This window comes from Winogradskyella sp., from assembly GCF_003712105.1.
Lineage (GTDB): Bacteria > Bacteroidota > Bacteroidia > Flavobacteriales > Flavobacteriaceae > Winogradskyella.
On the sequence record NZ_RHLG01000008.1, the window covers coordinates 1 to 57671 of the forward strand.

Genomic DNA, 57671 nt, shown 5'->3' on the forward strand with positions numbered 1-57671 from the left:
ATTGTCGAATTGGCTCAAATGTTAAGCGGTAAAAATATTACAGATTCTGCTATTGCACATGCAAAGCAGTTACTTAATTAATACTATATTTGAAAACTAAAATTAGAGACAAAAACCTAACAATAACTAACTATGTCACATAACTTATTAAAAGGGAAAAAAGGAATCATTTTTGGAGCTTTAGATGCAAATTCTATTGCATGGAAAACAGCTGAGCGCGTGCATGAAGAAGGCGGTGAATTTGTGCTTACTAATGCACCTATTGCAATGCGTATGGGTCAAATTAATGAATTAGCCGAAAAAACTGGCTCACAGATTATCCCTGCTGATGCCACATCAATTGAAGATTTAGAGAATTTGATTGACAAGTCTATGGAAATCTTAGGAGGTAAAATTGACTTTGTATTGCATTCTATTGGGATGTCAGTTAATGTACGAAAGGGTAGAGCATATACAGATCAAAAGTACGATTGGACTCAAAAAGGTACCGACGTATCTGCAATGTCATTTCATAAGGTTATGCAAACGCTATACAAAAAAGATGCAATGAACGAATGGGGAAGTATAGTGGCATTAACATATATGGCGGCGCAGCGTGTATTCCCAGATTATAATGATATGGCAGATAATAAAGCCTACTTAGAAAGTATTGCGCGCAGTTTTGGTTACTTCTTTGGTCGTGATAAAAAAGTACGCGTAAATACCATTTCTCAATCACCAACACCAACCACAGCGGGTCAAGGCGTAAAAGGGTTTGATGGTTTTATATCTTATGCTGAGAAAATGTCACCACTAGGTAATGCTACAGCCCTAGATTGTGCAAATTACACGGTGACTTTATTCAGTGATTTAACAAAACGTGTTACATTGCAAAACTTATACAATGATGGTGGATTTAGTAATATGGGTGTAAGTGATGCCGTGATGGATGCATTTGTCGAAAATGATTAGAAAATTACGTTTTAACGATTATAGGCCATTGTTCATAGCAATGGCTTTTTTGTATTTATAGAATTATATATATTTAATCCCAAAGAAGAAATTTGTATGTTGTCTATGTGCAAAACTACATTTACAATTATATTCGTATTGCTTAGTCTCCTAGCTAATGCACAAATTCTGTTTGAAGATGAAGCAGCAGTTAGAGGTATGAGTCTACATACAGGAAGTATTGGCAACGGTAATGGGATAACTTTTGTTGACTATGACAATGATGGTTGGGACGATATTACCCTACCTTCAGGTAATGACATTCCATTACGATTTTACAAAAATTATGATGGCTTTTTTGTACAACAGAATCTAATAACTCCTGAAATTACGTATCCCGTAAGAGCAGTCTCATGGATTGATTATGATAATGATGGCGATAAAGATTTGTTTATTGCTAGTGACACTAACGGCAATAGACTATATCAGCAAAATAATGATGGTAGTTTTACCAATGTAACAATTGCCGCTGGACTTTTTGAAGATAATGTCTTCACTTATGGGATTTCGTGGGGAGACATAAACAATGATGGTTGCCCAGATTTATACCTATCGAATAGAATTGTAGATACTCCAATAATAAATTATCTCTTTAAGAATAATTGTGATGGTACTTTTTCTGAATATACAGAAGCAGCCGGTCTTTTAAATACGGCAGCCTTGACACTTTGTGCTTCTTTTTTTGACTATAATAATGATGGTTGGCAAGATTTGCATGTATCTAATGATAAACATTATCCAAACTTCTTATACAAAAATAATGGAGATGGTACATTTTCCGATGTTAGTGAATTTACAAATACAGATATCATTGTAGATGCAATGTCTGTAACTATTGATGATTTTAATTCCGATGGATATTTTGATATCTACATTACCAATACTCCCAATGACGCAGGCACTCCCACATTAGGAAGTATTTTGTTAAAAAATTTGAATGGAAATAAATTTGAAGATGTGTCATTAGAGTCTGGTACCCAATTAAATAGTTGGTCATGGGGTGCTAACTTTTTGGATGCAGATAATGATTCTGATTTAGATTTGTATGTAAGTGCGTCCTATATTAGTGCAGACGGCTATCCTTCATACGCCTTTTATGAAAATAATTCCTCAGGTATTTTTAGTCAACCAAATAATATCGGATTTGCTAATAATGATTATAGAAGTTATGGTTCTGCAACAGGAGATGCAAACAATGATGGTAAAGTTGATATTGCAGTTATAAATAATTTTGATTCTAATCCTAACTTGTGGATTAATAAAACTACTTCCTCTAATAATTTTCTTGAAGTAGACTTAGAAGGAACTATAAGTAATAAAGATGCTCTGGGGTCGGTCATTGAAATATCGATAAACGGTAACAAACAATATAGATATATCACTAATGGAGAGAGCTATTTATCTCAAAATTCATTTAAAGAATTTTTTGGAGTTGGTGAGGCAACAACAATTGATTATGTTAAAGTAAAGTGGCTAAGCGGAATTGAGGATATAGTTTATAATGTTGCAGTTAATACAAGGCTAAAAATTGTTGAAGGCAATACACTTTCTTTAAATAACGTATTCGATGATAATCCGGAATTAAATATATATTTAGATCAATTATCACAAGCTGTTAAGCTATCTTCAAATTCCTACATAGAAACAATCGATATATTGAATATTACTGGGAAAAAAATCAGTACACATAATGTAAACGCTAATGATTTCCAGATAGATTCAAGTTTTTTATCACAAGGAATTTACCTAATAAAATTACACTTTAAAAACCACAATTTAATTATTAGGAAAATCGCAATATTTTAGAACCATACTTTATTTTAACTTAATTGTCTGCAGAAGACTTTTAATTTCTTTTCTTAGAACCACTTATCGTAAAAAATTGTTAATTATCGAATATTAATCCGGTCAACCTTAAATTAAGAAGTAATTAACATATTTTTAGCATTACTACTAACTTTAATTAATGTATATGAAAAAAATTACTTTACTATTATTTTTAATTTCAAGTTTTTTTTCTGTCGCTCAATCGACATGTAATCAAACCTTTTCTGCTACTGGTAATGATGATGACCCTACGGTCTTGACCATTACCGCTGCTGAAATTAATTGTGCTGATCCAGCTGTACCTACGGCCTTGACGTTAACAAATTCCGCTGGAAATCTAACAAACCTTAACTGTGCGACCAATGGAACGTCAAATTGGTATGACTTCACATTATCTATTACTGGTGGTGCTAGTAATGGTGTAACAATAACAGGATGTGCAGGAGAATTAGACGGAACAGATATTACTGGATTTACATCTTTAACTATCACTTCAAACGATTTGGATACGTTTTCAGATGTAGTTACTATTGAAATAGATGTTGAGTCCACTTTTGTGGCTCTCACACCACCAAACTGCGATTCAGTTTTAGATGAAACTACTGATGTTTCTGTAGGCGGTGATATATCTTGGTCTCAAGCAACTGGTGGACCTAGTTCTTATGATTTAACCGTAGGTCTATCTTCAGGTGCAGGAGATGTTTTTCCAACTGCTGATGTAGGTAATGTGACTACTATTAATCTAGGAACTTTAACTTTCGGAACAACATATTTTGTAACTATCGTACCTAAAAATGCCAACGGAAGCGCTACTGGATGTGTTGAACAAACATTTACAACTGAAGCATTGCCACCAATCGGTCAGTCTTGTTTTAATCCAATTGCTGCAACTGTTGAAACGGACTGTACAATGGCAACTCCAAACACTGTTGATTTTGCGAGCTCCGTCGATGTAGGTCCTTATTCATGTGACGGTACTACAGGTAATAATGGTGCATGGTTTGAGTTCACTTCATCTAGTGCTGATGGTGTGACCATAAGCTCTACGGATGCTCTTGTAGAATATGTGGTATTGGACGACTGTAATGGTACAGAAATTGCTTGCGGTACTTTTACCGGAAACTCAGCAATTATATTATTAAGTCCTAATACGACGTTTAAATTAGCAGTCTGGAAAGATGCTGCTACAAGTGGTACTACAGATATTTGCATTGAAGAATATACATTACCGCCAGCACCTGATTGTGCTGAAACTCCGGTGGTTCCGGCAAATGGAGCGACAATGGTTGATGCTTCAACAGGAACAGTGACATTCTCTTGGACGGCACCATCATCTGGACCACCTCCTACAGATTATGAGTTTTTTCTTGGTACTGAATCAGGTATGCTAACATCATTGGGTACTTTAGGAAGTGCAGCAACAACCATTGATATTATAAATATTGCAGGTAATGATACTTATTACTGGCAAGTTATTCCACTAAATGGTATAACACCAGCAGTTGGGCCATGTCCTGAATGGAGTTTTACAACGGCTCCAGTACCACCACCGGCTACAATTGCAGTAATAGATATAACTGGTTGCGGGCAAACAGGTTCTGCATCTCAACCTTACGTTATCCCTGAGATTACTTGGGTACAAATTAATTTTGCAGGTGGTTGCGATTTAACGATTGATACTTTAACTTCTACTGTTGGTGACTCTGAAATAGGGTTGTATGATTCTGATGGTAATCTTATAGGAAGTAATGATGATTTTGGCGGTGGGCTTTTAAGTTCTTTGACAGTAACAAACTTACCAGCTGGAACTTATTATGCGGCTGCTGGTACATTTAACGTTACTTTTGGTCAGCCTTTTAATCCAACATCGGACGATACTGACGATACAGGTATAATCGAAATAAATGTAACATCATCTGTTCCTAATGACGAATGTGCAGATGCAGAAGCAATTGCTGTAGATGGTACTCCAGTTAATGGAGATAATACAGGTGCTACAGATTCGATGGTTGCTGGTGCGTGTTTTACAGGTACAATTAGTGATGTATGGTACACGTTTGATGGCCCAATAGGAGAAGAAGTATTTATTCAAGTTACTTCTGGATTCCAATTTGAGCTTTATAGTGATTGTGGTGGTACCTTGGTTGCTGGAAGTTGTAACGAAACAGGTGCAATAGCAGTGACGTCAGGCACAACGTACTACTTAAGAATTAGTGATATAGATGTGACTAGAGCGCCGGGCGCATTTACTGTGCAGGTAGCCGAAAGTTCATTTAGTACAGATGGTTTTGATAATGTAGCAGACTTTACATACTATCCAAACCCAGTTAAGAATACATTAAGTCTTAATGCACAGCAGAATATTGATAATATCTCTATGTTTAATATGCTAGGTCAAGAAGTTATGAGATTATCTCCTAATTCTGTTAGCACTGAAGTAGATATGTCTAGTTTATTAACAGGTACCTATTTTGTAAGAGTATCTATTGAAGGTTCTACAAAAACCGTACGTGTTATAAAACAATAAATTACAAGCTATTATATATAAAGCCACCTTTATTGGGTGGCTTTTTTTTTTTAAATTGCATTTTAAATACGAGAACTAATTTTAGGTTGATTTTATGTGGTATAGACAATTACTTATATGCTTTTTTATAAGTTTTACCTTGTTAGTAAAAGGCCAAACTTTATTTGAAGATGAAGCATTAACAAGAGGAATTGATGCAACTACAAATTGTGATGGAAATGGTTTAGGAATAAGTTTTGCAGATTTTGATAACGATGGTTTAGATGATATCACTGTGCCAACTCGAAATAATGAAGGACTTAAATTTTATAAAAACTTCGGTGGTATTTTTGTGGAACAACAGTTGTTAACACCTGCAATACTATATCCTACGCGATCCGTTTCATGGGTAGACTATGATAATGATGGAGATAGAGATTTGTTTGTAGTTAGCGATAGTGATGGTAATAAACTCTTTAATCAAGCATCCGATGGTACTTTTTCAGATGTCACTATTTCTTCAGGATTGTTTACAGATAATGTATTTACATTTAGTGTAACTTGGGGAGATATTAATAATGATGGATGTCTAGATCTATTTTTTTCTAACAGAACAACAAATACATTATTTCCAAATTTTTTATTTCAAAATAATTGTGATGGTACATTTAGTAATATAAGTTCATCAGCAGGGATTTCATCAGATTCAAGACTAACTTTTGGCGCTTCTTTTTTTGATTTTAATAATGATGGATTTCAAGATATATATTTAATTAATGATAAGGTAACGGCCAATAGATTATATAAAAATGATGGAGATGGAACTTTTACTGATGTAAGTGCGTCAACAGGAGCAGGAATAACAATTGATGCAATGTCTGTAACTATTGACGACTATAACTCTGATGGTTTTCTAGACATATATATTACAAATACGGACATTCAGTATCCCAACAGAGTAGCTGGCAATGTATTATTACAAAATGTTAATGGAACTAGTTTTAGTGATGTCTCATCATCATCTTCGACAGATCTCCAAGGTTGGTGTTGGGGAGCAAATTTTTTAGATGCCGAAAATGATGCTGATTTGGACTTATATGTAAGTTGTTTGTACGTCTCAGAAACAGACCCAGATTCTTATGGCTTTTATGAAAATCAGACTTCCGGATTTAGTCAACCTACCAATATTGGTTTTTTAAATAACGATTTAAGTAGTTATGGGACTGCCATTGGAGATGCAGACAACAACGGTATGGTAGATATCCTTGTTGTCAATGACGCGAATAATTTGCCAAACCTTTGGATGAATAAAACCAATACAACCAACAATTATCTTTCAGTATCTTTAAATGGTACCACTAGTAATAAAGATGGAATTGGTTCAAGGATAGAAATATCGATCAATGGCGAAAAGCAATATCGATATTTGATAAACGGAGAAAGTTATATTTCTCAAAACTCCTTTACTGAATACTTTGGCGTTGGTGCTGCGACAATTGTTGATTACGTTAAGGTTACTTGGTTGAGTGGTGTGGTAGATATACTTAATAATGTTAGCGTTAATCAAAAAATAAATATTACAGAAGGCAGCACGTTGTCTACGGCTAACTATAGCGATAACAATACATTAGCTATCTACCCGAATCCAGCTAATAATAGGTTGTTTGTAAATGCACAGCAGCAGTTAGATAGTATTATTATTTACAATACTTTAGGACAGCAAATACTACAATTGAATCCTAATTCTAGCACTTTTGATATTGATATTTCTGGTTTAGAATCTGGAATTTATTTTATCAAAACAGCATATAATGAACGAGAGGTCACGAGCAGACTAATAAAAAATTAAATAAATAAGACATTTTAAAGCCGCTTAAATTAAGTGGCTTTTTTATTAACAATAGTTACATTTGTAAGCATGAAACCATTGCAATATTCGTTTATCGTACCTGTTTATAACAGACCTCAAGAAATTGATGAACTATTAAGTAGTTTCTGTTATCTTTTAGGCGATTTGGATTATGAAATTGTAATAATAGAAGATGGTTCGACTAATTCTTCAAAAGATGTGGTATCAAATTATATAAATCGGTTACATATATCATACTATTATAAAACCAATTCTGGACCAGGTGATTCACGCAATTATGGTATGCAAAAGGCCAAAGGTAACTACTACATTATTTTAGACTCTGATGTCATTCTTCCAGAGAATTACCTTATTGAAGTTAATGAGTATTTAAAATCATCTTTTTACCATTGTTTCGGAGGTCCTGATGCGGCACACGAGTCGTTTACAAATCTCCAAAAGGCCATAAACTTTACAATGACCTCCTTCTTGACTACAGGAGGCATTAGAGGTGGGAGCGAAAAAATAAACAAATTTCAACCTAGAAGTTTTAATATGGGCTTGTCTAAAGAAGCGTTCAAAGCAACTTTGGGATTTGGTAAAATTCACCCTGGAGAAGATCCTGATTTAGTATTAAGACTTCAAAAGTTAGGATATAAAACAACACTAATACCTAAAGCATTTGTCTATCATAAAAGACGTATATCATGGACGAAGTTTTATAAACAGGTAAATAAGTTTGGTCAAGTAAGACCAATACTTACCAAATGGCACCCAGACTCCTCGAAGATTACATACTGGCTACCTAGTATGTTCACTGTCGGACTTATACTTGCTATATGTCTTACATTTTTAAACAATTTTTACTTCATATCAATTTATGGTATATATTTTCTATTAGTATTTATATTATCTTTTGTAAGTACTAAGAATGTAATAGTTTCATTACAATCTGTTCTGGCAATATTAGTTCAGTTTTTTGGATATGGTTATGGGTTTTTAAAAACAACAGTTCAATTAATTCTATCTAATACGGCTCCGGAGAAACTATTTCCTAATTTATTCTTTAAATGAAACATGTATTAATTAATAGGCTCTCTGATGTTTTTAAAAAAGGAAACATAAAGTTATTTAGCTTTTTTTTAATTGCAGCGTTCTTATTTTTATTTATAAGCAAGTTTTCGGAATCTTACACACAAGACGTAAACTTAAAGGTGAAAATTACAAATCTTGATGATGAAATAATTATTTTAAATGATTCATTAATTACTGCTAATATCACCTTAAGGGCTAAAGGATTTGACCTCATAAAGTATTTATTTAAAAGCTCTAGTTATATTGAGATCGATGGAAGAACTGATGTGTCTAAGAAAGACAATTCTTTCTATTGGGATATTATTAATAATAGATATAAGCTCGTTGAAACTTTAGGCAGTACTGTTGAAGTATTATCTGTTAACCCAGATACAATATGGTTTAAGTATGATGTTTTAGACTCTAAAATGGTGCCCATTGCATTAAATAGTAATTTGACTTTCGAATCTGGTTTTGATGTGTATGGCCAATTGAAGTTATCTCAAGACTCGGTAAAAATCATCGGTTCCAGGCAAATGATTGATACGATAAAACAAATAGCTACAGCACCCATTGAGTTATTAGATATCAATAATGACATAGATCATAACGTTGATTTATTGAGTAGTCCAAATTTTGAAATTATTCCCAATAGGGTCAAGTTATCTGCTAATATTAAGCGGTTTACAGAAGGCAAAGTTAGTATCCCAATAAAACTTGTTAATTTACCTGCTAATCGAAAGATTAATTATTTTCCTAAATCGGTCGATGTTCTATATTATGTAGATTTAGAGAATTTTGAAAAGGTTGTAGCTAAAGATTTTACAGCGGTATGCGATTTCAACGATCTGCAAAATAGTTCCAACCAATACATTGATATTGAATTAAGGAGTATGTCACCACTAGTTAAAAATGCGAATATTATTCAGAAAAGAATTGAATATATTATATCGAATTAATGGAGGCTATAGATAAGAACATAATTGTTGGAATAACCGGAGGAATTGGCAGCGGTAAATCGACTATTTGTAAGTTTTTTGAGAGTTATGGTGTAGCTGTATATTATGCCGATATTGAAGCAAAGGAATTAATGAACAGATCAAAAGTCATTAGACGAAAGCTTAAGACGTTGTTTGGCGAAAAAGCATATTTTGATAACAAACTAAATAGAGCTTTTTTGCGCAAAAAGATATTTAACGATAGGTCACTTCTTGAAAAAATGAATGCTATAGTTCATCCTAAAGTTGGGGCTCACTTTAATCGATGGCTTAAAAAACAAACTTCACCTTATATTCTTAAAGAAGTTGCTATAATTTTTGAAAACAATCTACAGAATCAATACGATTATATAATTACTGTGGTTGCTGATGAACAAGAGCGTATTAAGAGAGTTCTTAAAAGAGATACAACCGATTTACGATCAATAAAGGCTATTATTAATAACCAACTTCCAGACGAAAATAAAATTGAGCAATCAGATTTTGTAATATATAATGATGATTTAGAAGAGGCCAAATCACAGTCGAGACTTATACATCAAAAGCTCCTTTCAATTATTTAAGTCCATAAATTTTAACATTTGTGTTAATGTAAGGTTAAACACAATTTAGGCTAAATGTTAAAATGTTAAATTTGAACCGATGAACAAAAAGCTATTCGTATTGTTGGTGGTACTAATGAGTTTATCGCTCATAGGTATAATTTTCGTTCAGTCGTTCTTTATCAATAGAAGTTTAGAAAATGAGCGTCAGCAGTTTTCTTTAAACGTAAAGACAGCGTTGAGTTATGTATCTAGACAAATAGATGATTACGAGTTTCGAAATTACGTAGATAAAATAAAACCGTATTTATCTCAAAATAACGAACCAGATTCAACCGCTATTCAAAGACTTTTAGTCGCTTTTGATGATGAAGATAACAACCAAACCATTATACACCGCAATACAATATTAGAGGAACGCTTTAAAATTCCATCGTTGTTCTTTGAAATCGATGCAGATAGTACGGACTTTAGTAAATACACTAATGAAAGTATTACAGAAGTATATAGAAAATCAACACTCGACAATGGTGGATTGGAGAAGGTATCAGAAATCCGTGAGTACAATGATTTGAATGATGATGCCAGAAATTTCTTGTATAGAGATTCTTTTAAGGATATGGTAAAACAGTATAACCCTCCAATTTCTAAACGAGTAAATAATGAGCTAATACATGCTTTCTTAAACAAAAATCTTGATAATCAAGGTGTAGATATAGATTTTGAATTCGCCATTTATGATAACGATTTATCAACAACCATAAGGACAGATGATTTTGATAAAACTTCAAACTCATATGGTGTGCCTATTTTTTTAGATAAAAATAATGAAAGCTCATTTAACCTTTGGGTTGATTTTCCTAAGAGAAATAAATTTCTAATTTCTACAATATTATGGATGATTTTCTTGTCTATATTATTTACAACTGTAATAGTTATTGCTTACTCAAGTGCTATATATCAACTTATAAAACAAAGGCAAATATCTCAGATAAAGACAGACTTTATCAATAATATGACCCATGAGTTTAAAACACCAATTGCCACTATAAATTTAGCCTTAGACTCTATTAAAAACCCTAAAATTATTAATGATAATGAGAAAGTGCTTCGTTATCTTGGAATGATAAAGGACGAGAACAAGCGCATGCATGCTCAAGTGGAAAATGTATTAAGAATATCTAAGTTAGAAAAAAATGAACTTAATATAAGTAAGGAACGACTTAAATTACACGACTTAATTCAAGATGCTGTAACTCATATTCAACTAATTGTAGATGATAGAAAAGGATATATAAAACTGCATCTTAATGCTGCAAAGTCATCAGTATTAGCGAATGAAACGCATTTTACTAATGTGATTGTTAATATTTATGATAATGCAATAAAATATTCTAATGGGCAACCAAAGATTGATGTGTTTACTGAAAATATTGGTAATAATATTTTGCTAAGAATATCGGATCAAGGAAGCGGCATGTCCAAACAAGTACAAAAGCGTGTGTTTGAAAAATTTTACAGAGAGCACACCGGAAATGTACATAATGTAAAAGGTCATGGATTAGGTTTGGCCTATGTAAAGAAAATAATTGATGACCATCAAGGTCATATATCAGTAGAAAGTGAAAAAGGAAAAGGAAGCACCTTTATAATAAGGCTTCCATTAATATCATAAAATATGGAAGAACAAAATAAAAAAATTCTTTTAGTTGAGGACGATCCAAATTTTGGAACAGTACTTAAGGATTATTTAATTATGAATGATTTTGATGTTGTTCATGCTAAAAATGGTATGGAAGGCTTTGAAAAATTTAAAAAAGACGATTACGATTTATGTATCCTTGATGTAATGATGCCTTATAAAGATGGGTTTACATTAGCAAAAGAAATCCGCGAAAAGAATACAGATGTACCAATCGTATTCTTAACTGCTAAGGCCATGAAAGAAGATGTGCTTAAAGGTTATAAAGTAGGTGCTGATGATTACTTAAATAAACCTTTTGATAGTGAGGTATTATTAATGAAAATAAAAGCTATCATGCAGCGTAAAGCTACTGATAGTGTTGCAGATAGCAAACAATTTGAATTCGTAATAGGTAGATTTCACCTTAACTCAAAATTACGTTTCTTGTCTTTTGATGGCGGAGATCCAGAAAAATTGTCTCCAAAGGAAAATGAGCTATTAAGATTGTTGGCTTTACATGAAAATGACTTAATGCCTAGAGAATTAGCATTGACAAAAATTTGGAGAGATGATAATTATTTCACATCTCGAAGTATGGATGTTTACATCGCTAAACTGAGAAAGTATCTTAAGTTAGATCCTAATGTTGAAATACTTAACATTCATGGTGAAGGATTCAGATTAGTTATTAATACCTAATTAACTAACTTAATATAATTAATTTTATAGTGTTAATTAAACCAGCTCAACCGGCTGGTTTTTTTATTTCATTTTCTATAAAATCTATAATTTTTGTAATGTTAAATTGATAATTAAACCAATTAATAGTATGGTCCTTTCTGTACCATGTTAATTGACGTTTTGCAAAACGTCGCGTATTTTTTTTTATTTCTGATATGGCAAACTTCAAATCCCATTCACCTTCAAAATAATTGAAGAGCTCTTTATAACCCACTGTATTTAATGCGTTAAGTTGCTTGTAGGGTAGAAGTTCTTTGGCCTCATCTAATAGACCTGCTTCTATCATTTCATCAACTCTGAGATTTATTCGATTATAAATGATCTCTCTATCAGCTTCAAGGCCAATTTGAAGGACTTTAAAGTTACGCTTTGCTCTGATATTTGTTAAAAAACTTGAATATGGTTTTCCTGTGCCAATACAAATTTCGAGTGCTCTAATAACTCTTTGTGGATTATCGATTGCAATAGTTTTGAAACTTTCTGGGTCTAATGTTTTTAGTTTTTCTTGCAAGTAAAAAAGACCCTTATCATTCAGTGCTTTGTTCAAATCCTTTCTTATAGATTCATCTATTTCAGGTAAGTCGTCAAGGCCATTGATAACAGCATTAGAGTATAAAGCTGAACCTCCAACCATAAGCACCACATCGTTTGTTTTAAACAATTTTTCTAATGTGGTAATAGCGTCTTTTTCAAAATGACCAACACTATAATTTTCATGGATTGATTTATGCTGAATAAAATGATGTTTTACAGCGTTTAATTCATCAGTTGAAGGTACAGCTGTACCAATGCACATCTCTTTAAAAAACTGCCTAGAATCGGCTGAAATTATTTCAGTTGAAAAATGTTGAGCTAATAGAATACTCAGAGAAGTTTTACCAATGGCAGTGGTACCAACAACAGAAATAAGATACTTATTAGTCATATAAGGTGTTTCCACAATTATGGCAATATTTGGCATCATCACGATGATTTGCTGCCAAACAATTAGAACAAGATTGTGTGTTGGTCTGTACTTCGTGTTTGTTAACCTTGGTCATCTCAGAAGAAACAATTCCTGTAGGCACAGCTATTATTCCATAACCCATAATCATAATTATTGAAGCTATAAATTGCCCCAATGGAGTTATCGGAGCAATATCACCATAGCCAACTGTTGTTAACGTCACTATTGCCCAATATACACTTCTTGGTATACTTGTAAAACCACTTTCTTCACTTTCAACAAGATACATAACTGTACCTAGTATAATACAGAGAATTACAACAAAAGAAAGGAAAACAGCAATCTTTGCACGACTTGCTTTAAGTGCTCTTGCAAAATTTGTTGATGCACCAATGTAACGTGTTAGCTTAAGTATTCTAAAGACTCTCATAAGTCTCAAAGCTCTTAGCGCTACAAGCGATTGAGAACCAACTACAATAAAAGATAAGTACATTGGAATGGTAGATAAAAAATCTATAATGCCATAAAAACTAAAAATATATTTAGTTGGTTTTTTTACTGTTATTATCCTGGCAATGTATTCTATGGAAAATAGTATGGTTACAACCCATTCAGAAAAATAAAAAAAGTCTTTAGTTAGTAATCTTATAGCATCTGATAGATATGAATCAGGGTTTACACCAAAACTTTCTGGAGAGCAACCATTTAGGCAGACACTCTCAAGCATTACTAAAATTATACTTAATATAATTAGAATTAACAGAACGACATCAAACACTTTCCCGGTTGGAGTATCTGCTTCATATATTATTTCATGAAGTTTACTTCGCCATGTATGTTTATTAGTTTTTTCCACTATTTAAATGTACAAAAGTTTAAATTATGTTTTTTGCAACACTATAATACTGTTATTTTGTAGTTCTATTATTTTGCTCATAAATGATTTTAAAGCATCGTAATATCCAGCATCATAAATTGCTTTATCAAACTTTATTCTTAAAAAAACGGTTAATTTACTTCCTGTATTTTGAAATGAAACAGATACTAAGCCAGCTTTATTTGGTAATGCAAAGTTACTATCTCCTGGGATTTCCATGACTTTAAGTTTATCGCCTAAATCAACTTCCATAGAGTACAAATATGCTTGCTTATACCCAAAATCTATTGGATATGTTCTTAACTCCAGTTTGAAAGGATTTTCATTAAAAAACCTATAAACAAAAGGATTGAAATAAATTTTATCACCAACAAATTCTTCATCATGAATCAATTCTATCTGTTCAACGAACCGTTTGTCTTGAATTGATTTAGACAAGACCTTATGACTAGAAACTAAACTATTGTTAAATTCGTTTTTTAGCGCTTCTTTATAGGCGGTCGTATTTTCGTTAAACAATTTTTTGTAATTATGGGCACTGTATCCTGTTATTCCTCGATTTAATGTGCCCGTTAATTGATTGTTTTCATTGAGTTTATATTTTACGCCAATTTGAGTTGATGAATAGTTCTTTGGAATCGTACTCTCCCAATAACTTCCATAGTTGACATCAAAAACTCTTCCGTATTGATTTAAGCATCTAATTGGTAATTCTCCAAAACTTAAGTATGGCGTAGTTGCATCAATTAAAATAGTGTCTTCACCGATTATTAGTTTTACTATAACATAATTGAAATCAGTTAAAACCGGATAAACTTTTGTGGCTAATCCGTTTTGCCTTGTAGAAATTAACATAGGATAAGCTTCAAATCCTTCACTATGCAATATATTTTGAAGTAATAGGTTAATTTCAACTGCGTTGCCACTTTTGTTTTCTAATAATCGTTTTATTGATGAATCATAAATCCCAGATTTCTTATTCCATTTATAATTATTTAAAACATATTGGTAGATAGCTTTAGCTTTTTCTTTGTCATCAGTTATAGAAGTTATAACAGCAGGAAGTAGGTGTTTTACAAGATTTTTTCTATTTATTAATCTACCAAAATCTTTGTCAGATTTTAATTCATCGTCTACGTCGCTCCACGATTTGGTTATTTTTTTTACTTGTCCAGTAAATTGTTTTACAACACTAAGCTCGTACTCAATTTTGGCAATGTAGTTTTCCCTTGTGGTGGTAAATTTTTCCTCTCTGTAAGCCGGAATATCGGTCATAATGTATTTATAGACAGCACAATTGGCATTGGCACCTCTTCCAGCTACCAAACAGTTATATTCTATATTGCTTGTATTTTCCTTGAGCGGCAATCCACCAACCAATTTAATATGATATTCATAATTACCGGGGATACTGGCATTAAATTCGCTGTACAAGGTTGGTATATTGTGTTGAAAATACCATTGTTGAAATTTACTCACAAAGCTTGTGGTTTTTGTATAGCTGTAAGTGATTATACTACCAACTTTAACGTTAGGAAAAACCAATCTTACAATTTCCCAGTTCTCGTTTTTTTCACGATAGACAGCGTCTTTTTCCATTGTAGAAACTTTGACTTCACCACCATCTAAATTATATATTCTAACGTTTATATCTTTAATATTCTCTCTAGAATTAGCACCAATAAACAAAGGAATTTCTAGCTGTCCATAGTTTAATCCTTCTTTAGATAGTATTTTAATTTTACGTTTAAACTCAACGTTTAGTTTCCAATTGTTTTTGTTAAAATAGGCATTACCATAATCATAAATAATTACTGCTTCAGCGCTTGAATCAGCAGCATAAGAAGTATTAAGTAAGTCGTTTTTAACGACATTCATACCAATTTCATAGTCTTGAGAAAAAGAGGTTAAAGAAATGAGTGTAATAAATACCAAAAGACTTCTTTTCATTTTAAAACTTTATAATTTTAAGTCGTTTATTATTTCTGCGCACATAACTTTGAATAATATGCTGGTTGTCTTTATTATTTGTCATAGGTGTAATTAATGACAGTAAAACTTCAGGGTTATTAATTTGATGATTTAAATCAAAAAAGCCTAAGCCTTTAAACCTTCCATTTTCAATAACCACAACACTTCTCTCATCAATAAAACGTCCTCGGTCAATAATTAGCATGTTTTTATTTTCATAACTGTACGTCTGTATAAGCGCTTGTATTTTTTTGTTATACGCTTCGACAGATTCTTCTTGTATACAAGCACCGTTACATTCTTTTACTTCATATTTAAAGCAACTTGAGTTGGTTTTATATAATCCTATGAGTTTTTGGCATAGTTCATACGTATCTGCAATATTGAACATAAAACTTTTAGCGCTTTGTCGATTGGTAAATGTGGTGATTGGCTCTTCTTTTCGATTTGCTTTATCTATCTGTAGATTTATATAACCGTGTTTATCTATAAACTGGTATAAAGCATGAGTAAAAATGGTTCGTCTTAACGCCCTATTTAAAATAGGTTTATTCTTTTTAATTTCTTCACTCTCTTTTAATAGCGCAACCAATTCACTGCCAGTACGTTCGTAAGATACAGAAGCCACTAAAGTTCGAATTTTTTTTGATTTAGAATTGCTACCAGTAAAATGTTGGGTAATCCTCTTTTTTATATTGTTGCTCTTACCAATGTATATGATTTCTCCCTGTTCGTTATGAATATAATAGACACCTGTTTCTTGAGGCAACTCCTCGATAATAGATTTTAAGTTTGAAGCAATTTTTGATCGTTGTTCGGTCTTTACAGATTGCTTTATAATTTTCTTCTTAATATCCTTGTCTAAGAGTAATTTAAACAGCTTTACAGTAGCTTTTGCATCACCATCAGCTCTATGCCTATCACTAACTGGAATACCTAATGCTCTTGTAAGTTTACCTAAACTATATGATTGCATGTCTGGTATGAGCTGTTTTGAAAGCTCAACAGTGCAAAGGGTTTTACGCTTAAAAGGAAAACCAAGTCTGTTGAATTCTGTTTTTAAAATACGGTAATCAAAAGAAGAATTATGAGCTACAAAAATGCAGTCTTCAGTAATCTCAACAATACGTTTTGCAACTTCGTAAAATTTAGGAGCATTACGAAGCATGTTAGAATTTATTCCTGTAAGATTAACTACAAATGGCTGAATTTCACGTTCAGGATTGACTAAAGAAATAAACTGGTCGGTAATTTTATAACCGTCATATTGATAAATTGCAATTTCAGTTATGCCTTCTTCATTATACTTTCCACCAGTTGTTTCTATGTCGACTATTGCGTATATCTCTCCTAAATTATTATTGAATCAATGAGGTTAAAAATACAAAATCTAGTTATAATTTCTCGCGCCAAAAATGCTGCTTCCAACTCTAATCATATTACTACCGCATTTAATGGCTAACTCATAATCACCACTCATTCCCATTGAAATAATTTCAAGTTCTTGATGTTGAGTTTTTAGTTCTTCAAACGTAGATTTGAGGACATTGAATTCATTTTCAACTTGAATCATATTATTTGTAAATGTAGCCATTCCCATTAAGCCAACTATTTTAATATGTTCTAGTTCTGAAAATTCATTTGAGCTGAGAAGAGAAGACGCGTCTTCTGGCGTCATACCAAATTTACTGTCCTCTTCTGCAATTTTGATTTGAAGGAGACATTTTATTTGTCTTTGAGAATGAGTAGCTTGTTTATCAATTTCTTTTAGTAGTTTAAAACTATCAACACCGTGAACTAAGTCCACAAAACTAGCCATATATTTTACTTTGTTGCGCTGAACATGGCCAATCATATGCCACTGAATATCTTTTGGCATTTGCTCATATTTATTAGCCATTTCTTGGATTTTGTTTTCTCCAAAAATGCGCTGACCTGCATTGTATGCTTCCATTAAGTCCTCAACTGGTTTCGTTTTGGATACAGCAACAAGTTTAACATTTTCAGGTAAACTAGATTTTATATTATGTAAGTTTTGCTTAATACTCATAAATTGTAATTGCGCTTCTGAGTTTTGGTAAAATATAAGTGCTTTTTGGAGGCATGGTCAATCCTTCGTCGGCAATCTGTTTCATTTGTACAACAGTTGCTGGGCACATGCCAAAACCTACTTTAAAATCACCACTATCAACACTATTTTTTATAGTAAGCATTTCATGCCTACCATGTACATATTCAATTCGATTATTTTTACGCAAGTCGTTAATACCAAGTATTGGCTGTAAAATTGTCTTGTACAATAATTGTGCGTCTAACTTCTCCAAAGCTGTTTTAAACTTATAGGTGGTTTTACGTAAGTAAAGCGAATAAAATTCACCATCTAAATACATGCTAAAATGGTGTGGTTTTGACGGACTATATGGTACAATTCCTCTATTCTGTATTCTAAAGGTTTCATCTAATTTAATTAGAAATTCCTCTTTACTTAAACCATTTAAATCTTTTACTAATCTACTAAACTCCTGAATTACTAAGTCTGATTCCGGAATTAAATAGGTCATAAAAAAATTATAAGATTCCTCTCCATTATGCTTTGGATTTTTTTCTTTTTCATCTTTATATAATAAATATGAAGAAGAAGATCTGTGATGCCCATCAGCAATATAGATGGTGTCTATTTTATCAAATTCTTCGACTAAGTTTTTAATAACATCAGAGTTTTCAATTTTCCACAAATAATGCGTGTCTCTATAGGTCATAGTAAACTCAAACTCAGCATGAGCCTTTTGAGTTTCCTTTATAATATCTGAAATTAATTTATTGTCTGGATAAGTGAGAAGTACTGGTTCTGCATTAAAGCCAACAGTTTGTAAATAGGTTTTAAAGGTTTGTTCTCTTGAGGCAATGGTATCTTCATGTTTTTTTATAACATCTTTTTCATAATCCTCGGCACTAGATGCGGCTATAATACCATTAAACTCTTGTCCATGTCTGTTAACAATTTTATATACATAAAGTGAAGGTGTTTCGTCTTGCACAAAGACGCCATCTTCTTTAAATTCTTCGTACCTGTTTCTGACTAATTTATAGCGTTCTTTTCCTTTTACTTCTTGGTCATATTTGTATCCTGGGTTGACGATATGCAAAAAACTATATGGGTTGTAGTCCATACGAGATTCACGTTCCTGTATAGTATAACTCTGATAAGGACGAGCTGCAACCAAGCCTACAATAGCTCTAGTTGGGCGCACAGCTTTAAAAGGAATTATCTTAGCCATAATAGTTTAAGTTATTTGATGCGCTATTTTTTGAAGTCATCCACTATTCTTTTAGCTTTAAGTAGTCCACATCCTAATTCATGATGCACAATTGAAACAGCTGTTGGTACTTTGCCTTGTTTTATTAATAAAAGAACTTCTAAACGTTTATGATATGGCAATTCTTCCATTTTTTGTGTTTGTAGAGATAAGAATTATGAATCAGTTTCACTTTGCAAACTGCTTCGAAACTTTCTCTGCTTTTCTACTTTCAGAATAATCATAGAAACCTTCACCAGATTTAACTCCTAATTTACCTGCAGTAACCATATTTACTAGTAATGGGCATGGTGCATATTTGGGGTTTTTAAATCCATTGTACATGACATTTAAAATAGACAAGCAAACATCCAAACCTATAAAATCTGCCAATTGCAATGGTCCCATAGGATGTGCCATACCTAATTTCATAACGGTATCGATTTCTTGCACACCGGCAACTCCGTTGTAGAGTGTTTCAATTGATTCATTGATCATAGGCATTAAGATACGATTTGCTACAAAACCTGGGTAATCATTAACCTCAACAGGCACTTTTCCTAAAGTTTCAGATAATTCCATTATTGTTTTAGTGACGTCATCACTTGTACTATAGCCTCTTATGATTTCTACCAATTTCATTATTGGAACAGGATTCATAAAGTGCATACCTATTACGAGTTCTGGCCTAGAAGTGGCTGCTGCAATTTGAGTAATTGATATTGAAGAGGTATTTGTAGCAAGGATAGTATCTGCAGTACAAACGTCATCTAGTTGCTTAAAGATTTTTAGTTTTAAATCTACATTTTCTGTTGCTGCTTCAACAACCAGATCGGCATTAGCTACACCAGAAGCTACGTCAGTATATGTTATAATATTGCCTAAGGTCTCATTTTTTTGAGCTTCAGTAATTTTCTCCTTAGCAACCATTCGGTCTAGATTTCTAGATATTGTATCTAAACCTTTTTGAAGTGCGGCCTCACTGATATCTATAAGTTGAACATTGAACCCTGATTGAGCAAAAGTATGTGCAATACCATTACCCATGGTCCCTGCACCGATCACTGCAATATTTTTCATTTATATGTTTTTAAAATTGATTAATAATCATAGAAGCGACTCGTAGTGCTTCAGTGCCATCATGAAGTGTTACAATTGGTTTTGTATTAGTTTCAATAGCATTCGCAAAGGTTTCTAACTCGTCTAAAATGGCATTGTTGTTTGCCACATCAGGATTATCGAAATAGATTTGCTTTTTTACACCTTCTGCATTCTGAAGAATCATATCAAAATCTCCCGGTTTTTCTGGTGCATCTTTCATTTTTACTACTTCACATTTCTTTTCTAAAAAGTCAACTGATATATAGGCATCTTTTTGAAAAAAACGTGTTTTGCGCATATTTTTTAATGAAATACGGCTTGCGGTTAAATTGGCAACACAACCATTTTTAAATTCTATACGTGCATTAGCGATATCGGGAGTTTCACTAATTACTGATACACCGCTTGCCGATACATGTTTTACAGGAGAATTTACTACACTTAATATAATGTCTATATCATGAATCATTAAATCCAAAACTACTGGAACATCAGTACCTCTTGGATTAAATTCTGCTAGGCGATGCGTTTCGATGAACATTGGGTTAACTATCTGGTCTTTAACAGAAGTAAAAGCAGGATTAAAACGTTCTACATGCCCAACTTGACCCTTAACACCATGTTCTGCCACCAATGTTCGCAATGTTTCAGCTTCTTCAACAGTATTTGTTATGGGTTTTTCAATAAAAATATGTTTGCCTTTAGAAATGGCCTTTTTTGCACAATCGTAGTGAGATAAGGTTGGAGTTACTATATCCACCACATCAACGGCATTAATTAAATCATCAATAGAATCGAAGTAATTATATCCGAATTCGTCAACAACTTTCTGAGCATTTTCAGGGTCGGCATCATAAAAGCCAACAAGATTGTATTTATGTGATTGATTAAGTAATCTTAGATGAATTTTCCCAAGGTGACCTGCACCAAGAACACCAGCTTTAAGCATGTTTTTCAGTTTTAAACAAAAATAGGCGTTTTCGCTGAAACATATTAAAAAACCCTATATAAAAACTTATATTTTGATAATGATCCTAGAGTAAAATTCTGTTGCAATTTGATATAGGTTGGTTTATTTTTACATCAACTAAACTACCATTTTTGAAAGACACGTTTAAGCACAAGGGTATGCGGCAACAGTTGGTCACTATCCTTCAGAAAAAAGGCATAAAAGACCAAAAGGTTTTAAATGCAATAGGTAAAATCCCAAGACATTTTTTTATGGATTCGGGGTTTATTGACCATGCATATCAGGATAAGGCGTTTCCTATTGCTGCAAATCAAACTATTTCTCAACCTTATACTGTAGCTTTTCAGTCTGAATTACTTGACGTAAAACCTAATCATAAAATTTTGGAAATAGGAACGGGTAGTGGCTACCAAACAGCTGTGCTTATAGAATTAGGCGCAAAAGTTTATAGTATTGAACGACAAAAAGAGCTCTTTAAAAAAACATCTAAGTTTCTTCCTAAAATTGGTTATATCGCTAAGAAACTAATTTTTGGCGATGGCTACAAAGGTTTGCCTGAAGAGGCACCTTTTGATAGCATTATTGTAACTGCTGGTGCACCATTTGTTCCTAAACCCTTACTTTCACAGTTAAAAATAGACGGTAGGTTGGTTATACCAGTTGGTGATGATATACAAATCATGACTTTGTTTATCCGAAAAGGTCCGAAGGATTTTGAAAAACACGAATTAGGTGAGTTTCGTTTTGTACCATTATTGGAGGATAAGAACTAGTTAGTTGCTTCTATATATTTTGCTTTACCACCAACTACGGGTAAGGTGATTGAAGTTTCATTTAACTTAATTTCAAGCTCTGTGCCAGCTTCAGGATGCAATGTAAAGTCTTTATCACTTGAAAATATCATTACACCAATTTTTTGACCTTTTCTAATAATCTGGTCATCAGGTTGTAATTCAAAATTCACAGTGTAGAATTTGCCAGGCTTTAAAAGTTCTTCATCTGTTAAGGATTTGTAATTTTTTGGGTCAGCCCATCCACGCGTAATGATATTGTCAGTTATCTTTTTAGGACTATTTTCCCAAGGTAGTGATACCAACCAAACCGATAGATTTGCTGAAGGTTTACTGCTAGATAGGGTTATGCTCGCTTTTGCTAATCCCGAAATATGTACATCTTCAGTAAGCTCTGATGAAACATATAATAATCTGTTTTTTGAAGATTTAGATGACGCTAAGTCCTTTCCGCTAAAACTCACATCATCAACCAAGGTTTCATTGTTAGATGATGATTTCTCTAATTCTAATTTACCAAGAGTATTTCCTCCACTATTGAGATAAAGAGTAACATCTTTAGCTTCAGGATTTGGATAATCTTTATATGCTGTAGGTTTCATTCTGTCATCATATTCTCTTACGATGTAAGCTTTATTCTCTTCTTTGTCCACACCATTATCAATTCCATGAAGATATTTTGTAAACCATTTATTCATCATTTCAATTGGTGGTGGTCCACCATGACCAACTTGATGGTAATATATTTGAGATGGTAAACCTTTGTCTTTAGCAGCTTTATAAATTCTATAGCTATGTTCAGGCATAACATTCCAATCGTTAAACCCATGCGACATTAGCATTGCTGCTTTCATATTTTTCATTTGGTTTAGATAATCTCTACTAGACCAAAATTCATTTAAGTCTCCAGTTTGTCTATCCATACCATTTTTCATTTCGGTATCTCTAACTGTCTTATTATTATAAGGACGTTTAGATTCATCACCACTATGAATAAAATCGTATAAGACATCGATATCTTCTCCAAGATAACCACCTGGAGAACGTACTAAACCATTAGAACGGTAATAGTGATAATACGATGTATTCGGAGCAATTGGGATAATAACTTCTAATCCATCAACACCAGTTGTAGCAGCGGCCAATGGCAATGTACCGTTATAGGAAGTACCGGTCATGCCAACTTTACCCGTTGACCAATAGGCTTTAATTTCTTCATCTCCATTTCTCTCGGTATATCCTTTTACTCGACCACAAAGCCAATCTATTACTGCTTTTGGAGCTAAAGACTCGTTTGTTCCTCCAACTGTTGGAGCGCCATCAGAAAGTCCTGTTCCAGGTGAAGATGAGTGCACAACAATATAACCTCTTGGTACCCATTTTCTAATATGTGAGTTTGAAATAATTGGTCGTTTACCACGTCTTTTTACTTCAGGATGAAAGCGCTCTTCTCCGATCTCTCCCAATTCATGTTTTACATTCCACATTGTTCCCGGTGCATCCGCAGCAACTCCTGCGAAGTATGGGCTTGTTACGTATATTACAGGTAATTTTAAGCCTTCAGATTCTGTTTGTACTGGTCGAGTAACCGATACATGCATTCTATCTTTTTCGCCATCACCATCAGTATCAAACTCAGTCTCTACCCACAAATCGTGACGCAACCATTTATTTGGAGCACTAAAAGCCTCTACAATTTGTGCTTGTCCATCTTTAAAGACTGGTTTTGCTTTTTCCTCTAAAGACTGAGAGAACCCAAAACAGGTTACTATTAAACTTAGACCTAGAAATACTTTTGTTTTTGGTGATGTAAACATGTGAATTGAGATTAATGTTTTGCTAAAAATAATGACAAAACATTAGTCCTCAAATTCTTTAAGAAAAGTTTGGTATTTATCCTTTAGGCAAATACTTTTTCGGTATTGGATTGTCTTTAGATTCTTGCATCCAATAAATATTCATTATCCACCAACGATTGCCATCATTTAAAAGCTGAATGCTATTTATACCTCTCATAAAAGGTTCAGTATCTGACTTCTGTCTGTAAGATTCATAGGTACTGAAGACTTGAGTAATATTACCAAAAGTGTCAGTTTCTCTGTGTAATTCTACTTCATGAAAACCATTTTCTAATAACCATTTCCCAGATGTGTTTATGTAATCTTCTGGAGTCATGTAACGCGCTACATGAGTACCTTGTTGGTTTTTACCACTAGGAATAAGCTTTGCATCATTGTAAAACAAATGCTTGAATAACTCCCAATTGCGCTCTTTGCCTTTATCTCCAGAAATAACACCATATAATGTCTCAATAATTGTATCTATAGTTGATACTTGTTCTGAGTATTTATGAGTTTGTTCAGCTGTTTCTTGTGCAGATATGCTTAAAGAAAAGGAAGCGATTAAGATTAGTACTATTTTTTTCATATTAAAATTGTTTTTGCCAAATGAACATTATGGCTTAGAAGAATTTTAAGCCAAATACAAAGGCATCACCTTGAAACCCATTTTGGTAAGACCTAATATAATCAAAACGTAGGAAACGCCATTTTCCCCAACCGATATTGTCTAAACCAATTGTGAATTCCTGATAAGGTTTGTTATCTGTGGTTGCTAAATTATGCGCACCAACTACTAAATTAAAGTTAAGTTTATTTAACAACGGAATTTTACCTAAAATAAACCCATTGAAATCATGCTCAGCATGCATTTCTAGATAACTATCGTTAGTGCTTAAATCGTAATACCCTAAGTTATTAAACACATTTGTATAATTACCGCGCTGACTTAAATTGGTTTGATTGCCATTAAAATGTTGGAAGTCCACGAAAGCGATATCGTCTGCATTAAAGAACTTTCCGGCTCTAACATTATAAATAAATCGTCCTTTGTTGCCAATGGTAAAAGATTGATAAAGACGCGCTTTTATTTGATCAAAATTATAATCGCTATTGGTAGCCCCAAATCCTTTTTCGTATCCTAAAAGTAACGTTGGGAACTTGTTATTGGTAATATTGTATTTGCTGTCTGGATAACTCAAATAATTCTGCCCAAAATTAATGCGAGCTGAGACATTAAATTTTAAGATGTTGTGATTTTGAAATGGTGCTACACCAAATGCAGTTTCATCTAATGGATTATTACTGGTGTAAAATTTATCATCTTCTGGATAAAAGGTTTGGTCAGTAGTGTTGAATAATGCATTTCGTTTTTCATAGCTTAAACTTGAGCTTAACCTAAAACCGTTTAATAATTCTTCAGCATAATTAAATTGTACAAACTGGCGCTCATATATTTTTAAATAATTTTCAATAAGACCCAGAGAGAAAAACGTATTGTTACCAGCACTTATTGGATTGCTGTTATTGAATTGAAGGGTTTCTACACCACCAGATAATCTTATAAAAGAACGCGAAACATCATTAAACTTATAGGTTAATGAGCCTCTAGCGCGCAGTCTATCATCTGAAAACCCATAATTGATAGTTGCATTAGCACTAAAGAATTTTCGGAACTCATCATAGTTTTTCCGGTAAAAAAATGTGGCGTTTCCATTCCAACCTTGTACGGTATTAAAGCTAAAACCAGAAATAGGCATATCAAACCCTAAACTGTAATCTTTATGAGAATTTCTATATGTGTAGCCTAACACATTTGAAAGTTTAAATTTATTTCTAGCTCTATCCACTGAATCTAAATATGGCTTAGATTCTTTCACTAGCCTTATGCTATCTTTCTTTACATAATCTGTAACTTCTTCATTTGTAAGAGGTACAGGCCTAATTGCTTCCCAAAACAATGAATCTTTTTTATTCGCTTCTGGCTCAAAAGCAACTAATTCTCGTCCGAAATCTTTTTTAGTTACTGGCAAGTTAAACTCGTAGTTGCTGTAAACTGCAGTAAATCTTCCGTCACCTTTTATTCCAAAAATCCCATATTGAAAATCGATACTTTGAGAAATTTTTGCCCAAATATCTTCCGTTTCAGAATAGGAGAAGCTCTGCTTTAAGCTAATAATATCCACTGCAGGAATTCTGGCCTGTGTACCTGTGATATCTAACTCTAATGCATATATAGTCCATTGATCCTCTACAATGTAAATAATACCTGTAAAAATAGGGTCGTTCTCTCGCTTTGGTGTTACTATTATTTTATTAATAAGATTGCCCTTGTCGTCATAGAAAACACCGTCTAGTTTGTAACGGTAATACCCAAATGCATTATTAGCAATCGGAGATATAATTTCATTTCCGAATGAGATAGTATTGTCATAGATGTTGAAATCTACATCTTGAGCATTATTAAAGCTAAACCCTTTGTCGTCACCACTAACTTTAGATGCCGAAATTTTTTCGATTAACCGATTAGGTCTTAAAAACTTTAATTTAGATATGGTCTCTGAAAGGTAAATAATTCCGCTTCGTGTTGAGTCTAAACCATCTATTTCAACTTCCTGACCCAAAATCTTTTTTGGTGCGTCCTTTATACGAATCAAACCTCTCGAATAGAAGTCGGCTTTGTAGTTGTTTATTTTTTCAAGATTTTCCTTGCGCTTGGCAATGGTTTTACGCAAAATGATGTTTGCTGGGTTTTCTTCAGCGTTAATAACTACTTCATCAAGAGATACCTTTTCTTCCTGTAAGACTACATCTACAGTAAATGGAAGTTCTGTGACGTTTACAGTTTTCTTTACTGTTTTATAACCAAGATATTTAAAGATTAGATTATAACTTTTCTTTTCTACTCCATTAAGCTCGTAATAGCCAGCATCATTAGTTGTAGTGCCCTTATAAGTGTTTTCTATATAGACGTTTACAAACGGAAGTGCCTGGTTATTGGAGTCGGTTATATTACCTTTAATTTGTGAAAATGATAAGAAAGAAATTAATACACTAAAAGTAGAGAGTAATAGTTTTTGCATAAGTTTTTAATTGATGGTTTTAAATTATAGACGCGTTATATTATAAATTGGTTGCCTATGATGATCAAACATAGACTAAAAGAAAAATATGAAGCGTTAGAACTTTACTAAAGTTATCGGAAATTTTTCTTAATACGGTCTAAATTTCGCTTATTATCACGGTCTTTAATGGTCTCGCGCTTGTCAAACAACTTTTTACCTTTAGCTAAGGCTATATCTAACTTTGCAAGTCCTTTTTCGTTAATAAATAAGCGTAACGGAATAATTGCATTTCCTTTGACATTTACTTCACGCTCTAACTTTTTAAGTTCTCTTTTATTTAAGAGTAGTTTGCGCTCGGCTTTAGGCTTATGGTTGTAATAATTACCGTGAGCATATTCTTCAATGGTCATATTAATAACAAATAGCTCACCACCATCGTTAAATTCGCAAAAGCTTTCAGCAATTGAAGCTTTACTATTGCGAATAGATTTTATTTCAGTACCAGTAAGAACAATACCTGCTGTATATTTGTCAAGTATCTCGTACTGAAATTTAGCTTTCTTGTTTAATATGTTAACCGTCTTTTGCATGGTGAGCAAAGTTAGTTTTAAAAGTGAAAAGTAAAAAGTTATTAGCTAAGAGTTATAAGTCGAAAGTAATATGTTAAAAGTTGTAATCTAATCTGTAGTTTTACGACCTGTATATTTTAAAATCATGGTATGCGCTATATATCGCTTCTTTTATTAGTATTAGTATTTAATTGTAAAAATGAGATTAAGACGTCTAAACCTTTAACAGCTAATGAAATAGTAGATAAATCTATTGATGTTTCAGGTGGAATTGTATACGATACAGTAGCTGCTGTTATAATTAATTTTGATTTTAGATCTCTTGGTTATCGCAGTGTGTATTCTTCTGAAGGTAAAGTGCTTAGAAGACATATTTTTAAAGAAGAAGATACGATTTTAGATTTTTTAAAAGGGAATCAATTTCAACGTTACATAAATAAAATTCCGGTTAAAGTTCCCGATTCTATGATACCAAGATATTCAGCTTCAGTGAATTCAGTACACTATTTTTCGGTGTTGCCATATGGTTTAAATGATAAGGCTGTAAATAAGGAATTAATAGGCGAGGAGCAGATTAAAGCTAATAATTATTACAAAGTCAAAGTTACTTTTGATGAAGAAGGTGGTGGAGAAGATTTTGAAGATGTCTTTATCTATTGGATTAATAAAAAAACGTATAAAGCAGACTACTTAGCATATTCTTATAACGAAGATGATGACGTAGGTATGCGCTTTAGAGAAGCGTATAATGAAAGATATGTTAAGGGCTTACGATTTGTAGATTATAACAATTATAAATCTGAAGATGAATCAGTATCACTCTTAGAGTTAGGCAATGCATTTGATACTAATAAGCTAAAACTACTTTCTATGATTGAATTAGAAAATGTAGATGTTGGATTAATCGACGACTAACACTGTTGATGATTTATCATCTGGTTTTACAGTTACGATATAAAGGTTAGCATTATTGTCGTCTGCAATCATTTCATACTTTTTTTCTCCTAACAAGCCATTGGCAAACATTGGTGTTGTATTACTATGACCTACAATAAGAACAGTTTTGCCATAAGTCTCATCCGAGAATTGTTTTAGATCCAAATTTCTTGGATCATATAATTTAAGTTCTAGATTATTGGCTTTAGCAGTTGGTAAGGCAGTCTCTTTAGTTCTGTTATAATTAGTAGAGTAAACAGCATCAAATTTTACGTCCTTCAATACGTTTGCCCAATTATCTGCACGTTTCAATCCTTTCTCTGTGAGATGTGGGTTGCGGTTAGATTTGTCAGAACGGTCTTTTTCTGCATGTCTAATAAGATAAAAAGTTGTGGTTTTTTGCTCTTGAATAAACTCCTTCTCAAAAGGACCTTCCCAAATGACCTGTTCTATCATCCACTTACCGTTGTCTTTAGACAGTAGCATAAAATCTATTCCCCAAAAACCAGTAACTTTTGCAGCAGCAATATGATTGCTAATTTCAAGTACTTTAACACTCCGCATTTTGGTCTCAGTACGGATATTACCTTTTTCCTTGGTATTTTGAGCCATTTTAAGGGCATTCTCATAAGTCAACTGAGCGTAATATTCGTACTTGCCAGTGTCTTTATTTTTCCAATACCCAAACTTATATAGCCTAGGTTTTAATGCAGCTTTTAATTTGGTTGTATCACCTTGGTAAAACCCATCAATATAGTTATTTAATGTAACTTCTATTTGTGCTTTGTCTGAAGTTTTTTGAGCAAATGTAATGCAAGAAAATAAGAATAGGAGAGATGCAAAAGTTGATTTCATGGTTGATATAATTGAATGATTACTCAAATATAATCTAGAAATCTGGTGTAAGTATAAAAGCTATGTTAAAACTATTATTAATACGTCAATTGAGAGTGATACTCATTCATCATTGACACTCCAGATGATGTGCCAATTCTATCAACACCAGCTTCAATATATTTTAAGGCAGTTTCTGCAGTTCTAATTCCGCCTGAAGCTTTTATTTTGGCTTGACCTTTAAGCGTTTTTTTAATAATCTTAATGGCTGTAAGTGTTGCGCCACTTTTGGAGAATCCGGTTGAGGTTTTTACAAAATCTGCATTGGCATCTAAACAAATTTCACAAGCTCTAACAATTTCATTTTTTGATAACTCGCTTATCTCTAAAATAACTTTTAGTGTATTGTGTCCAATGGCGCGCTTTACGTCACTGATGTCTTTTAGTATTGCAACAAAGTTTCTACTCTTTAAAAATCCTAAATTCATCACCATATCAATTTCTGTGGCACCCATATTTACAGCACTTTGTGCTTCATAAATTTTGGACTTTGTAGACATGGCACCTAGAGGAAAGCCAACAACAGAGCATACTTTAACAGGTGTTTCTTTTAATGCTTGTTCTGCGATTGCTACATAACCACTGTTAACACAAACCGAATGAAAGTTGTGAGTGATAGCCTCATTACATAGGCTAATGATTTGACGCTCAGTAGCAGTAGGCTTTAAAAGTGTATGATCTATATATGCGTTTAATTCCATATTCTTATTTAGGAAAATTATAAGTTACTCTATAAAATAAGGGTAAACTTAACACGAAAGACTACCCATGTTAAGCAGAAATGGAATTAATTAGCTCGATAAAACTAACAATTTATCCGATAAAATGAAAGATATTTACAATTTTTAACTATGCATTTCATCGAAAAATTATAAATCATCTGGTTTTTAAGTATTTAAGCAAACAAGTTTTGAATACGTTTATCGAATGTTTGGTTTTCTGTTGGATGTAATACTCTTCCAAAAAACGACATTAAGTCTTCAGAGTGTATTTCTCTTTTTTGAGTTAATAAACTGTAATGCGTAAAGCCACACCAAATAATGGATTTTAAATGGCTCTTGTCTTCATTGTACATACGCATTTCAACTTTTAGATTGCTATTGTCAAAATAGATAAGTTGAGATTCAATATTAACGACTTCCATTAGCAAAGCCGGTTTTAAATAAACAATTTGGTTACTTGTTGACACCCAACTTTTACCTTCAGTTTTTGCCATTTTATAAATATCTAAATCATAGGCATTAATTAATTCGTCTTCACGATGATTCATAAAGTAATCAATGTATTTCCCGTTATTTAAGTGATTAAATGGGTCACAATCCTGAAATCTAATTTTAGCTTGGCTTGATACTGTTTTTGGTAATACCATCTTTTTTGATTTTTAAATATACCAATCGGTATATTATTGGTTAAAAAAATATTAAGTTTTTAGTTCATTTGTAATCATTTCATCAATCTGATTCATGGAATCTTTCATATAAAATTCATCATCCATAGTGTATGTCATAAATATTGCACCTTGAATCATTGAGTCTATGCGCTTAGCGTATTGCATTGCATTAATTTCTGAGGATATTTCTCCGTTTTCAATACCATCTTCAATTATAGTTGCCACTTGATCTTGAATACGTTCTATAACTATACGTACACTTTCTAATAATTTCGAATTTTGGTTGTTTGCATCGACACCTATATTAAGCACTGGGCAACCACCATATGTTTTACTAATTCTATAATAATCTCTATAGAAATCCGCAATTAGGTATAGCTTTTTTAGTGGTGATTCACTTTTGTTGATATGGTCCGCTATTCGCGACATTAATTTTTTTATAGTATGCTTAAATGCAGCTATGGCTAGGTCTTCTTTGTTTTCAAAATTACCGTAAATGGCGCCTTTTGTTAAGCCTGTTGCAGAGGTAATATCACTCATACTTGTTGCTGCGTATCCGTACCTATTAAATATTGGTGCAACCGTTTCTAAAATATGCTGTTTAGTTAATTCTGATTTTGTAAGCATGATTCAAATATATAAAAAATATACCAATTGGTATATTTTTAATTCTATAAAAAGGCAACGCGATTTTAGTTTGGACGTCACAAACCTATTTTACGTTGCCTTAGATGTCTGCCGCTAAGCAGACCAACCAATCAATATAAAGACTGTTTAGCGGCTTATTTGTTACACATTTTACTAAATTTCTTCGATAACTAAGTCACCCTGATTTCTAAAGACCAATTGATTATCAAACTCATCGAGCAGAATAATACTGTTCGTGGTAACTTTACCAGCCAGAATTTCTTTACTTAACTCATTTAACACCTGTTTTTGAATAACGCGTTTTACTGGTCTTGCCCCATACTCAGGGTTATAACCTTTGTCAGCCAAATAACTTTTTGCTTCATTAGTGGCATCAAAAGTAATACCTTGCTGTGCAAGCATTTTTACAACTGATTTTAATTGTAAATCTACAATTTGCATTATGTTGTCCTTAGATAAAGGTGTAAATAAAATTGTATCATCAATTCTATTTAAAAACTCAGGTCTAACAGTTTGCTTTAAAAGCCCAAGCACGTCAATTTTAGCAGATTCCATTGCAGTAGAAATATCTTCAGTAGCTTGAAAACGCTCTTGGATGATATGGCTTCCCATATTAGATGTCATGATAATTATGGTGTTTTTAAAATCTGCTATTCTCCCTTTATTATCTGTTAATCTTCCTTCATCTAAAACTTGAAGTAAAACATTAAAGGTATCTGGATGTGCTTTTTCAATTTCATCCAATAATACGACTGAATAGGGCTTACGTCTAACTGCCTCAGTTAATTGTCCGCCTTCATCATAGCCAACGTATCCTGGAGGTGCTCCAACCAATCTACTTACAGAATGACGTTCTTGATACTCGCTCATATCTATGCGCGTCATGGCATTTTCATCGTCAAATAAATATTCTGCAAGTGCTTTCGCTAATTCTGTTTTACCTACACCAGTTGTGCCTAAAAACAGAAATGTTCCTATAGGTTTTTGCGAATTTTGAAGTCCAGCTCTAGAGCGGCGTACAGCATCACTTACGGCTTCAATAGCTTCTTCTTGGCCAACAACACGTTTGTGTAGTTCATCTTCAAGTTTTAAAAGTTTTTCACGCTCACTTTGAATCATTTTAGTCACAGGAATTCCAGTCCATTTTGCCACAACATCTGCTATATCTTCGTACGTAACTTCCTCTTTTATAAGTGCAGTATCTTGTTGACTTTCAAACTGTTTTTGGTAAGTTTCAAGTTGTGCTGAAGCTTCTTTAATTTTTCCATAACGAATTTCAGCCACTTTACCATAATCACCTTCACGTTCAGCACGCTCAGCTTCTAACTTATAATTTTCGATGTCTTGCTTTGCAGTTTGAACCTTGTCTACAAGCTCTTTTTCATTTTTCCATTTGGCATTAATAGCATTGCGTTCTTCTTTAAAATTCGCTAGTTCAGCTTTAAGCGATTTGATTTTTGACTCATCTTTTTCTCTTTTTATAGCTTCATGCTCAATTTCTAACTGCATGATTTTACGATCTAAGACGTCTAATTCTTCTGGTTTAGAATTTATTTCCATGCGAAGTTTAGAAGCTGCTTCATCCATTAAATCAATAGCCTTATCTGGTAAAAACCGATTAGTGATATACCTATTAGAAAGTTCTACTGCGCCTATAATGGCTTCATCTTTTATTCTAACTTTGTGATGTGTTTCGTACTTCTCTTTAATACCTCTAAGGATGGAAATAGCACTTTCGGTATCAGGTTCATCAACGATTACTTTCTGAAAACGACGCTCCAAAGCTTTATCCTGTTCAAAATACTTTTGATATTCATCTAGAGTGGTAGCTCCAATTGCGCGAAGTTCACCTCTTGCTAATGCAGGTTTTAGAATGTTCGCTGCATCCATAGCACCTTGACCACCACCAGCACCTACTAATGTGTGTATTTCATCAATAAAGAGAACAATATCTCCATCACTGGTGGTCACTTCTTTTATAACCGCCTTTAAGCGTTCTTCAAATTCGCCTTTGAATTTTGCACCGGCAATGAGCGCGCCCATATCTAAAGCAAAAATTTGCTTATCCTTTAGATTTTCAGGAATATCTCCGTCTATAATTCTATGCGCTAATCCTTCAGCTATAGCTGTTTTTCCAGTTCCGGGTTCACCAACAAGTATTGGGTTGTTTTTTGTTCTTCTGGAAAGGATTTGAAGAATACGACGAATTTCTTCATCTCTACCAATGACTGGATCTAGTTTGCCATCTTGTGCTAATTGATTTAAGTTCTTTGCATATTTATTTAAAGAGTTATACGTTTCTTCTTGGTTCTGCGAAGTCACTCTATCGCCTTTACGTAATTCTTCTATTGCAGCTTTTAAGGTTTTTTCGGTTGCACCTTGATCTTTTAGTACTTGTGCTATTTTACTCTTGGATTTAAATATTGCTAAAATTAAATGTTCTATTGAAACAAAATCATCTTTCATGTTTTTGGCAATGATAGATGCTTCATTAAGCGATTTACCAGCTTCTCTTGACAACATTATATCTGTACCACTTACTTTTGAATAGCTCTCTAACTCTTTATCCAAAATTTGACTAAGTAATGCAGTGTTTACATTTAGTTTTTTTAGTATAAACGGTAGCACATTCTCATCGACATTAAGAATGCCTTTAAATAGGTGCTCATTCTCAATGTGTTGATGGCCATAGGTCTGCACAATTTGCTGTGCTTGTTGTATGGCTTCTTGTGATTTAATTGTATAGTTGTTAAAATTCATAGTTTTAATTATTTATCGTCAAACACGATTTTTCTTTTTCTATGTGTTTTATTTCAATTATCTTACCATTAAAAAATTAGCGACAAAATGTCTGTAATCAACTGGTTTTAAATGACTTTTTGTCTTTTTGTAAGTTGATGGTTTTTCTGCGACTTAAATTGGAAAAATTAGTTTATGGGTTTATTAAAAAAGATATTTGGAGGTTCTGCCGAACCTAAAGAAGAGAAAGTATTGCCTTGGCAACAACTTAATAGCTTAGAGCAGTTAAATGAGATAGAGAAGCGCTCTGCTACAAAAACCCAGTTTATATTTAAGCACTCTACAAGATGTGGTATAAGTAGAATGGTAATTAATCAATTCGTTTCGATGTACAAATTAGATTTGAATGCCGACTTATATTACCTTGATCTTTTGAGTTATCGCGATGTATCTAATGAGGTTGGTTATAAGTTTCAAGTGATGCACCAGTCACCACAATTACTTGTTATTAAAAATGGTGTCGCTGTTGCGCATGCATCTCATGGTGCTATTAATGACATGGATTTAGATAGATTTATCTAAAATCTATTGTACAACTACCAGAGGTACCAAACCATTTTACGCGATTCTTAGAAGCAGTTTTGTAAATAAAATCTCTTATCATTCTTGGAATAAATGCTAATAATGCTGCTACGCGCTTCCATTTTGGAATTTTGGAGACTATCTTCAAAAAACCATCAGAGTGTGTTTTAACGCCACTTCCATCAATTAAAATTACAGTATCTAATTGCTGAGTTGGGAAACCATATGTTTTAAGCAATTGTTGACCATAAGAAGATTGAAAAGCTACAAATTGAAATAAATCTTCTGGAGCAAACTTTAATAGCCAGCCAACCACGCCATTACACAGGTTACATTCTCCATCAAAAATTATGATGTCTTTGGTTAATTGATTTTCCATGATTAGAAATTTTATGGTATTGTAGACGCATAAAATTTAAATAACTTTCATATACTATAGTTTTTAAAATTATGTTAATGTTTATGTATGTAGTATTTAAGATTGAGTACTTAAGTTATCTTTAATAATTAACAATTATAACATCAACCTAAAATTTAAATGATGAAAAAACTCGTTTTTCTATTATTAGCTTCTTTTATTGTTTTAAGCTGTAAAACTGAAGAGAAAGAAACACCTCGACCATATCTTAGTTTAACTCCACCAACTACAAAGAAAATTCCAAAAACATTAAAAGAACACGATACGACGCGTATAGACAATTATTTTTGGATGCGTTTATCAGACGAGCAAAAAAATGCAGATACACCTGACGCACAAACACAAGATGTATTGAACTACTTAAATGCCGAAAATGATTACAAAAATGCAGCAATGTGGCATACTAAAGATTTGCAAGATACTTTGTATAATGAGATTATAAGTAGAATAAAAAAGGACGATTCGTCAGTTCCATATACTGATAATGGTTATTCTTATTATACGCGTTTTGAAGAAGGTAATGACTATCCATTGTACTGTAGAAAAAAAATTACACCAGATGCGAAAGAAGAGATATTACTAAACGGCCCTAAAATGGCTAAAGGGTTATCTTATTTTGCTATTGGAGGTAGATCTATAAGCCCTAGTAATGAACTTCTAGCTTTTGGCATCGATACTATTTCAAGACGCAAATACACTATATATTTCAAAAATCTTATAACTGGTGAAAGGCTTAATGATCAATTAACAAACACAACCAGTTCTGTGGCATGGGCTAACGATAATAAAACGGTGTTTTATGTAACTAAAGATCCTGTAACGCTTCGTTCTAATAAAATTTACAAGCACGTTTTAGGAACTGATCAATCTGAGGATGAACTTGTTTTTGAAGAGAAAGATGAAACATTTAGAACATTTGTTTACCGAACACGATCAGATAAGTTTATAGTAATTGGCAGCTCACAAACACTATCAACTGAGTATCGATTTTTAGATGCAGACACACCTAATGGTGACTGGAAAGTAATTCAACCACGTGAAAAAGGTCTTGAATATAGAGTTTCACACTATGGTGATCATTTTTATATTAGAACAAATTTAAATGCAACCAATTTTAAATTGGTAAAAACACCAATTAATGCCAGTACAAAAGAGAATTGGGAAGATGTAATACCGCATCGTAAAGATGTTTTATTAGACGGTGTAACTGTTTTTAAAAATCATTTAGTATTGGATGAACGTAAAAGTGGTCTCAGTACCATACGAGTAATGGAATGGGATGGCAGTAATGATCATTACATTGAATTTAACGACCCAGCTTATGCAGCATTTACGACTACAAATATCGATTTCGACACTAGTGTTTTGCGTTATGGATATGCATCTCTAACAACACCTTACAGCACGTTTGATTATAATATGAATGACAAGTCTCAGCAGTTATTGAAACAAGAGGAGGTCGTAGATTCAAACTTCGCTACCGATAACTATATTTCCGAACGATTTTTTGTGACTGCTCGTGATGGCGCTGAGGTACCAGTTTCATTAGTTTACAAAAAAGGAACAAAGAAAAGTGCAGATACACCATTACTGCTTTATGCATATGGGTCTTATGGTAGTATTACTGAACCTTTCTTTAGTGCTACAAGATTAAGTTTACTTAATCGAGGATTTATTTATGCTATTGCACATGTACGTGGTGGTCAAGAAATGGGAAGACATTGGTACGAAGATGGGAAACTATTAAAGAAGAGGAATACATTTACAGATTTTATTGATTGTGGAAAACATTTAGTAAAAGAAGGGTATACTAGTAGTGACCATCTTTATGCTTATGGTGGTAGTGCTGGCGGTTTGTTAATGGGCGGAATTTTAAATATGGAACCAGAACTTTGGAATGGTGTAGTGGCTGCAGTACCTTTTGTTGATGTGATTTCTACAATGTGGGATGAAACAATTCCGCTTACTACGTTTGAATTTGATGAATGGGGAAATCCTAAAGACAAAGAATATTACGACTATATGATGTCTTATTCACCATATGATAATGTTGAGGCTAAAGATTATCCTAACACCTTAATTACAACAGGATATTGGGATAGTCAAGTGCAATATTGGGAACCTGCAAAATGGATAGCAAAGCTCAGAGAGTTAAAAACAGATGACAATCTTTTAATTATGGATTGTGATATGGAAACAGGTCATGGCGGTGCCTCAGGACGTTTTGCTCGTTACAAACGTACAGCACTTACATATGCCTTCTTACTCGATTTGGAAAATAAAACTGAAGAATAAAATAATAATACTGCAAGCATTATTATTAGCGATTATTTAAGTCATTTTTATGATAAAAATCATAAAACATCGCTGTTTAAAGTTGTAAATTAGTATAACAAGTTTAACCAAGTAAATTTTATGATTATGACAGTAAATTTTGAGTATGTAAATGTTGACGTTAGTGAAACTTTATCCGTATTTACAAAGAAACGCCTTGAAAAGTTAAGTACTAAATATGAGTTTTTAATCTCTGCGCAAGTATACTTTAAACAAGACGATAAAAACTATGATGCGGGTAAAATATGTAATATTGAACTCAGTTTGCCTGGTCCTAGAATTTATGCTACATCTAATGAAAGAGAATACGAAATGGCTGTTAACGAAACCATTAGAGATTTAAAAAGGCAGCTAGAAAAACGAAAGGAAACTTATAAAGTCTATTAACATTAAAATTTGAGCCTATAATTAATTTTATAGGCTTTTTTTAGCGATGATGATAAGGTTCATTTCTCAAAATTGTAAACCCACGATAAAGCTGTTCAATAAAAAATAAACGCACCATTTGGTGAGAAAACGTCATTTTTGACAAACTCAATTTGCCGTTAGCACGTTGATAAACGCTTTTAGAGAAACCATAAGGGCCACCAATTACAAATACTAAATTCTTAATGCCAGAGTTCATGTGCTTTTGGAGGTAACTAGAAAAGGCAACAGAGTCATATTGCTTGCCGTTTTCATCTAATAAAATTAAAACGTCAGAATTTTGGGTTTTAGATAATATTAAATCACCTTCTTTATCCTTTTGCTGAGCTTCAGATAGGTGTTTGGAGTTTTTTAAATCCGGAATTACTTCAAAATTAAATTTTATATAAAAACCTAAACGTTTTTTATAGTCTTCAATTAAAGATTGAAGCGCTCTATTATCGGTTTTGCCAATGGCTATGAGGTTGATTTGCATAATCAAATTTACAATTTCATTTTTTCTCAATCAATTCGTTAATCAATTTCATATTTTTACCATAAATAATTACATCAATGATTTCACAACAACAATTTGATACTGAGATAGAACTTATAATCGCTAATGCTATTAGAGAAGATGTTGGTGACGGTGACCATAGTTCGTTAGCATGTATTCCTCATTCTGCAATTGGTAAAGCAAAGTTGTTAGTAAAAGATGAAGGCGTTTTAGCAGGTATAGAATTTGCTAAAAAGGTGTTTGCTTATGTGGATAGTGATATGGAAGTAGAAACCTTAATAGAAGATGGCTCTAAAGTAAAATACGGAGATATTGCGTTTTATGTTAAAGGTGCATCACAATCTATTTTAAAAGCTGAACGATTAGTACTTAACGCCATGCAACGCATGAGTGCTATTGCCACTAAAACAAAGGTTTTTGTAGATTTATTAGAAGGCACAAACACCAAAATATTGGATACTCGTAAAACAACACCTGGAATTAGAGCTTTAGAAAAATGGGCAGTAAAAATTGGTGGTGGCGAAAATCACAGATTTGCACTTTATGATATGATTATGCTTAAAGATAACCACATCGATTTTTCAGGTGGTGTTGCTAAAGCCATTAGCAAAACAAAACAGTACTTGAGAGATACAAATCGAGATTTAAAGATTATAGTTGAAGCAAGAAGCCTAGATGAAATTCAAGAAATTTTAGATTGTGGTGGTGTATATCGTATTCTTATAGATAATTTTAATTACGAGAACACCAGAAAAGCAGTAGCTATGATTGGTGATAAATGCTTAACTGAATCCTCAGGAGGAATTAATGAAAACACTGTGAGACATTATGCCGAATGTGGTGTAGATTATATTTCTTCGGGTGCATTAACGCATTCAGTATATAATATGGATTTGAGTTTAAAAGCTGTGTAGAAGAGTTTAGGTTATGCCGAGTACAATAGAAGAAAAACTTAAAAAAATTCCGATAATCAATATTTTGGTAGAGTTATGCCAAAAAGTAAAGTTACCAGGATTTGAAGGTTTATCCTTATACCACTTGCTCGAACTTTATGGACTAGGAATCGTTAAAGGCACATTGACAACACGAGCAAGTGCAATTGCTTTTAGTTTCTTTACGGCTATTTTCCCATTTCTATTGTTTATTATTATTTTAATTCCTAGTATTCCTATTGAAGGATTTCAAACAGAATTTCTTGATTTTTTAGAATCGTTTTTACCACCTCAAACCTCAGACTTTTTTGAGTCTAACATTTTTGAGAATCTTGAAGGCAATAAACAAGCGGGTCTATTATCGTCCGTATTTTTGTTATCAATGTTTTTAATGGCAAATGGTGTAAATGCAGTATTTTCTGGATTTGAAAACTCATATCATGAACAGTTGACCAGAAATGTTTTTCAACAATACCTTTATGCTTTAGGAATCGCTCTTATATTAGTGTTTTTAGTCTTGCTCACTGTCGCCGTTTTTGGGTATACAGAAATTTACGTTATTACGCCATTAAATGAAGCCCTCGAAGCAGGTGAAGCCACGAATAAACAATGGATTTCAATTGTAAAATATTTGTTTTTCATAATTATGGTATATATTTCTACAGCCACACTATATTATTTTGGAACAAAAGAAGGGCGGCACACAAGATTTTTCTCTATTGGCGCGTTATTAACTACGTTACTAATTATCTTAACCTCATACTTATTTGGTATTTACATTAATAATTTTTCTAAGTATAATGAGCTTTATGGCTCTATTGGAGCATTGCTTATATTGTTACTGTACTTATGGCTAAATTCTAATATTTTACTTTTAGGATATGAACTTAATGCCACATTACGAGGATTGCATAAATTAAATCAGAAGACATGAAGTATGTGAAGTTTTTAATAGCCCTATTAATTTGTTTAAGTACAAATGCCCAAGATATATTTGGTAAATGGAAAACCATTGATGACGAAACAGGTGAAGAAAAATCTATTGTCAACATCTACAAAAAAGAAGGAAAAATATATGGTGATATCGTTGAATTACTCAACAATAAAAAACCAAATCCGCTATGCGATGTCTGCAAGGGTAAAAATAAAAATAAGCCTATTTTAGGAATGACAATCATAAACAATATGAAACCTGAAGATGATGTTTATGAAGGCGGAACCATATTAAACCCAAGTAATGGTAAAGTTTATAAATGCAGATTGAAAATGGAAGAACCTAACAAATTACAAGTTCGCGGTTATGTGGCTTTTTTCTATAAAACACAATACTGGGTGCGTGCAGAGTAATGTCAAATTTTATTGATGTCATATTGCCAATTCCGCTTCAAAAAGCGTTTACTTATCATATTACAGAAGCTGAGGCAGATTACTTAAAACCAGGAATGAGAGTAGCCATTCCTTTTGGTAAGAATAAGATATACACTGGCTTAGTTTTTAAAATTCATAAAAATCCACCTACTGCTTACGAAGCTAAAACTATTCATCAAATATTAGACGAAACACCTCTAGTAACCGATAAGCAATTAGCCCATTGGCAATGGATTTCTGAATATTATATGAGTAGTTTAGGTGAGGTGATGCGAGCTGCATTACCAAATGCTTTTATTTTAGAAAGTGAAACCATAATATCTAAGAATCAAAACGTTGAGGTTTCAGATACTGAACTTAAAAACGAAGAATTTTTAATTTATGAAGCTTTGCATTACCAATCTTCGTTAAAGATTGATGATGTAGTTTCTATTTTAGATAAAAAACGTGTGCTGCCAGTAATTAATACTTTAGTAGATAAAGGCATTGTGCAATTAAAGGAAGAAATATATCAGAAGTACAAGCCAAAACTAATACGCTATGTTAAGCTCAATGATAACTATAATTCAGATGCAAAATTACAGGAGCTATTAGTGCGACTACATAGAGCAAAAAAGCAACGCGACGTCATATTAACCTTATTTCAACTTAAATCTTCATCAAAACAACCCATAAAGGTTTCAGATTTAATAAACCAAAGTCATTCGTCTTCTGCTGTAGTTAAAGCGCTGATTGATAAAAACATTCTCGAAGATTATTATATACAAACAGATAGAGTTTCTGCCTCTGGCGGTGATTCTGTTTCAAAGCAACTAAATACACATCAATTAAATGCTTTATCAGAAATACAACAATCATTTACTACTAAGTCAGTAGTACTATTACATGGTGTGACTTCATCTGGTAAGACAGAGATTTATGTAAAGCTAATTGAAGAACAGTTACAAAAGCAAAAACAAGTACTTTATTTATTGCCCGAAATAGCTTTAACTACACAACTTGTATCAAGAATGCAAGATTATTTTGGAGAAAAAGTCGTTGTTTTTCATTCTAGATATTCGGGGAATGAGCGTGTTGAAGCTTGGCGAAATATTCTAAATAATTCTGAAAAAGCGCAAATTATTATAGGAGCGAGGTCTGCTTTGTTATTACCCTTTCAGGACTTAGGATTGATAATCGTTGACGAAGAACACGAGCAATCTTTTAAGCAATTTGATCCAGCACCACGTTACCATGCAAGAGATGCGGCAATAGTGTTGGCTTCAATTTTTAAAGCGAAAACACTTCTAGGTACTGCTACACCTAGCCTCGAAAGCTATTATAATGCATCTGAAGGCAAATACGGATTGGTAGAACTTACGCAACGCCATAATAATGTCCTATTGCCAGATATTGAGCTTGTAGATTTAGCTGATAAGTACAAGCGGAAGCGTATGAAAGGTCATTTTAGTGATCGTTTAATAGAAGAAATGACGGAAGCTTTAGATAATGACTTTCAAATTATATTGTTTCAAAACAGAAGAGGATTTTCTCCAATTGTTGAGTGTACAACCTGTGGGCATTCACCACAATGTCCTAATTGCGACGTGAGTTTAACCTATCATCAATATAGAGATCAATTGCGATGTCATTATTGTGGTTATAATTCGGTAATGCCTAAAAACTGCAATGCATGTGGAAATGCAACTTTAGATACAAAAGGTTTTGGCACAGAACAGATAGAAGAAGAGGTAAAAGTGCTTTTTCCTGAAACGCAAGTCGCCCGTATGGATTTGGATACTACTAGAGGTAAATATGGTTTTGAAAAATTAATTAACAGATTTGAAAATCGTGAAATAGATATTTTGGTTGGTACTCAGATGCTCACTAAAGGTTTAGATTTTAGGCATGTAAAGCTGGTAGGTATACTTAATGCTGACAACTTATTGAATTTCCCCGATTTTAGAGCGCATGAACGTAGTTATCAATTAATGGCTCAAGTTGCAGGTAGAGCTGGCCGAACAGATGTAAGAGGTAAGGTTCTGATCCAGACTTATAATCCGCATCACACTATTTTACAGCAAGTATCTACAAATGCATATTATGATATGTATAAGGAGCAGCTAAACGACCGATATAATTACAAATACCCACCAATTTATAGGCAGATAAAGATTACTCTTAAACATAAGGACTATAATCGTGTTAATTTGGCGTCGGACTGGTTCGGTAAATCACTTAGGCAATTATTTACAACACATGTTTTAGGTCCAGAATTTCCGCCGGTGTCTAGAATTCGAAATCAATATTTAAAGAATATTTTAGTGAAAATTCCGCCAAAACAGTCGTTACAAAAAACAAAAGAAGCTATTAGTAAAATATATAATAGCTTCAATAGTATAAAAGACTTTAGGTCTGTGCGCGTAATTATTAATGTAGATAACTACTAATAATTAGCACTTTACATATTATTTAAGGCATCAACAAGTTGTGTCTTTTTGTTTCGACTTAATGGTATTTCGTAAGCACCAACTTCAACATTTTTACTGTTAAATCGATCTATTTTATCAAGATTTACAATGTAAGATTTATGAATTCTGAGGAATTTACCTTCTGGTAATTCTTTTTCAAAAGCTTTCATTGTAGACAAAACAACTAAGCTATTTTCTTCAGTAACTACTTTTACATAATCACCAAGAGCCTCAATCCATTTAATATCTCTAATGTAAACTTTACGTTTTTTAAGGTTACTCTTTACAAAGATATGTTCACCTTCAGTTTCATTGAAGTCTAATTTGAGCTTGTGCTGCTCAATGGCCTTTTCAACAGCGGTGTTAAATCGTTCTTTGGTTATTGGTTTTTGTAAGTAATCGGTGGCATCGTAGTTAAAAGCTTTAAAAGCATATTCCGTTTTACCTGTTACAAAAATAATTTGGGGCTTATTATTAAGTACGTCAAGTAATTCGAAACCATTAAGTACGGGCATTTCGATATCAAGGAAGATTACATCTACTTTTTTAGTATTTAATCCATTTTTTGTTTCTAATGCACTGCTATATTCAGCAACGAGATTTAAAGATTCATGATTTTCTATTAATTTTACAATAGACAATCGCTGAATTGCAGAGTCATCAACAACTACACAGTTTAAAGTCATAACATCATTATTTAGGTTAAGCTTCGACAATAGTACAATAAATTCGGTTAAAAAACAAATTTTACCGACAAACTGTAAAAATATTTAAGATGAAGACTTCAAAAAATGACCTAAAAAACAGTAGTAAATAGTTGGTACACTTTTAAATAATGTGTATTTTTGCAGCCGTTTTAACAATAAACAAAACAATTTATTATGAATCATTATGAAACTGTTTTCATCTTAAATCCCGTTTTATCTGAAGATCAGATAAAGGAAACAGTAAAGAAATACGAAGATTTTCTTGTTTCTAAAGGTGCTAAGATGATTGCCAAGGAAGATTGGGGCTTAAAAAAATTAGCGTATCCAATCCAAAACAAAAAGAGTGGTTTTTATCACTTATTTGAGTACACTGTTGCTGGAGAAGCAATTGGACCTTTAGAGTTAGAGTTTAGACGTGATGAGCGTTTTATGCGTTACTTAACTGTAAAATTAGACAAGCATGCAATTGCTTGGGCTGAGAGAAGAAGAGAAAGAAACAAACAAAAAGCGTAATTATGGCATCAATAGACCAACAAGCAAAAGGAAAAAAAGATGGAGAGATTAGATATCTTACGCCATTAAACATAGAAACTTCTAAAGCTAAGAAGTATTGCCGTTTCAAAAAGTCTGGTATTAAGTATGTAGATTACAAAGACCCAGATTTCTTATTAAAGTTTGTGAACGAGCAAGGAAAATTATTACCAAGACGCTTAACAGGTACATCTTTAAAGTATCAAAGAAAAGTATCTGTAGCTGTAAAAAGAGCTAGACATTTGGCTTTAATGCCATATGTTGCTGATTTATTAAAATAAATATATCATAACAATGGAACTTATATTAAAACAAGACGTTGAAAATTTAGGATTTAAAGACGATATTGTAACAGTTAAGAACGGTTATGGTAGAAACTTTTTAATTCCTCAAGGACAAGCAATATTAGCTACGGCTTCTGCTAAAAAAGTATTAGCTGAGAACTTAAAGCAACGTGCTTTTAAAGAGCAAAAGTTAATTGATGACGCTAAGACTGTTGCTGAAGCATTAAATAACTTAGAATTAAAAATTGCATCAAAAGTTGGGGCAGGAGACAAATTATTTGGTTCTGTTAATAACATTGATGTTGCTGATGCATTACAAAAACAAGGCCATGAGATTGAGAAGAAATTTATCAATGTTATTGGAGGTAATGTAAAGCGTTTAGGAAAATACAATGCTGTGATTAGACTGCACAGAGAAGTAAAAGTTGATTTTCCTTTTGAAGTAGTTGCTGAAAAGTAATTGTATTTAAACATTATATTGAACCGTTTAGTTAACTCTAGACGGTTTTTTTATTCCATATTTAAGATGAAGTATTTCTATATTGTAGTATTAGCAATAGCGGTTTTAGGGTGTAAGACCCAAACCAAAACGAATTCTGAAGACTCAGTATTATTAGAAACTTATCGATATTCTAACAATAAAGCCCCTAAAATTAGCGTGCATCGTGGTGGAAAATCAATTAAAAATTATCCTGAAAACTGTTTAGAGACCTTAAACTATGTAAATGGTAAAATGGAAGCCATTTACGAAATTGATGTTGCTAAAACCAAAGATGGAATGTTAATATTAATGCACGATAACGCTATAGATAGAACTACTACTGGTACAGGATTGGTTAAAAACATGACTTATACAGAGCTATTAAACTACAATCTTATTGATGATTTTGGTAAGGAAACTAAATTCAAGGTACCCTTATTTGAAGAGGTGCTGAAATGGAGTAAAAAAAATAATGTTGTACTAAGTGTAGATATTAAACGAAGTGTGCCACAAAGCGAAGTTATTAAAGCCATTACATCTGCAAATGCAGAAGATTATTGCATCATAATTACTTACGATTTGGATCAGGCAAAATCGGCCTACAAACTGGCACCGAACCTATTATTATCTGTATCCGCAAGAAATGAGTTAGAACTCAATGCACTTTTAAGCACTGATATACCTACAAAAAATATGATTGCTTTTACTGGTACACGATTATCAGATAAATCGTTATTTCAAAAATTGCATGATAAGGATATACTTACAATGCTAGGAACACTTGGCAACTTAGACAAAAGGGCAGAGGCTAGAGGTGATTATTTGTATAATGAATGGGATAAACTTGGTGTAGATATTTTTGCCACAGATAGACCATTTGCTGTAAATGAAACTATAAATAATAAATAATTAGATACTGAAATAAATTCAGCATAAAATGAAATACACAAGACTTACTAAAGAGCAATTTGAAGAGCTACATCAAGAGTTTATAAACTTTTTAGCAACGCAATCTATTACTGCTGACGAATGGGAAGATATTAAGACTAATAAACCAGAAGCTGCAGAGCAGGAGCTAGATGTATTTAGTGATTTAGTTTGGTATGGTGTATTAAGTAAGGTTGAGTATTTAGAGCATATATCTTCGCAACAATTGCACTTATTTAGGTGCAGAGAAGCAGACATGCATCTCATTGCGATTAAGATCGATAAGGCTGATGTAGATTTTACTAGTAAAGAAGGTTTTGAATGGTTGCGAAATAACTTGCTATCTGATGATATTGAATTTTATAATGCTAAAAAAGACTATTCAGACGATAAGCACCAAGATATTTTTAAGTTAATACAGCAAGGTGCTAATATTACTAAAGGCGAATTATTTCAATATTTTGAAAAGCTAATTGGACAGTAAATTAGATACCTCTATTTTGTTGCTCTTGTTCTATGGCTCTTTTTCGTTTTAGAATTTCTTTTTGTTTTGCAATAGATTTAGGTCCAAAGTCTTTATGATAAGGAAGAGGTTTATCATATTCTTTATCGACTTCATCTAAAAACAAATCTTTAAAGAAAAGGTTTAATTTAGCTAACCATTTCATCATAATTACTCGTATCTCAAAGACTCAATTGGGTCTAATTTAGCAGCTTTAGTAGCAGGATATACACCAGAAACAACTGCAACTATAAATGCAATTGTAACACCCCAAAACATGGCGAACCAAGGTGTTGAGAATTGTAATTCAAACACAGTAGCTAATAACCAACCAATTAAAATTCCAAGAATAATACCTAATAATGCTCCCAACTGACCAATGACAACAGTTTCTATAAAAAATTGTACAGCGATGGTTTTACGTTTTGCTCCTAATGCTTTACGCACTCCAATCTCACGTGTACGCTCGCTAACAGATACAAGCATAATATTCATTAGAGCAATTGTAGAACCAAAAATTGTAACAATACTGATAATCCAAGCAGCCCAATACAGATAACTAGATATATTACTAATACGGTTTATTAAATCTTCACTTCGCTCCAAACCAAAATTATTATCCTCCACAGGATTAAGACCTCTAACATTTCTAAAAGTTAATACCGCATCATCTTGTGCGCCAACAAGCATATCTTTTTTATCAACTTTTACACTTAGATTATAATTAATAAATGGATTGGTAAAAATTGAGCGTGCTTTTTGTATTGGTATAAGTACACGCAAATCTTGGTTATTGCCAAACGTGGCGCCTTTTTCTTTTAGATGGCCAATAACCTTAAATTTAGAACCTCTAACATTAATAGTTTGTCCAACTGGATTTACATCCTTAAATAATGCTTTAACAAGGTCACTACCAATAACACATACTGCATTGTTATTTGTAATATCAAAAACATTAAAGCCGCGACCACCTTCGATTTCTAAACCGGAGTTTTCTAGAAAATGCTCATTAGTACCTAAAATTCTAACCTCAGGATCAGTTTTCTTTTCATCGGTTTTTACTTCAGCAGCTCTTGTACCTATAAAAGAAACAGAAGTCTTGGTAAACGGAAAGTCGTAGCTATCCATGAAATCTTTTACATTTCTGTAGGTAATTACCGGATTTATTTTTTGTCGCTCTCTACTACTTTGTCGTTGTGTATTAAACTCGTATCGTTGAATGTTAAACGTATTGGCTCCCATAGAAGAGAAATCACTAGAAATCGTATTTTCCAAGGCCGAAACACCACTTAAAATACCTACTAAAGCCATGATACCAATACCAATAATAACAACGGTTAAGATGGTTCTAAGGAGTTGGCCCTTTATAGAACCAAGGGCAATTTTTATGTTTTCTTTAAAGAGCGCTAATTTCATCTTTTGGTCTAAAAGTTAGAGTCAGTTTGCTATAAGACTACTTAATGCCAATAAAGTTACTACAAATTTGAAATTACTTAAGTTTGCCTCTAAAATTTATAATATTTTTGTGATATGAAATATGTGCTTCTATGGCATATTTCATATTACGCTTAGCCTGCCTGCCCTGAGCGCAGTCGAAGGGACGAAGCGTTAATTATAATTTGAATTCTAACATTAAGATTCCTGCCTATGCAGGAAATATTATGGCACAAAAACCAACCATACCCAAAGGCACAAGAGATTTTAATGCTGAAACAGTTGCTAAGCGCAATTATATTATCGATACGATTAAATCCCAATTTCAGCTGTATGGATTTCAACCCATTGAAACCCCAAGTTTTGAAAACTCTGATACCTTAATGGGTAAATATGGTGATGAAGGCGATCGTTTGATTTTTAAAATTTTGAATTCTGGAGATTACCTTAACAAAATCTCAGATTCAGAGTATAATTTACGGTCCGAATCAATTTTGACTTCAAAAATATCTGAAAAAGCACTTCGATATGATTTAACTGTACCTTTTGCACGTTATGTGGTGCAACACCAAAACGAGATAGATTTTCCGTTTAAGCGTTACCAAATCCAGCCTGTATGGCGTGCAGACCGTCCGCAAAAAGGGCGTTTTAGAGAGTTTTATCAATGTGATGCAGATGTTGTAGGAAGTACGTCTCTATTTCAAGAGGTAGAATTCATTAAGCTATATGATGCTGTTTTTACAGCCTTAAACCTTGAAGGCGTTACCATAAAAATTAATAACCGTAAAATATTATCTGGAATTGCTGAGGTCATTGGAGCTCAAGACAAGTTAATTGATTTTACTGTTGCTTTAGATAAATTAGATAAAATAGGCGAGGACAAGGTTAAAGCCGAAATGCTTGCGAAAGGAATTAGCCAAAACGGAATAGATAAACTGCAACCTTTGTTTAGTTTATCTGGAGATTTTAGAAATCAGGTAGAAAGCTTAAAAACTATTTTAAGTGCTTCAAATGTAGGTCTTAAAGGTATTGAAGAACTAGAATTCATTGACTCTGCAATCACTAATCTAGGTTTAAAAACAGCAAACCTACAACTCGATGTTACGTTAGCTCGTGGACTTAACTATTATACAGGCGCAATATTCGAGGTTTCTGCTCCAGAAGGTGTTAATATGGGGTCTATTGGTGGTGGTGGCCGTTATGATGATTTAACAGGTATATTTGGACTAAAAGATGTTAGTGGCGTGGGCATTAGTTTTGGTTTGGACCGTATTTATTTGGTCTTAGAAGAATTGAATCTATTCCCACAATCTGTAAAAGACAATACAAAAGTATTATTCATAAATTTTGGAGATAAGGCGGCACTATTTTCATTGAATGCTATTTCAGAATTAAGAAGTCATGGCATTAATGCAGAGCTATATCCAGATTCTGCCAAAATGAAAAAGCAGATGAATTATGCCAATAAACGTGATATTCCTTATGTTGTAATTGTCGGAGAAGATGAATTGAATTCTAACACCTATGCATTAAAAAATATGTCTTCAGGAGAGCAGCAAAAAGTGCCTCTTGAAGATTTAATCTCAAAATTAAAATAAAAAAAGACCTCGAAATTCGAGGTCTTTTTTTATTCATAATTAGTTTTTAATTCCTGGAAGATTATCTGGCCTCTTGGTCTGCCAATTAAATTTATTAGCTTTTTTAGCTACAGGAGCTATTTCATCTAGAGTATTAGCGTCATATACTATTCCATTTTTTATAACATGAGTTAATGAATTTGTATGTCTAAGATTATCTAGTGGATTTTTTGCCATAATTAGAATATCAGCAATCTTTCCTGGTTCTATGCTTCCTAAGTCTTTATCTAAACCTATAGCTTCAGTACCTTTTATAGTAGCGATTTTTAAGGCATCAATATTACTCATTCCTCCGCTTGCTACTGCCCATAATTCCCAATGATAACCTAAACCTTGTAATTGACCATGACTTCCTACACCGCCAATTCCATCAGCTTCGATTAAATCTTTCATAAATTCTGCATGCTTTTTGAACACATGCTCTTCGTCCATAAACCAACCTGGTCTACGTCTTGATTTTTGAGCTAATTCTGCATAAGGTGTAAAATATTGCAATTTGGTATCATTATAAGGATTTTCTCTTGAGTAAAAATAATTTTCAGCCCAAGGACCACCATACGATACTAATAATGTTGGAGTAACAGCCATTTGCGATTCTGCTACTGTTTTTATAACATCAGTATATATAGGATAAATAGGGAAAGAGTGTTCATGTCCTGGGTAGCCATCAATTAAGTTTGCCATATTGTGCTTAAAATCTAAACCACCTTCAGTAGTTGGCATCAGTTTTAGTTCTTTACATGCTTTTATAACCCATTGACGCTGCTGGCGATTTCCAACCAAATACATCTTTATAGTTTTTGTGTTATAGTATTCACTGTACTGTTTTAGTACATCTTTAGCATGGTTATAGTTTTCGATATTATATGCCCAGAACCCAAGACCTGGACCAGTGCTATATACTCTTGGTCCATGCATCATACCAGCATCTACCATATCAGAATAGGTTAAAACATCAGTAGTTGCTGTTTGCGGATCTCTTGTTGTGGTAACACCGTAGGCAAGATTTGCCGAGTATATCCAAATTTGATTTTTATGAATTCCCCAATTTGGCCACATATGTGCGTGTGTATCTACAAAACCTGGAGTGATGGTCTTGCCAGAAATATCAATTACTTTTGCATCATTTGGTACTTGGAAACTATCAGATGCTCCAACATTTACAATTCTATTATTCTCTATAAGAATGTCTCCGTTTTCAATAACTTCATCGCCTTTCATAGTAATGATTCGTCCACCTTTTAGTAGTGTTTTTCCTTCTGGAATAGATCGTTTATAGTTAACTATAACTTTATACTCATCTGCTTTGAACTTAGGTGCATCTTTTTTCTTCTTTTTATCATCTGCTTTGGTTGAATCTTTTGCTTTATTAGCTTCTTTAAGTTCTTTTTCTCTTTTCTTAGCAAGTTTTAAACTATCATTAAATGCTTTTCCTTTTTCTAAATTATACGCAAAATAACTAGCGCCAAGTGACCAATGCACTTCTTTGCTATTCGAAGACCATGACGGGAACTCGCCTCCCATTATAGTTAACTTATTAGCAGGGAACGCAGCATTTTCGGGTTTTGCAAGAGATATTGAAGGTGTAGTTCCTATTTTTGGAATAATAACTGAGTATACATCGTTGTTAATCTTAGCTAATGCATGAGTACCGTTGGGTGATATCTTAATTACTGTAGGTCTTGACCCTTTATTATTTTCTCGCCAACCATCTTCATTTGATGGCATTGCCGCATGATGATCATGATGATTAATACCAAAAACGTCAGAAGATCCATATGTTTTTATGCCTGTTAGTTTTAAATGTTCTTTTTCGTCTGTGCCATCCCAACGTATAGAAATAAGACCTTTGCTACCATGACTTAAATATACTCTGTCATTAATTTTAGTAAAATGAGGTGTACTTCTGCCTTTAGTTTTATCAATAATAGTTATTATTCCACCGTCTGAAGATATCCATGCAAGCTCATCTGCAGCACCTGATGCAAATGGACCAATGGCGTCATCATACGACTGAGCAGAGCCTTTAACAAAAGCAATTCTATCTGATTGATAAGACCATGCTGGATTTGTATAAATACCAGCTAGTTTAGTAAGTTGAGTAATTCTTCCACCATTTGCATTTACTTTATACAAGTGACCTCCGCCATTTTTCCAGGTGGTAAATACTATGTGTTTCCCATCTGGTGACCAAGCTGGTTGAGCTTCAGTAAAATTGTTTTTAGTAAGTCTTTTTGGTTTTCCTTCTTCTAAATGCATCACATATAGACGATTTAATGCTGTAAAGGCTATTTTTGAACCATCTGGTGATGGTACCGCATCTCTTATTTGTGTAACTACTCCTTCAGAGTTATCTTCAATAGGATATTTAAAAGACACCATTGGACCCATATCGATATCAATATCTACAGAAAATGGAATTTCTTTTGCGGTATTATCTTCTATCGATATTGAATATATTTTACCACCATAGGAAGCAATTAAATTTTTATTGTCTGGTGTAAAAGACATTGCGGGTAAAACTCCTAATGGTGCAATAGACTCTTGTTCATCTCGTTGTACTGGATATGCAAGCCAGCGTTCATCACCAGTTTTTAAATTTCGAAGAACTAACCCTGTATGTTCTTCAAATCGACTTCCATATACCATCCAATTTCCATCATTCGAAAAAGTAGGAGTAAAAGCAGAGCCATATCTCGATGTAATAGTCTCAGTTTCTCCATCTTTACGATTATAACTTAAAATCTGGTATTGTGGTAATTGTGCATTATAATTCCATGCACCTCTTCTTGAGGAAAAATAGATATGGTTACCATCTGCACTAAATGCTGGGTCTATTAATTTTTGAGTTTTATTTTTTGATAACAATCCTGCCCCTGAGCCACCATCTTTATGTAAAATAAATGGCTTTATATTTCGTCTTCCTCTTGTGCCAACAATGTAATTACCATCTGGACTCCAATCAGCAGATACATGATACTTATCTTTGTCTTTAGTAAGTTGTCTTTGCTCTTTGGTTTCTAAATCCATTACCCACAGATTGTCAGAACCGCTTTTATCAGATATAAATGCTATTGACTTTCCGTCAGGACTATAACGAGGATGAACATCATATGGCATTCCACTTGTTAAGCGAGTTGCTGTACCTCCAGTTATAGGAATTGTATACAAATCTCCCATCATGTCAAAAATTATAGTATCTCCATTTGGGTGTACGTCCACAGAAATCCAAGTACCATTATTAGTTGTAAATGCTATTTTTCGTTCAGGTTCAAGAGGTAATTCTTTAGTGGCTTTTTTTGTAGAGTCCTTTTCTTTGGTATTGGTTTCTTGAGCATTAAGGCTAACCATAAATGCAATAGTAAAAACAAATACGACTTTTAGTTGAGCAAGAGCTTTCATCTTATGGAATTATTTTGTTAAAATCAATTCCACTAATTTAGTTATTTATGGGGTGTTTGACTAAAAAAAAAAAAGAGACTATCTTTTTAGATAGTCTCTTTAAGTTGAGTCTAAGTCTTTAGGATTAATCTACCAATACTTTTTTAGATACCGAACCGCTTACAGTATTTAATTTTATGATATAAGGTCCAGAACTTAAGTTCCCAACGTTGTATTCTGTATAATTTCCAGATTTTATTTCATCAATATCAACCACATGTTGACCAAGGATATTGTAAATCTGAATAGTTTCCACAACTATACCATGTGGATTGATAAGCACAACTTTATCTATATTATTTGCATAACGTACATCTAGTTGTTGCTCGTTTATTATGTCGTCTGTACTTAAACTTTGATTTAGATTCTCGAACACAATTTCGAAGCGTCCATCGTAATACCCTGGGTCTAAGTAAATTTCATAATTACTTTCTTTTAGGTCATGATAATAATCTAATTCAATATCATGTAAGAAGATTTCTTGATCATCACCTATGTTTCTCATCTCATCAATGCTTATCGTATTATTTCCTGCTGTAGCAGTGTAAATTATTAATGGATAGCTTGTACCTTCGTCCATATTGTCAGAAGCTTGAATTACATAGAAATTGTTATTAATTCCCCAGAACATATCATCGTCCATAAAATCGTATGTTGTCGCGTCAAAGCCCCAATCTACATCAGGAGTAGTATCTTCATCAATTGTTAATAATAATCGTCTGTAATGTTCTCCAGCAGAGTAGAAGCCTAGTTTAATTTTTTGTCTTGGATCTAAATCGTCTTCAGTTAATGATTCATTTGTATTAGAACTTCTTATGAATTCACCATTAGCTGCAACTTCTCGTTTGAACACACGTTGTCCATTATTAAAGTTTATTGTACCACCAGTATCAGCTACTACGAAGAAGCCTTGACCAACAGGAATATATCGACCTGGAACTTTTGTTCCAGTTCCCAATGGTGATACATCAGGGTCAGATTCACCTGCATTACTAAATGGAGCAGCAAGACTACCAGCTAAGTTATAAGTTGCATAACCTGCTTGGTAATTAGCTAAGACGTGATCAGATCCACCCCAATGTTCCCAGAAGTATAATGTACCACTAGTAGTTGCGTCATCCTCTCCGACATAGCCTGAAATTATATAAAGCATGTATCCATTTCCATCCAAGATAGGAGTTCCACCACCATCTAAATGTGCATAATGAGGATTACCGCCTGCATCTTCATAAATAGGATTTCCATTACCATCATTCACAGGAGTTCCACCACCTGTTACTCTCATAGTATATTGGTTTCCATCATCATCCTGATAAATTGGGTGCCCGTTTCCATCATTTACTGGCATTCCACCACCATCTAGCACGATACGGATTAAGCCTTGGTCAAAAAATAGAGTAGGACCATTATCTAAGATGAATTGTCTTGCATCAATTGCTGATGCATACGGGTTACCAACTAAATAATCATTGTATTGACTTATGGTTAGATCTATATCTGCATTATTTGGCTTACCTAAGAATGTATAGTTTTGCTCAGGATCAGTGGTTCCAGTACCTTTCATTGTAAAACCTTCACCAGGTAATAATGTTCCAGTACTACGAACGTGCTCCCATTCAGAATAGTCACCATCAGTATTATTGGCAAACTTCCAAATCCAGTAATCAGCAATAGTAACAGGAGTTGTATTTGAGCCATTAAATCCTACAGAAGTAAAGTTTACGCCAGTACCATTATCGTACATGATATCAGTTACATTATATGAATATCTATTTGGGTTTGGACTTGCTGGAGCAATACTAGTAGCACCTACAGGTGCACCCCAATAGTTATAATGGAACTCGCTAGTAACACCTTGCTGGTCTTTTTCAAGTTCACCAGAAGAACCTATAACCAAATCACTATTTGTGGTCTGAATTAATTGAGATTCACCTTCAAGATCTATTTTACTATTTAATTCAAAATAGTGCGTTACTGTATATCCATAGCCTGTTTTTGCAGTATTATCTCCATCAACTGTTACTGTTCCACTATCTAGTATGTGAGCTAAAACAGTTCTATTACCTTCATTGTCATTACCATCAGGATCAGCTACGTTTACAATATCGTCATCCATTAAAGATGTATTATCAATTGTAATGTTATGACCTGTTTGTATAATATTCCAATCAACAGATACATCATTATCAGCTAAAGATCTTGCTCCTGGAATTGTTTGTACACTTCCATTAGTCCATGTTGAAGCGTCCGTCCAATTACCATTTTGAGTTGATATATACGGTAGTGGAGCAGTTTGGAAATCAACAGTTCTTAATTGTCTTAAGTATCCAACTAAATCGTTACCAGAATCATCATTAGTGTTTGTGTATGTGTATCTAGACATTGGGAAGTACGCTCTCAGATTAGTGAAATCTAATGCCGATGCATCATTCTTTGTCGGTAGGATACCATTATCGTCAAAATATTTACCGATAGTACCAGCGTTGTCCTCTAACTCTTGATTCATTAAGAATCTAAGTTGGTTTGCAGTAAGAGCTGCATTCCAAACTCTTACTTCATCAATATTTCCATCGAAATAGGCAGTTGCACTTCCATCTCTACCAGCAGCACCAATTAAGAATGATCTACTTGTATCCAATGGAAGAGGCAGAGTTGAAGTAGTTTCTAGCACACCATCTATATATAATCTAGCAGTTGTACCATCATGTGTTACGGCTATATGGTGCCATTCGTTTTCTGGAATAGCTACACTAGAACTTATGGTTCTTGTTGAACCATTAATCCAGTTCATTTCTACTTGGTTTGAAGCATTAATTTTTAAATCATAACCTTCAGTATAAGCGACATCTCTTTTTGAAACAATCGAAGTGTTAGTAGATCCTGATTCTCTTTTTATCCATGTAGATAAAGTAAACAAGCCAGTAGTAGAACTCGTTGCGTCTAAATCTAAATTATCTTCGACATCAATATAATTTTGAGCAACAGCATCGAAATTAATTGAACGCTCAACAATGATTTCAGGAGCATATCCAAATGTTATAAATCGTTCTGCATTGCTTGGGAAATCGTATTCAGCAACTAAATTACCGCTTCCATCAGCTGTCATTACTCTATATTGTGCTGTAGGCGTAAAAACTCCAGTTTCAGAAATAAACATTAAATAGTTACCTGGAGGCGAAATATTTCTAACGGCATCTTGCGGAATTGATATTGCAACTCTACTAACATCGCCAGTTTCAACTACTTTCCAAATACGTTGCATACCAATAAATTCAACATCTGTATTTAGTCCAGAGATATTGGCACTCATATCTACTGCCACAGTATTTGGAGCGGCATCTAAGCTTATATTATTGTTACCCCAAACGATAAAGTTTTTATCAGTGAATGAACTTGATGAATTTACCGATTTGTTCTCAGAATTAGTATCTTCAATACTAGTTAATCCCATAGTTACTATACCTCTAGTTTCTCCTGTACCATCAGGATTAGAGTTAATACTGCTAGATTGTCTTTGATCAAGACCCGAGGCATCATCTCTACCAATACCAGCAATATCATAGTTATAACCATTATTAGCAGATTCATCCCAGATCACAGTACCATCACTATCTACATAATCAAGATTTCCTTCTTGGATAACACCAGCCGTTATGGTAGGTTGTAGTGTAATACCATACTTAATACCTAGGTATGATTGTATTCTATTTCTATCTTGAGTAGCATTTGCATCATTTTTACGTGCTGTATATGTAATTACCTCTGCGATACGACCGTCAAAACTACCTTGCCAGTATTGACTTCTTCCAAGCCAGAAACGTTGTTCTCTCACTGTTGAAAAATCTGCAATATCATTAGTTACAGCACCAATTTGATTAGCATTCATATAGATTTCCATATCAGTATCTGTACTGTTATGTCTAGTGTTTATGATTGCAATTTGGTTCATGTTTATTGACGTGTCAGTTACACCACGACCATATCCAGGGAATGGTGACGAAGTTGAAGTAGAACCTATTGCATAACCAAAAATTTCGTTTGATAATCTTGCAGAGTAGTTACCAAATCCGAAACCTGTGACATCTTCGACGTGTGTATTACCTGCAGTAACGTCAAAACTTGTAAATGTATCTAGCGGAATTGTACTTGTAGATACTGGAGTATCTGGCATGACCACCATAAAAATATCGTTACTATTAAAACCAGCTGAACCTTCTAATACTTCTCTACCATCAAGATAGGTCATATCTCCACTCGCAGTATTATTATCATTGGTAAAATCAACAACTGGATTAAAGTTGATGTTTCTTGCTACACTATTTCTATAAGTAGGCTCGTTACCCGTTTCAGTTACTGATGCATTATTACCAATGCCAGTATCAGTCCATTGGCTTACTAGTGCACCATCGGTACCAACTGATGTACCATTTAGCTTATCAGCTTGTAACCATAAACTTAAATCAGAAGTTACACCACCTG

General features: G+C 33.3%; 48 protein-coding genes (1 of these 48 running past the window's edge). 24 read left to right on the plus strand and 24 right to left on the minus strand.

The window, feature by feature from the left end; genetic code table 11:
* The first annotated feature begins 132 nt into the window (after positions 1-132).
* The 9 genes from ED556_RS14140 to ED556_RS14180 all read left to right on the plus strand — a co-directional run bounded on the left by ED556_RS14140 (position 133) and on the right by ED556_RS14180 (position 12169).
* Positions 133-951: an SDR family oxidoreductase gene (locus ED556_RS14140; RefSeq protein WP_296325314.1), complete on the plus strand. Its 819-nt coding sequence runs from the start codon at positions 133-135 to the stop codon at positions 949-951.
* Positions 952-1056: 105 nt separating this feature from the next.
* Positions 1057-2796: an FG-GAP-like repeat-containing protein gene (locus tag ED556_RS14145; RefSeq protein WP_296325315.1), complete on the plus strand. Its 1740-nt coding sequence runs from the start codon at positions 1057-1059 to the stop codon at positions 2794-2796.
* 166 nt (positions 2797-2962) lie between these two features.
* Entirely contained in the window at positions 2963-5344 is a 2382-nt protein-coding gene (locus ED556_RS14150) for a T9SS type A sorting domain-containing protein (protein ID WP_296325318.1), read from the plus strand.
* Between the two features lie 94 nt (positions 5345-5438).
* Positions 5439-7172 (plus strand): FG-GAP-like repeat-containing protein, encoded by a 1734-nt coding sequence (locus ED556_RS14155; RefSeq protein ID WP_296325321.1) that lies wholly within the window; start codon positions 5439-5441, stop codon positions 7170-7172.
* A 69-nt stretch (positions 7173-7241) separates the two neighbouring features.
* On the plus strand, positions 7242-8246 hold the full coding sequence (locus ED556_RS14160) for a glycosyltransferase (protein ID WP_296325324.1): 1005 nt from the start codon (positions 7242-7244) through the stop codon (positions 8244-8246).
* On the plus strand, positions 8243-9205 hold the full coding sequence (locus ED556_RS14165; protein WP_296325327.1) for a hypothetical protein: 963 nt from the start codon (positions 8243-8245) through the stop codon (positions 9203-9205). The genes ED556_RS14160 and ED556_RS14165 overlap by 4 nt, the downstream gene beginning before the upstream one ends.
* Positions 9205-9807, plus strand: coding sequence for a dephospho-CoA kinase (gene coaE, locus ED556_RS14170; RefSeq protein ID WP_296325330.1), 603 nt, complete (start codon positions 9205-9207; stop codon positions 9805-9807). The genes ED556_RS14165 and coaE overlap by 1 nt, the downstream gene beginning before the upstream one ends.
* A gap of 79 nt (positions 9808-9886) precedes the next feature.
* Positions 9887-11461, plus strand: coding sequence for a HAMP domain-containing sensor histidine kinase (locus ED556_RS14175; RefSeq protein ID WP_296325332.1), 1575 nt, complete (start codon positions 9887-9889; stop codon positions 11459-11461).
* A 3-nt stretch (positions 11462-11464) separates the two neighbouring features.
* The gene (locus tag ED556_RS14180; RefSeq protein WP_296325335.1) at positions 11465-12169 is read left to right on the plus strand and encodes a response regulator transcription factor; all 705 of its coding nucleotides are present in this window, start codon (positions 11465-11467) and stop codon (positions 12167-12169) included.
* A gap of 46 nt (positions 12170-12215) precedes the next feature.
* On the opposite strand, the gene miaA is transcribed toward ED556_RS14180, so the two are convergent.
* The 8 genes from miaA to ED556_RS14220 all read right to left on the minus strand — a co-directional run bounded on the left by miaA (position 12216) and on the right by ED556_RS14220 (position 21351).
* Entirely contained in the window at positions 12216-13175 is a 960-nt protein-coding gene (miaA, locus tag ED556_RS14185; RefSeq protein ID WP_296325338.1) for a tRNA (adenosine(37)-N6)-dimethylallyltransferase MiaA, read from the minus strand.
* A complete protein-coding gene (locus ED556_RS14190) occupies positions 13129-14013 on the minus strand; it encodes an ion transporter (protein WP_296325340.1) in 885 nt (294 codons plus the stop codon). The genes miaA and ED556_RS14190 overlap by 47 nt, the downstream gene beginning before the upstream one ends.
* A gap of 24 nt (positions 14014-14037) precedes the next feature.
* Complete coding sequence (locus tag ED556_RS14195; protein ID WP_296325343.1) at positions 14038-15984, minus strand: DUF3857 domain-containing protein; 1947 nt, start codon at positions 15982-15984, stop codon at positions 14038-14040.
* 1 nt (position 15985) lies between these two features.
* Positions 15986-17350 carry an exonuclease domain-containing protein gene (locus ED556_RS14200; RefSeq protein ID WP_296325444.1) on the minus strand — a complete coding sequence of 455 codons (1365 nt, stop codon included), beginning with the start codon at positions 17348-17350 and terminating at the stop codon, positions 15986-15988.
* Between the two features lie 45 nt (positions 17351-17395).
* A complete protein-coding gene (locus ED556_RS14205; RefSeq protein ID WP_296325345.1) occupies positions 17396-18055 on the minus strand; it encodes a YggS family pyridoxal phosphate-dependent enzyme in 660 nt (219 codons plus the stop codon).
* Positions 18045-19283: a DUF1015 domain-containing protein gene (locus ED556_RS14210; protein WP_296325348.1), complete on the minus strand. Its 1239-nt coding sequence runs from the start codon at positions 19281-19283 to the stop codon at positions 18045-18047. The genes ED556_RS14205 and ED556_RS14210 overlap by 11 nt, the downstream gene beginning before the upstream one ends.
* Positions 19284-19490: 207 nt before the next feature.
* Positions 19491-20381 (minus strand): 3-hydroxybutyryl-CoA dehydrogenase, encoded by an 891-nt coding sequence (locus ED556_RS14215; RefSeq protein WP_296325351.1) that lies wholly within the window; start codon positions 20379-20381, stop codon positions 19491-19493.
* Between the two features lie 10 nt (positions 20382-20391).
* Positions 20392-21351, minus strand: coding sequence for a Gfo/Idh/MocA family oxidoreductase (locus ED556_RS14220; RefSeq protein WP_296325353.1), 960 nt, complete (start codon positions 21349-21351; stop codon positions 20392-20394).
* 152 nt (positions 21352-21503) lie between these two features.
* On the opposite strand from ED556_RS14220, the gene ED556_RS14225 reads away from it, so the two are divergent.
* Complete coding sequence (locus ED556_RS14225) at positions 21504-22145, plus strand: protein-L-isoaspartate(D-aspartate) O-methyltransferase (RefSeq protein ID WP_296325358.1); 642 nt, start codon at positions 21504-21506, stop codon at positions 22143-22145.
* Here ED556_RS14225 and ED556_RS14230 read toward each other — a convergent pair.
* The 4 genes from ED556_RS14230 to smpB all read right to left on the minus strand — a co-directional run bounded on the left by ED556_RS14230 (position 22142) and on the right by smpB (position 27656).
* A complete protein-coding gene (locus tag ED556_RS14230) occupies positions 22142-23980 on the minus strand; it encodes a Xaa-Pro dipeptidyl-peptidase (protein WP_296325361.1) in 1839 nt (612 codons plus the stop codon). The two genes, ED556_RS14225 and ED556_RS14230, sit on opposite strands and share 4 nt — an antisense overlap.
* A 76-nt stretch (positions 23981-24056) precedes the next feature.
* Positions 24057-24590 (minus strand): hypothetical protein, encoded by a 534-nt coding sequence (locus tag ED556_RS14235; RefSeq protein WP_296325364.1) that lies wholly within the window; start codon positions 24588-24590, stop codon positions 24057-24059.
* 34 nt (positions 24591-24624) lie between these two features.
* Positions 24625-27084: a DUF5686 and carboxypeptidase regulatory-like domain-containing protein gene (locus tag ED556_RS14240; protein WP_296325368.1), complete on the minus strand. Its 2460-nt coding sequence runs from the start codon at positions 27082-27084 to the stop codon at positions 24625-24627.
* Positions 27085-27197: 113 nt separating this feature from the next.
* Entirely contained in the window at positions 27198-27656 is a 459-nt protein-coding gene (gene smpB, locus ED556_RS14245) for an SsrA-binding protein SmpB (protein WP_296325371.1), read from the minus strand.
* 129 nt (positions 27657-27785) lie between these two features.
* On the opposite strand from smpB, the gene ED556_RS14250 reads away from it, so the two are divergent.
* A complete protein-coding gene (locus tag ED556_RS14250) occupies positions 27786-28550 on the plus strand; it encodes a DUF6503 family protein (RefSeq protein ID WP_296325373.1) in 765 nt (254 codons plus the stop codon).
* On the opposite strand, the gene ED556_RS14255 is transcribed toward ED556_RS14250, so the two are convergent.
* The 5 genes from ED556_RS14255 to clpB all read right to left on the minus strand — a co-directional run bounded on the left by ED556_RS14255 (position 28536) and on the right by clpB (position 34263).
* Positions 28536-29426 (minus strand): histidine phosphatase family protein, encoded by an 891-nt coding sequence (locus tag ED556_RS14255; RefSeq protein WP_296325376.1) that lies wholly within the window; start codon positions 29424-29426, stop codon positions 28536-28538. The genes ED556_RS14250 and ED556_RS14255 overlap by 15 nt on opposite strands.
* Before the next feature lie 77 nt (positions 29427-29503).
* Entirely contained in the window at positions 29504-30166 is a 663-nt protein-coding gene (deoC, locus tag ED556_RS14260; protein ID WP_296325378.1) for a deoxyribose-phosphate aldolase, read from the minus strand.
* Between the two features lie 194 nt (positions 30167-30360).
* Positions 30361-30834: an acyl-CoA thioesterase gene (locus ED556_RS14265; protein WP_296325381.1), complete on the minus strand. Its 474-nt coding sequence runs from the start codon at positions 30832-30834 to the stop codon at positions 30361-30363.
* Positions 30835-30885: 51 nt separating this feature from the next.
* A complete protein-coding gene (locus tag ED556_RS14270; protein ID WP_296325384.1) occupies positions 30886-31482 on the minus strand; it encodes a TetR/AcrR family transcriptional regulator in 597 nt (198 codons plus the stop codon).
* Positions 31483-31656: 174 nt separating this feature from the next.
* A complete protein-coding gene (gene clpB, locus ED556_RS14275) occupies positions 31657-34263 on the minus strand; it encodes an ATP-dependent chaperone ClpB (RefSeq protein ID WP_296325387.1) in 2607 nt (868 codons plus the stop codon).
* Between the two features lie 174 nt (positions 34264-34437).
* Between clpB and ytxJ the strand changes: the two genes are divergently transcribed.
* Positions 34438-34824: a bacillithiol system redox-active protein YtxJ gene (ytxJ, locus tag ED556_RS14280; protein WP_296325389.1), complete on the plus strand. Its 387-nt coding sequence runs from the start codon at positions 34438-34440 to the stop codon at positions 34822-34824.
* Here ytxJ and ED556_RS14285 read toward each other — a convergent pair.
* Positions 34817-35203 carry a thiol-disulfide oxidoreductase DCC family protein gene (locus ED556_RS14285; RefSeq protein ID WP_296325392.1) on the minus strand — a complete coding sequence of 129 codons (387 nt, stop codon included), beginning with the start codon at positions 35201-35203 and terminating at the stop codon, positions 34817-34819. The two genes, ytxJ and ED556_RS14285, sit on opposite strands and share 8 nt — an antisense overlap.
* Before the next feature lie 162 nt (positions 35204-35365).
* Between ED556_RS14285 and ED556_RS14290 the strand changes: the two genes are divergently transcribed.
* Together ED556_RS14290 and ED556_RS14295 are read left to right on the plus strand one after the other, a co-directional pair.
* Positions 35366-37537, plus strand: coding sequence for a S9 family peptidase (locus tag ED556_RS14290; RefSeq protein ID WP_296325395.1), 2172 nt, complete (start codon positions 35366-35368; stop codon positions 37535-37537).
* A gap of 126 nt (positions 37538-37663) precedes the next feature.
* Positions 37664-37963 (plus strand): HPF/RaiA family ribosome-associated protein, encoded by a 300-nt coding sequence (locus ED556_RS14295; protein ID WP_296325398.1) that lies wholly within the window; start codon positions 37664-37666, stop codon positions 37961-37963.
* Between the two features lie 40 nt (positions 37964-38003).
* Here the strand turns inward: ED556_RS14295 and rlmH are convergent, their stop codons facing one another.
* The gene (gene rlmH, locus ED556_RS14300) at positions 38004-38477 is read right to left on the minus strand and encodes a 23S rRNA (pseudouridine(1915)-N(3))-methyltransferase RlmH (protein ID WP_296325400.1); all 474 of its coding nucleotides are present in this window, start codon (positions 38475-38477) and stop codon (positions 38004-38006) included.
* Positions 38478-38554: 77 nt separating this feature from the next.
* Between rlmH and nadC the strand changes: the two genes are divergently transcribed.
* The 4 genes from nadC to priA are packed head-to-tail and all read left to right on the plus strand — an operon-like array spanning position 38555 to position 43227.
* Positions 38555-39412 carry a carboxylating nicotinate-nucleotide diphosphorylase gene (gene nadC / locus ED556_RS14305; protein WP_296325402.1) on the plus strand — a complete coding sequence of 286 codons (858 nt, stop codon included), beginning with the start codon at positions 38555-38557 and terminating at the stop codon, positions 39410-39412.
* Between the two features lie 13 nt (positions 39413-39425).
* On the plus strand, positions 39426-40364 hold the full coding sequence (locus ED556_RS14310) for a YihY/virulence factor BrkB family protein (protein WP_296325404.1): 939 nt from the start codon (positions 39426-39428) through the stop codon (positions 40362-40364).
* Positions 40361-40777: a DUF2147 domain-containing protein gene (locus ED556_RS14315; RefSeq protein WP_296325407.1), complete on the plus strand. Its 417-nt coding sequence runs from the start codon at positions 40361-40363 to the stop codon at positions 40775-40777. Before ED556_RS14310 ends, ED556_RS14315 begins: the two co-directional genes overlap by 4 nt.
* A complete protein-coding gene (gene priA / locus ED556_RS14320; RefSeq protein ID WP_296325410.1) occupies positions 40777-43227 on the plus strand; it encodes a primosomal protein N' in 2451 nt (816 codons plus the stop codon). The genes ED556_RS14315 and priA overlap by 1 nt, the downstream gene beginning before the upstream one ends.
* An 11-nt stretch (positions 43228-43238) precedes the next feature.
* Here the strand turns inward: priA and ED556_RS14325 are convergent, their stop codons facing one another.
* Entirely contained in the window at positions 43239-43934 is a 696-nt protein-coding gene (locus tag ED556_RS14325) for a LytTR family DNA-binding domain-containing protein (protein ID WP_296325413.1), read from the minus strand.
* A 195-nt stretch (positions 43935-44129) separates the two neighbouring features.
* Between ED556_RS14325 and rpsF the strand changes: the two genes are divergently transcribed.
* From rpsF to ED556_RS14350, 5 genes are all read left to right on the plus strand, one after another.
* Positions 44130-44468 (plus strand): 30S ribosomal protein S6, encoded by a 339-nt coding sequence (rpsF, locus tag ED556_RS14330; RefSeq protein ID WP_296325416.1) that lies wholly within the window; start codon positions 44130-44132, stop codon positions 44466-44468.
* Positions 44468-44767 (plus strand): 30S ribosomal protein S18, encoded by a 300-nt coding sequence (gene rpsR, locus ED556_RS14335; protein ID WP_296325447.1) that lies wholly within the window; start codon positions 44468-44470, stop codon positions 44765-44767. The genes rpsF and rpsR overlap by 1 nt, the downstream gene beginning before the upstream one ends.
* 13 nt (positions 44768-44780) lie before the next feature.
* Positions 44781-45230, plus strand: coding sequence for a 50S ribosomal protein L9 (gene rplI, locus ED556_RS14340; protein ID WP_296325419.1), 450 nt, complete (start codon positions 44781-44783; stop codon positions 45228-45230).
* Positions 45231-45296: 66 nt separating this feature from the next.
* A complete protein-coding gene (locus ED556_RS14345) occupies positions 45297-46160 on the plus strand; it encodes a glycerophosphodiester phosphodiesterase family protein (protein WP_296325422.1) in 864 nt (287 codons plus the stop codon).
* A gap of 28 nt (positions 46161-46188) precedes the next feature.
* Positions 46189-46662 (plus strand): DUF6495 family protein, encoded by a 474-nt coding sequence (locus ED556_RS14350; RefSeq protein ID WP_296325424.1) that lies wholly within the window; start codon positions 46189-46191, stop codon positions 46660-46662.
* Position 46663: 1 nt separating this feature from the next.
* On the opposite strand, the gene ED556_RS14355 is transcribed toward ED556_RS14350, so the two are convergent.
* Positions 46664-46849: a hypothetical protein gene (locus ED556_RS14355; protein WP_296325427.1), complete on the minus strand. Its 186-nt coding sequence runs from the start codon at positions 46847-46849 to the stop codon at positions 46664-46666.
* A 2-nt stretch (positions 46850-46851) separates the two neighbouring features.
* Positions 46852-48096 carry an ABC transporter permease gene (locus tag ED556_RS14360; RefSeq protein ID WP_296325432.1) on the minus strand — a complete coding sequence of 415 codons (1245 nt, stop codon included), beginning with the start codon at positions 48094-48096 and terminating at the stop codon, positions 46852-46854.
* Between the two features lie 245 nt (positions 48097-48341).
* On the opposite strand from ED556_RS14360, the gene hisS reads away from it, so the two are divergent.
* A complete protein-coding gene (gene hisS, locus ED556_RS14365) occupies positions 48342-49712 on the plus strand; it encodes a histidine--tRNA ligase (RefSeq protein WP_296325449.1) in 1371 nt (456 codons plus the stop codon).
* A gap of 39 nt (positions 49713-49751) precedes the next feature.
* On the opposite strand, the gene ED556_RS14370 is transcribed toward hisS, so the two are convergent.
* Entirely contained in the window at positions 49752-53153 is a 3402-nt protein-coding gene (locus tag ED556_RS14370; RefSeq protein ID WP_296325435.1) for an amidohydrolase family protein, read from the minus strand.
* A 124-nt stretch (positions 53154-53277) separates the two neighbouring features.
* Positions 53278-57671, minus strand: the 3' portion of a protein-coding gene (locus ED556_RS14375) for a LamG-like jellyroll fold domain-containing protein (RefSeq protein ID WP_296325439.1). 2782 nt of this gene lie beyond the right edge of the window; the window shows 4394 of its 7176 coding nt (coding positions 2783-7176); its start codon lies off the right edge, out of view; the stop codon is at positions 53278-53280.

What these genes read in the sequence shown, in the direction of transcription:
- ED556_RS14140 (WP_296325314.1), top strand. Translation starts at nt 133, where the DNA reads ATGTCACATAACTTATTAAAAGGGAAAAAAGGAATCATTTTTGGAGCT.
- ED556_RS14145 (WP_296325315.1), top strand. Translation starts at nt 1,057, where the DNA reads ATGTGCAAAACTACATTTACAATTATATTCGTATTGCTTAGTCTCCTA.
- ED556_RS14150 (WP_296325318.1), top strand. Translation starts at nt 2,963, where the DNA reads ATGAAAAAAATTACTTTACTATTATTTTTAATTTCAAGTTTTTTTTCT.
- ED556_RS14155 (WP_296325321.1), top strand. Translation starts at nt 5,439, where the DNA reads ATGTGGTATAGACAATTACTTATATGCTTTTTTATAAGTTTTACCTTG.
- ED556_RS14160 (WP_296325324.1), top strand. Translation starts at nt 7,242, where the DNA reads ATGAAACCATTGCAATATTCGTTTATCGTACCTGTTTATAACAGACCT.
- ED556_RS14165 (WP_296325327.1), top strand. Translation starts at nt 8,243, where the DNA reads ATGAAACATGTATTAATTAATAGGCTCTCTGATGTTTTTAAAAAAGGA.
- coaE (WP_296325330.1), top strand. Translation starts at nt 9,205, where the DNA reads ATGGAGGCTATAGATAAGAACATAATTGTTGGAATAACCGGAGGAATT.
- ED556_RS14175 (WP_296325332.1), top strand. Translation starts at nt 9,887, where the DNA reads ATGAACAAAAAGCTATTCGTATTGTTGGTGGTACTAATGAGTTTATCG.
- ED556_RS14180 (WP_296325335.1), top strand. Translation starts at nt 11,465, where the DNA reads ATGGAAGAACAAAATAAAAAAATTCTTTTAGTTGAGGACGATCCAAAT.
- miaA (WP_296325338.1), bottom strand. Translation starts at nt 13,175, where the DNA reads ATGATGCCAAATATTGCCATAATTGTGGAAACACCTTATATGACTAAT.
- ED556_RS14195 (WP_296325343.1), bottom strand. Translation starts at nt 15,984, where the DNA reads ATGAAAAGAAGTCTTTTGGTATTTATTACACTCATTTCTTTAACCTCT.
- ED556_RS14205 (WP_296325345.1), bottom strand. Translation starts at nt 18,055, where the DNA reads ATGAGTATTAAGCAAAACTTACATAATATAAAATCTAGTTTACCTGAA.
- ED556_RS14210 (WP_296325348.1), bottom strand. Translation starts at nt 19,283, where the DNA reads ATGGCTAAGATAATTCCTTTTAAAGCTGTGCGCCCAACTAGAGCTATT.
- ED556_RS14215 (WP_296325351.1), bottom strand. Translation starts at nt 20,381, where the DNA reads ATGAAAAATATTGCAGTGATCGGTGCAGGGACCATGGGTAATGGTATT.
- ED556_RS14220 (WP_296325353.1), bottom strand. Translation starts at nt 21,351, where the DNA reads ATGCTTAAAGCTGGTGTTCTTGGTGCAGGTCACCTTGGGAAAATTCAT.
- ED556_RS14230 (WP_296325361.1), bottom strand. Translation starts at nt 23,980, where the DNA reads ATGTTTACATCACCAAAAACAAAAGTATTTCTAGGTCTAAGTTTAATA.
- ED556_RS14235 (WP_296325364.1), bottom strand. Translation starts at nt 24,590, where the DNA reads ATGAAAAAAATAGTACTAATCTTAATCGCTTCCTTTTCTTTAAGCATA.
- ED556_RS14240 (WP_296325368.1), bottom strand. Translation starts at nt 27,084, where the DNA reads ATGCAAAAACTATTACTCTCTACTTTTAGTGTATTAATTTCTTTCTTA.
- smpB (WP_296325371.1), bottom strand. Translation starts at nt 27,656, where the DNA reads ATGCAAAAGACGGTTAACATATTAAACAAGAAAGCTAAATTTCAGTAC.
- ED556_RS14250 (WP_296325373.1), top strand. Translation starts at nt 27,786, where the DNA reads ATGCGCTATATATCGCTTCTTTTATTAGTATTAGTATTTAATTGTAAA.
- ED556_RS14255 (WP_296325376.1), bottom strand. Translation starts at nt 29,426, where the DNA reads ATGAAATCAACTTTTGCATCTCTCCTATTCTTATTTTCTTGCATTACA.
- deoC (WP_296325378.1), bottom strand. Translation starts at nt 30,166, where the DNA reads ATGGAATTAAACGCATATATAGATCATACACTTTTAAAGCCTACTGCT.
- ED556_RS14265 (WP_296325381.1), bottom strand. Translation starts at nt 30,834, where the DNA reads ATGGTATTACCAAAAACAGTATCAAGCCAAGCTAAAATTAGATTTCAG.
- ED556_RS14270 (WP_296325384.1), bottom strand. Translation starts at nt 31,482, where the DNA reads ATGCTTACAAAATCAGAATTAACTAAACAGCATATTTTAGAAACGGTT.
- clpB (WP_296325387.1), bottom strand. Translation starts at nt 34,263, where the DNA reads ATGAATTTTAACAACTATACAATTAAATCACAAGAAGCCATACAACAA.
- ytxJ (WP_296325389.1), top strand. Translation starts at nt 34,438, where the DNA reads ATGGGTTTATTAAAAAAGATATTTGGAGGTTCTGCCGAACCTAAAGAA.
- ED556_RS14285 (WP_296325392.1), bottom strand. Translation starts at nt 35,203, where the DNA reads ATGGAAAATCAATTAACCAAAGACATCATAATTTTTGATGGAGAATGT.
- ED556_RS14290 (WP_296325395.1), top strand. Translation starts at nt 35,366, where the DNA reads ATGAAAAAACTCGTTTTTCTATTATTAGCTTCTTTTATTGTTTTAAGC.
- ED556_RS14295 (WP_296325398.1), top strand. Translation starts at nt 37,664, where the DNA reads ATGACAGTAAATTTTGAGTATGTAAATGTTGACGTTAGTGAAACTTTA.
- rlmH (WP_296325400.1), bottom strand. Translation starts at nt 38,477, where the DNA reads ATGCAAATCAACCTCATAGCCATTGGCAAAACCGATAATAGAGCGCTT.
- nadC (WP_296325402.1), top strand. Translation starts at nt 38,555, where the DNA reads ATGATTTCACAACAACAATTTGATACTGAGATAGAACTTATAATCGCT.
- ED556_RS14310 (WP_296325404.1), top strand. Translation starts at nt 39,426, where the DNA reads ATGCCGAGTACAATAGAAGAAAAACTTAAAAAAATTCCGATAATCAAT.
- ED556_RS14315 (WP_296325407.1), top strand. Translation starts at nt 40,361, where the DNA reads ATGAAGTATGTGAAGTTTTTAATAGCCCTATTAATTTGTTTAAGTACA.
- priA (WP_296325410.1), top strand. Translation starts at nt 40,777, where the DNA reads ATGTCAAATTTTATTGATGTCATATTGCCAATTCCGCTTCAAAAAGCG.
- ED556_RS14325 (WP_296325413.1), bottom strand. Translation starts at nt 43,934, where the DNA reads ATGACTTTAAACTGTGTAGTTGTTGATGACTCTGCAATTCAGCGATTG.
- rpsF (WP_296325416.1), top strand. Translation starts at nt 44,130, where the DNA reads ATGAATCATTATGAAACTGTTTTCATCTTAAATCCCGTTTTATCTGAA.
- rplI (WP_296325419.1), top strand. Translation starts at nt 44,781, where the DNA reads ATGGAACTTATATTAAAACAAGACGTTGAAAATTTAGGATTTAAAGAC.
- ED556_RS14345 (WP_296325422.1), top strand. Translation starts at nt 45,297, where the DNA reads ATGAAGTATTTCTATATTGTAGTATTAGCAATAGCGGTTTTAGGGTGT.
- ED556_RS14350 (WP_296325424.1), top strand. Translation starts at nt 46,189, where the DNA reads ATGAAATACACAAGACTTACTAAAGAGCAATTTGAAGAGCTACATCAA.
- ED556_RS14355 (WP_296325427.1), bottom strand. Translation starts at nt 46,849, where the DNA reads ATGATGAAATGGTTAGCTAAATTAAACCTTTTCTTTAAAGATTTGTTT.
- ED556_RS14360 (WP_296325432.1), bottom strand. Translation starts at nt 48,096, where the DNA reads ATGAAATTAGCGCTCTTTAAAGAAAACATAAAAATTGCCCTTGGTTCT.
- hisS (WP_296325449.1), top strand. Translation starts at nt 48,342, where the DNA reads ATGGCACAAAAACCAACCATACCCAAAGGCACAAGAGATTTTAATGCT.
- ED556_RS14370 (WP_296325435.1), bottom strand. Translation starts at nt 53,153, where the DNA reads ATGAAAGCTCTTGCTCAACTAAAAGTCGTATTTGTTTTTACTATTGCA.